This is a genomic window from Arthrobacter sp. NPDC058097 (assembly GCF_042884885.1).
Taxonomy (GTDB): Bacteria; Actinomycetota; Actinomycetes; order Actinomycetales; family Micrococcaceae; genus Arthrobacter.
Genome location: NZ_JBHVSZ010000003.1, coordinates 283,686 through 339,972, shown reverse-complemented (window position 1 = coordinate 339,972; position 56,287 = coordinate 283,686). Strand labels below are relative to the sequence as shown.

The window sequence follows — 56,287 nt, the reverse complement described above, 5'->3', positions numbered from 1 at the left end:
CGCCGGTAGAAGGCCTGGGCCCGCGGGTTCTCCTCGGCAACCCACAGCCCGGCCTGCTCGTTCCCGATCGCGGCATCGAGCAGGGCCTGGCCCAGCCCCCTGCCATGGTGGGAGGCGAGGAGATAGATGCCCCAGAGCTCGGTCTGCTCCCGCACCCCGTCCTCGGCCGGAAGCGAGCCGGCAAACCCCACCAGCCTGCCGCCGTCGGCCGCAACGTACTGTCGGCCAGCGTGCGGACCGGCCAAAAGGTGCCGCCACATGGCCAGCCGCCCTTGCACGCCCTGGCTGGCCATGAAACCCGGTGAGAGCAGATGCTCGTAGGTCTCGCGCCAGCATGCCAGGTGGAGCCGGGCCAGGTCCTCGGCGTCCTCCGGTACCGCCTGGCGGACGTGGCAGGTGTGATCCATGGGACCCAGCCTAATGCTGAGCCTCAGATGCAGGAGTGATCGTGGTCGAAGCCGTCAGCCACGAACTGGGTGAGCGCCACGGTGCCGCCCGCGGTGAGGGGCGCCGCGGAACACATGTCCTTGGCCTCGGCGGCGGTGTGCGCCCCGGCAAGCCAGCTTGGCAGGGAGTAGAGGCTGCTGGCCGAGCCCACCTCGCCGACGATCTGTCCCCACTGCCGGGCGGAGGAGTAGATGCCCACCCTGGCGCCGATGCTGTGGAAGAAGTCCGCCATGCCTTCGAGGTCCGCCCGGTTCGCGTTCCTGTCGCCGGACCAGCTGTTGCCTGTCTCCACGTCCAGCCACCAGAGATAGGTCTCAGGCTCGGAGATTGTGCGGAGGTAGGCGTCGTCGAAGGCCTTCGCGTACCCGTACATGTAGGCGCACGCGGCGTCCTCCTGCCCCTGGCATGTGCCGTAGGGGTTTGCCACGGTCTCGCCGCCGTATTCGTTGTTCGTCGGCCACCAGGAGCCTCGCAGTCCGGGGTTGGCCGTGTTCACGTAGAGCGCCAGGCGTGGCTGGCCGGTGCCGCCGGCCGAATCGTCCGCCCAGTCAAGCTGCTGGTGGAGGCACGGGTTCGTGGTGTTCGCCAGGCCGTTGTTGACCCCGACAATGGCGAAGGCGGGATCATCAGGCAGGTCCACGTTGCACTGCGGCCAGGAGACGTCGTTGCCCAGGAGTCCTGCGCTGCCAGATCCTTCGGTGCCAGGCCGGGCGGGGTCGGACCCTGGCTGCTGCGCGGGTTTCCGGGTCGCCGGCTGCGGTGATTGCCGGGCCGCGGGCGGCTGCGCCTGCGCGGCGCCGCCGGGGGTGGCTGACGCGCTGGGCGACGCCGGGGCGACCGCTGATTCGGGTGCCGGCGCCGCGCCGTCGTCGAGCCTTGGACCGGGGATAAAACCCACGGCGGTTGCGACGACGAAGGACAGCAGCGCTGAAGCCCGGCGCCCTGCCGGGCGCCTCCTGATCAGTACAGCGGAGCTGAAAATGGACACGGCGGCCTCCCGTTCCCTCATGGCCGCAACAGGTACCGCTAGCTTGCTCCCGGATACGCGCCGGGTCAAGGCGGGCGCCGGGTGTTTGACTCGGGTCGAGAGGGCCGCGACGGATTCTGTCACATGGCACTGACCCGTTGCTGAAAGTTTATGCGTGTAACGGGTATATCAAGGGCTCGCCCGCCGCATTTTGGGCACGCGAGGCGACGAAATAACTCATAACTGATATATTTTTATCCATGACTCAACAGACCGCTGAACACGTCGGCCTCCTGCTCCGCGACGCCCGCGGCCAGAAGGGGTGGACCCAGGGCCAGCTGGCCGCGGAACTTGGCACCAGCCAGAGCGCCGTGGCCCGGATGGAACAGGGCAAGCAGAACCTGAGCCTGAAGATGATCCAGCGGCTGGAGGCGATCTTCGGCCGGAGCATCGTCCAGCTCGGCAAATCGCAGATGACCCACCTTCGCGTGGAGGGCGGCCGGACGCTCTCGGGCTCCGTTGACGTCAACACCAGCAAGAACGCCGGGGTCGCCCTGCTCTGTGCCAGCCTTATCAACCGCGGCACCACGACGCTGCGCCGGCTTGCCCGCATCGAGGAAGTCAACCGCATCGTGGAGGTCCTGAGCAGCATCGGCGTCGAATGCACCTGGCTCAACGACAACGACCTCCAGCTCCGCCGCCCTGCGGACCTCGACCTCGAGTCCATGGACGTTGAGGCCGCACGCCGCACCCGGAGCGTCATCATGCTGCTGGGCCCGCTGCTGGACGAGACGGATGAATACCGGCTGCCCTACGCCGGCGGCTGCGATCTGGGCATCCGCACCGTGGAGCCGCACATGCAGGCGCTGCGGCAGTTCGGCCTGTCCGTGGAGGCCAGCTCGGGCTTCTACGCCGTGCAGGCACCGCCCACCGACGACCTCGACCGCTCTTTCGTGCTGACCGAGCGCGGCGACACCGTGACCGAAAACGCCATCATGGCCGCCGCCCACCGCTGCGGCACCACGGTCATCCGCAACGCCAGTCCCAACTACATGGTCCAGGACCTCTGCTTCTACCTGCAGCGGCTGGGCGTGGAGATCGACGGCGTCGGCACCACCACGCTGAAGATCACCGGCAAGCCGACCATCGACGTCGACATCGAATATTTCCCCTCGGAAGACCCCATCGAGGCGATGAGCCTCATCACCGCCGGCATTGTCACCAACTCCGAGGTGACCATCCGCCGCGTGCCCATCGAATTCATGGAGATCGAACTGGCCACGCTGGAACAGATGGGCCAGCAGTTGGAGGTCTCCGGGGAGTACACGGCCCGCAACGGGCGCACCCGGCTGGTGGACGTGACCACCAAGCCCTCCGAGCTGCGCGCACCGGAGGACAAGATCCACCCGATGCCGTTCCCGGGACTGAACATCGACAACCTGCCGTTCTTCGCGGTGATCGCCGGCAACGCCGAGGGCCAGACCATGATCCACGACTGGGTCTACGAGAACCGCGCCATCTACCTGACGGAGCTGAACAAGCTGGGCGCCCGGATCCAGCTGCTGGACCCGCACCGGATCTACGTCAACGGCCCCACGCGCTGGCGTGCCGCGGAGGTGGGCTGCCCGCCCGCGCTGCGTCCCGCCGCCTGCCTGCTGCTGGCCATGCTGGCGGCCCGCGGCGTGTCCGAGCTACGCAACATCTACGTCATTGAGCGCGGGTACGAGGACCTCGCCGAGCGGCTCAACACCATCGGCGCCAGGATCGAGTACTTCCAGGACTGACGGTCCCCCGAAGCCACCGGCGCGAACGTACACTTGTGGCCCTTGGGAAACGTTTTCCAAGGGCCACAAGTGTACGTTCGCGCTTCGTCATGTCGGGGACCTTTTCGCTGGTCTGGCGCACAATGTAGGCATGCGGACTTTTGGCGTGGAGGAAGAGCTCCTGATCGTTGATCCGGACAGCGGGGAACCGCTGGCGCTGGCCGATGCCCTGCTGGCGGGCCGCAAACTCGCCGCCGACGACGCTCCGGGCAAGCCCCGGCTGGTGAAGAAAAAGGCCGACACCACGTGCGACGACGACGAAATGGGCCTGAGCGCCGAACTGAAGCTTGAGCAGATCGAGACGCAGACCCGCCCCTGCCTCGACCACGCGGAACTGCTGCGCCAGATCCGTGCCGGCCGGGCCCTGGCGGATGACGCCGCCCAGGGGCACGGCGCGCGGATCGCCGCCCTGGCCACCTCACCACTGGCCCTTTCCAGCCACACGACGCCGGATCCGCGCTACGCCAGGATGCTGGAACGGTTTGGCCTGACCGCACAGGAACAGCTCACCTGCGGCTTCCACGTCCACACCTACATCGAATCCCCGGACGAAGGCGTGGCCGTGCTGGACAGGATCCGGGACAAGCTGGCCGTCCTGATCGCGCTCAGCGCCAACTCCCCGTTCTGGAACGGCCTGGAAACCGGCTTCGAGAGCTACCGGACGCAGGCGTGGAACCGCTGGCCGTCGTCGGGCCCGTCCGGCATCTACGGCAGCCTGTCCGCCTACCGCCGCGTGGTGACCCGGTTGCTGGACAGCGGCGTGGTGCTGGACGAGGGCATGATCTACTTCGACGCGCGGCTCTCCCGGAACCATCCCACCGTGGAAGTGCGGGTGGCGGACGTCTGCCTCCGCGCCGAGGATGCAGCGCTGATCGCCGTGCTGGTCCGTGCCCTCGTGGAATCGGCCTGCCGGGAATGGCACGAGGGCGTGGAGCCGGCGCCCGTGCCCACGGTACTGCTGCGCATGGCGGCATGGCAGGCCAGCAACTTCGGCCTGCGCGGTGAGCTGCTCGACTTCGGCAGCTTCCGGCCGGCGCCCGCCGAGGACGTGGTCCGCTCGCTGGTGGACTACCTGGAACCGGTGCTGGCCGGGAACGGTGAACTGGACCTGGCCCGGCGGGGAATCGAGGAGATCTTCGCGCGCGGCACAGGCGCGGCCGAGCAGCGCACCGTCCGCCAGGTGGTGCTGGACAAAGCAGAGCCCGACGACGGCGGGCTGGGTGCCGTCGTCGCGCACGCCGTGCGGGCCACCCACAAGGGGACCGAAGAGTACGTCGGCCCGGACGCTGACCACGCTCCGGAACTGCTGCGCGTCCGCCAGCCCTGACCCCTGGCCCAAGCGCGCGAACGGACATTTACGCCTGCACACTTAACCCCGGGCCGGTGGGACCGGGATGTTTCCGATGGTCATTTTCCGGTAAACCGCCTGAAATGTCGGCTGGCTAGGGTGGGATCAAAGAACCGCCCGGGGGAAGGAACGGACCATGCGCGTAGGAATCATCAGGGCTTTGACCACCACGGACAGACGGCTGCTCAACTCGCACGGCAAGCTGCTCCGCGACACCTTCGGCTTCGACGTCACGACGCGGTGCATTCCGGGCCAGCCGTCCGGAGTCCACGACGCTGGCTCGCTGCGGGGCGCCGTGCCGAAGGTGGTTGAACTGGCGCTGGAGATGGCGCCGGACGTCGATGCGCTGGTCATTAGCTGCGCCGCCGACCCTGGGCTCCCGGAGGCGCGTGCCCTGCTGGATATCCCCGTGATCGGTGCCGGCTCCGCGGCGGCTGCGGCGGCCCTCGCTTTCGGCGGCAGGGCGGGCGTACTGGGCCTCAAGCACTCGGTGCCCGGCCCCATTTCTGATGCACTCGGCGACAGGATGCTCCTGATCGACGGCCCCGAAAGCGTGGAGACGCCGGAAGGCTTCCTGCTGCCGACAGGGATCTTCGACGCGCTCGCCGCCGCCCACATGCTGGTGGACGCAGGCGCCGACGTCATCGTGGAGGCCAGCACGGGACTGACGAGCATCGGCATGGCGGACGTCCTGCGGCGCCGGCTGGGGATTCCCGTCATCGACCCCGTCACCGCGGCCGGCTCCATGCTGGTCTCAGCCGTGGCCTCCCGCGAGCTGCAGACGGTCTGAGGGCGCCTGTTCAGGAGCTGGCGAGCTTGGACCGCGTGAACCGGCGGCGGAGCGAGGCCCAGCTGCTCCGGCCCAGCAGCCCCATTACCCGCGTGCACAGCGCCCAGTAGGCCACCCCGGCCGCCAGCGATGCCGCCACGGCAAGTGCCGGGCTGGTGGCATCCAGCAGCGGGTAGACCAGCCAGTGCACGAGGTATGCGTAGAGGGAGGCGCTGGCCAGCAGGACCGCCAGGCGCTGCATCCCCCTCGGGACGGGGATGGCCGGCAGCCAGGTGAGCAGCAGGATTCCGGCAACAAGGGTCAGTTCGCGGTGGGTGTCCCCGAAGAAGTAGCCGGGGACAGTGAGCATCGCGAGGACCGATACCGCACACCGCTGGAGCCACGTCCGGGTCCGGGCAACGGCCCAGCCCAGGGCGAACAGCCACAGGGTGGGTGACGGATGGGGAATGCCGGGATCAAGGATGTCAAAGCGCGAGAGCAGCGCGAGGCCGGTGAGGGCCAGCGGAAAGAGCAGCGGGAACCGCCGCTCCGCCCGGTCAGCCCACGGAATGGCCAGGAGGGCCGTCACGCCCAAGAGGATGTAGACCAGCACCTCGATGAACCAAAAGTGCCACTGCGTGGTCACGGCCTCGGGGCCGACTATCGCGTTCAGGAGCAGGACGTTGGCCAGGGTGTACCGGTCGGTGAGCAGGTAGGCCACGCCGATGAACGCCATGCTGGGCACCGCCACCCGTGCCAGGCTGCTGAGCTGGCGCCTGAACCGGGGAAGCCGTTCGCCGCTGAGCTGGAACCGCGCGAAGTTGTATCCCGCGACCGCCATGAGCACGTGGGCCATGCCCGGCCACTTCATCAGCCCCACGTGGGTGCCGACGATGAGCACAATGGCCACGGCCCTGAGCACGATGCTGGTTTCGAGCGGGGCAACGAACCGCCGCATCTTCCCGGCAGGCTTCTTCCCCGTGCGCTGCTCCAGGTCCCGGATTGGCGTCACGTGCCAGTCCGTGGGGAGGTGGCCCAGCAGCTGCTCGAGGCGGACGGACGTGGCCACGTAGGACAGCGAGTCGCCGCCGAGCGAGACGAACGTGTCGCCGTCGCCGATGTCCGTGCGCTCCAGGGTGTCGCGGAAGATCCGCTTCACGGTGTCCGGTCCGTCGCCGGGTCCGACGGCGGAACCCGGGCCGTGTGCCCCGGCTTCCGGCAGTGCCGGTATTGAAAGGGCCAGGACCGCCGGATAGTCCACCTTTCCGGTGGCCAGGCGGGGGAGACGCTCGACGGCGTGCAGCTCCAGGGCCGTCCGGGGCAGCCCGATGCCCTGCGCCAGGACCTTGCCCAGCAGTTGCGTGTCGTGGCTGCCCTCGACGGCGACGACGAGGCCCTGGTCCGTGCCCGCGCTCGCCGCATCAACGCCGAGGTCGCCCAGGATCCGCTCCACCTGGCCGAGGTCAACGCGGAGGCCGACGATCTTGACGAACCGGCTGCGCCGCCCCACCACTTCATAGACGCCGGCCGGGTGCTTCCTGGCCAGATCCCCGGTGCGGAGTTCGTGGACAGTGCGGCCGGCAGCGAGATCCTCCGGCGCCTCAGCGTAGCCGAGCATGACGTTGGGTCCGGTGTAGACGAGCTCTCCGTGCTCGAGGCCGGGCACCGGCTCGATGCGGAAGGCGCCGCCGGGCACCGGGATGCCGATGGCCCCGGGGTGCTCGGCGGCCAGCCCGGGCGGAAGGTACGCCATCCGGGCGGTGGCCTCCGTCTGGCCGTACATGACGAACAGTTCCCAGCCCTTCCGGCGGCCGAGGTCGGCGTAGCTTTGCACGCGTTCGGGGGCGAGCCGGCCGCCGGCCTGGGTGACGTACCGCAGGCGGGGGAGGTCCATCCCGGCAAAGCCCACCCGCTCCAGCAGTTCGAAGGTGTAGGGCACCGCCGCGAAGGACGTCGCGCCGGCGGTGCGGAAAAGCTCCCAGAAGCACGGATCAACAACGGACAGGTCGGTGAGCACCAGGCCCGCGCCGCGGAGCAGGTGGCTGTTGATCACGGACAGCCCGTAGCAGTAGGACATCGGCAGGGTGGTCGCGGCGCGGTCGTCCGGACCGATGCTGAGGTACTCGGCAATCGACTCCGCATTGGCCTGCAGATTGACGGCGGACAGGCGCACCAGCTTCGGCGAGCCGGTGGAGCCGGAGGTGCTGAGCAGCAGTGCCAGGTCCGGGTGGAGCTCGTGTGCGGTGCCAGTCCGGCGTTCCTCGAACAGGGTCTGTCCCTTGAGCGAGCGCAGTACGACGTCAGGGTCATATGCGGCCACCAGGGACTCGAGCGCCGCCGGCTTGTCCTCCGGGAGCAGGATCAGCGGGTGGCCGCCAACCAGTGCGGCGAGGTAGGCCACCAGGGAGTCGACGTCGTTCGCCGCAGCCAGTGCCACCAGACGCCGCTGGGTACCCAGCCGGAGCGCGAGGGCATCGACCCTGCCGGCCAGTTCCCGGTACGTGAGAGTGAAATTGTCTGTAAGAATGGCGGGCCTGTCCCCGTGGACCGCGAGATCGGCGGCGAAGGGCACCCGCGCGAAATCAAGCTGCGTGGTCACCGGAAGATGATATTAGTTAAGGCTTACCTAAGTAAAACCGTGCAGGTGCCTGTTACGCCGTGCCATACTCAGTCCGTGACCGAGGCATATGCATTCCGGGCCCCGCTGTGGCTGTATCCGGGCGAATCCGCCTGGCACTTCATTACGCTGCCGGTGGATATCGCGGAGGAGATCCGCGAGGAGTCTGCGGGTCGCCGCAAAGGGTTTGGCTCGGTGAAGGTGACGGCAGGCATCGCCGGCCACGAGTGGCAGACCTCGGTCTTTCCGGACGCCGGCACGGGCTCTTACCTGCTGCCGGTCAAGAGGGCCGTGCGGGCACTGGCCGGCATAACCGCAGGGGACGACGTCGAGGTCCGGCTGGTCGTTAACCTCTAGACCCAGCAACCCCTAGAACCCAGCCAGCCCCCGACGTCCGACGGAGGTTTGGGGGCGGCTGGGCTGCTAGGCTGCGCCGGTCCACCGGGTCTGCGTTGCCGCCGGACGGCGGAGCTGCGACCCGGGAACCTCTGACGGCGTGCGCTTCTTGCCGAATCCCTGCCGGAGGTGTTCGGCCCGTGCCGGGAGTGGCGCCTGTTTGGGGGCGGATACGCGGGCGGGGGCAGGCTCCTCCTGCGTGGTGCCGGCTGTCACCTGGGGTGCCGCCGCAGAGAGGTCTGTGATGAGCCCCGTCCCGGCGCATTCGCGGACAGCGGCGATCCCGGCCGCAGCCGCGCGCTTGTCCTCGAAGGGGGCGGAGACAGCCAGCACGGTTCCATCGGGGGCCTTCAGCCGGAACCGGAACTGGGACTCTGCATCAACAAAAACTTCAAATACTCCGGCCATGGCGGTCCTTCCGGTCAGGGATGCTGCGTGCAGCGTCTTCGCGGCCGCAGCCCCGAACGCATCACTGCGTCTGTCCTTGGGTGGGGTGCTGAACCGACAGGGTTGATCGGTTCATCGGGTGTTATTAGAGTCTGCCCAGCGCACATGGACCCTACAAGACCATCCATGTAAACCCTGGGTAAACCCTGCCTGCCCACCCACTAAACCGCGCCGGCGGACCGTTCTCAAGGACGCCCGAAACGAAGCTACGCGCAGCGCAACGCGCGTTCACAGCCCGCCACCGGAAGCAAAAAAGATCCGGCCCCGAGGGGCCGGATCTTTAGAAAGGGGAGGCCTGGAGAGGGACCGGGGCTGCAGCGATCAAACCTGGAACTTTCAGATCTGCTTGAGCGCCTGCTCCAGGTCCGCGATGAGGTCATCGGCGTCCTCGAGGCCGACGGACAGCCGCACCACACCGTCGCTGAGCCCGATCGCTGCACGTCCCTCCGGGCCCATGGCCCGGTGCGTCGTGGTGGCGGGGTGGGTGATCAGTGACTTGGCGTCGCCCAGGTTATTGGAGATGTCGATGATCTTCAGGGCGTCCAGCAGCGCAAAGGCGGCTTCCTTGCCCGACTGGCCTGCCGTCGTCGCAAGTTCCAGCGTGAGGACGGTGCCTCCGGCTTTCATCTGCCTGGCCGCCAGTTCGTACTGCGGGTGCGACTTGAGCAGCGGGTACTTGACCCAGCTGACGGCGGGCTGGGCCTCCAGCCATTCGGCCAGGCGCAGCGCCGTGGCGGAGGAGTGGTTCACGCGGAGAGACATGGTCTCCAGGCCCTTGGTCAGGACCCACGCGTTGAACGAGGAGAGCGCCGGGCCGGTGTGCCGCATGAGCTGCTTGACCGGACCGTCGATGAATTCCTTGGTGCCCAGGATGGCCCCGCCCATCACGCGGCCCTGACCGTCGATGTGCTTGGTGCCGGAGTAGACGACCACGTCCGCGCCGAGGTCCCCGCAGCGCTGCAGCAGCGGGGTGGCGAAGACGTTGTCCGCCACCACCTTGGCGCCGGCGGCGTGGGCGAGTTCGCTGACCGCGGCGATGTCCACGATCTCCTGCATGGGGTTGGACGGGGATTCGAAGAAGACGGCCGTCGTTGGCACCGAGAGGGCGGCGCGCCACTGCTCGAGGTCCGGGCCGTCGACGAATACTGTCTCCACGCCCCAGCGCGGCAGGATTTCGTTGAGGATGACGAAGCAGGAGCCGAACAGGGAGCGGCTGGCGACCACACGGTCCCCGGCGCCGAGCAGGGCGCCCAGGGCGGTGAACACGGCGGACATGCCGGACGCCGTCGCAAAGCACGCCTCAGTGCCTTCGAGCAGGCGGAGCCGCTCCTGGAAGGTGGCCACGGACGGGTTGCCGTAGCGGGAGTAGACGAAACGTTCGTCCTCGCCGGTGAAGGCGCGCTCGGCGGCCGCGGCCGACTCGTAGACGAACCCGGAGTTGAGGAAGACGGGTTCGGTGGTCTCTTGGAAATTGGTGCGGTCAAGCCCGCCGCGGACGGCCTGGGTATCGGGGCTCCAGCCGGCGGCGTCGTGATTAAAGGTCAACTTAGTTCTTTCCCAGGTTCGTCGGCAGGCCGCGGTTCTTCCACCCGTTTACGGTGCGCTCACCGTAACGGTCGGGCTCGCCCTCGAAGCCTTCGAGGACGTTGTAGGCCGTGAAGCCGGCCTGCGTGGCGGCGATGGCGGCGGCGATGGAGCGCTGGCCGGAGCGGCACAGGAACACCAGCTCCACCCGGGCGTCCTCAGGCGCCTGCTGCTTCAGTTGCTCGATGAACCCGGGGTTGGGAATGCCGCCGGGAAAGGTCCACTGGATGAAGAGCGGATCGTTCTCCGTGGCCTTGGTATCCGGAATGCCGATGTGCGCCCATTCGCCCTCGGTGCGCACATCCACCAGGATGGCCCCCTCCTCGAGCTTGGCCCAGGCGTCCTGCGGGGTGAGGTCTCCGGCGTAGCTCATGCGTGACCCTCGTACGCTTCCGCGCTGAGGTCATCGTCGGAGTCCAGCCGGTCCACGGCGGTGGCGACGGCGGCATCTGCGCTGGCGATGGCGGCGGGCAGGATGACGGCCTGTGCCACGATGACGCTGGTGCCGTTGAAGGTGGCTGCCGGGCTGCCGTGCAGCACGTATCCCTCGGCCAGGGCAGCCGAAATGCGCTCACAGAACGCGCGGTCGTCCGGTCCCGTGATCAGGCGGTAGGACAGCTTTTCCTCAGGTTTATCCTGCTGGGACGGCAGCGTTGCAACGGCGGGGGCGTCTGACACGACGGATCTCCTTTTCTCACGCTTGCAGCTCGAAGTGGTCGATATGCCGAGTATTCACCTGAGGCACCCCGCCGTGGAAGGAGGGTTGCCGACCGGACAGTCAGGGCTTAATGCCGGTACTCATTACTCCCCAAAAACGTAACACTGACGACGGCGGCACGCACCGCGGCCGTCGTCATGTTCCGTAACGCACCCAACAGCCGGTCATGGCGGTGACGCCGGCATGCGGTTACAAAGCCCGTGACCGGGAGGATAATGACGGGAGATGACCCGCCGTAACGCCGGATGAAACCAGGCCACAGTGAATGATTCGACCCCGAATACAGTGACTCCCATGCTGCATTTTGGATGGTTTGTGGGTCATGGCTTCGGGGTTCAGGGCTGGGGCACGCCCGGCTACGGAATCGGCTATGACTGGAAGAAGCCCGACCCCTACCAGCACGCCGTCCGGGAGTTCGAGCGGGCGGGGCTGGACCTGTTCATCGTCGAGGACTCGCTCACCGTCCCCGACACCTACGGCGGCAGCGCCGAGGTCTCACTGGCGCAGGCGTCCTTTGCTCCGAAGCACGATCCGCTGGCACTGGTGCCGTACCTGCTCTCCGCCACGGAACACCTGGGCATCGTGCCCACCATCAGCGCGTCCTTCTATCCGCCGTTCACCGCCGCCCGGCTGCTGGCCACGCTGCAGCACTTCTCCAACGGGCAGCTGGGCTGGAACGTGGTGACCTCCGGCAGCGACCTGGCCGCGCAAAACTACGGGCTGGACCAGCAGATCGAGCACGACCTCCGCTACGAGAAAGCCGAGGAATTTGTGGACGTCGTGCGCAAGCTCTGGCGCAGCTGGGAACCGGACGCCATCCGGGAGGATGCCGGGGCAGGAATCTTCGCTGACCACACCAAGGTCCGGCCGATCCACCATGACGGCGAGTTCTTCAAGGTCAGGGGGCCGCTGAACACGGCGCCGCTGCCGGAGGAACCGGTGCTGGTGCAGGCCGGGGCGTCCCCGCGGGGCAAGGCCTTCGCCGGTGCGAATGCGGATGTCGCGATTGCCCTGGCCCGGGGTGTGGACGGCATGAAGGCCTACCGGGACTCCATCCGCGCCGAAGCTGCCTCGGCCGGCCGGAACCCTAACGATGTCAAGGTGCTGTTCGTCCTCAAACCCACCGTGACCGGTTCCAGGGCCGAGGCCGAGGAACTGCGGGCCGCGCGCCGGGAGCTCACGCAGCGGGACATCGACAGCCAGCTCAACTCCATCTCGTACCTGTCCGTCATCGACTTCAAGCAGTTCGACCTCGACGCGCCCCTCCCCGAACTCAGCACCAACAGCAACCAAGGCACCCTGGAGCACTTCTCCAAGGCCGCGCCGCCAGGCTCCACCCTGCGGCAGATCCTGCAGGCCCGCAGCGGCGGAGCCGGCGACAGCATCATCGGCACCGCAGAGGAAATCGCCGACTACCTCGAGGAAACCGGGACCGCGGTGGGCGGCGACGGGTTCCTCTTCTCAGGCTTCGTGGACCCGGCCACCATTCACGGCGTACTGGACAGGCTGGCGCCGGTGCTCCGGCGTCGGGGACTGCTGCGGACGAGCTATGGCGACGGCGGCTTCCGCCGGAACCTGCTGGACTTCTAACGCCATGGCAGGGGCTGGTGAACGCGGCACGTTCCTGATCGGCGCGGCGCATATCCGCGCCGGCGATGTGGCTGCGGCGGCCGCCGATCCTGCGGTGGAGGTGGTCCTCAGCGCCGAGGCCCTCGAACTCGTAGGCCTGTCCCGCCAGGTGGTGCAGGCGGCCATCGATTCCGGCCACCGGGTCTACGGACTCAACACCCTGCTCGGCTCCGGGCGGGACACGGCCGTGGAGGAGGAATCCATCCTCGACTACCAGTTGCAGGTGGTGCGCTACCACCACAGCGGCGTCGGCGGGCTGCTCGGCCGGGATGAAGTCCGCGCCCTCATCCTGGCCAGGCTCATCGGGTTCACCCGGGGAGGCTCGGGGGTGCGTCCGGAAACTGCCCGGTTCTTTGCAGAGCTGCTGAACAGGGGCGTGCTGCCGGCCGTTCCACGTGACGGATCCGTCGGCTCGTCGGACCTCACCCAGCTCGCGGCGGTTGCCGCCGTCGCCATCGGGGAAGGGCAGGCGCTGACTCCCGGCGGCGGCCTGCAGGACGGCGCGGAGGCGCTCACCGCCGCCGGTCTGGAACCGCTGGTCCTGGCTCCCGGTGAGGCCCTGGCGCTGGTCAGTGCCAACTCCTATTCGATCGGCGCCGGCGCGCTGGAGCTCCGCCGCGCCCGGTGGCTCGCAGACCTGGCGGACACCGCGCTGGCGCTCTCGCTTGAGGCCACTGCACGGTACGACGGCGGCGGGAACCTCAGCCCGTTCTCGCCGGCTGTCCAGTCGGCCAAGGCGGTGGACGGCCAGCGCATCTCGGCGGCCAACGTCCGGCGCCTGGTCCGCGGCGGCTGGCTGGAGGACCCGCGGCGGCAGGTGTCCGTCCAGGATGCCCTGTCCTTCCGCGCGGCGCCCCAGACGCACGGGGCGTTCCGGGCCCAGGTCACAGCCCTGGCCGAGGCGCTCGAGGTGGAGCTCAACGGCCGGGGCGACAACCCGCTCGCGGACATAACCACCGGCCGGATGGTGTCCGGCGGGAACTTCCAGCCGATGCAGCTGGCCCTGGCGTTCGAGGCGCTGCGGCTGGGACTGGCGCACGTGGGAATCAGCAGCGAGCGGCGGATCGCCAAGCTCTACCCGCCGCAGCGGCTGATCCGGCAGCTCAACCTCGAGGCGGCCCGGGCCGGGACACCGCTCGCGTCCGAAGACCTGCCGGGACTGCTCTGGTACTCGGCCGCAGGACTGCTGGCGGAGCTGAAATTCCTGGCGGCACCGGCCACGCTCGGAGCGCCCACCCTGTCGGCGGACGTGGAGGACCACTCCACGCTGGCCCCGCTGGCCCTCCAGCAGCTGGAGCGCTCGGTGGAGGCCGCAGCGAAGCTCCTCACCATCGAGGCGCTGACGGCCTCTTACCTTCTGGCGGAGGCACAGGACACGGACGGGCGGGAGGCGGAAACCCGGCAGCTCGGAACAGGCACCGGCGCGGTTGTGGCGAAGCTGTCGGAGCTGCTGGCCGGGCAGTTGCCGGCGGCAGTGCTGGTGGACCGTGCGCGTGCCGCGCTGGGGGATCTGCTGGCAGGACTGCCCGAATTACAGATACCCGGTCCGGAAAGTCCGGAGGACGGGGGAGGAGAAGCATGACCACTCTGGCAGGGAGCGGCCGCCAGCCCAGGCACGTGGCGCCGATAGTGCATCCGGGCATGGATGCCGATGCTGTGCTGGCACGCGTGGGGAACACTCCGCTGGTGCCACTGGAGACGCTGAGCCGCGGCCTGGGGAGCACTGTCTTCGTCAAGCTCGAATCGGAGAACCCGGGTGGTTCCATCAAGGACCGGACCGCGCTGAGCATGGTCCGCGCAGCCGAGCGCAGCGGCGAGCTGCAGCCCGGCGGGACCATCGTGGAAAGTACCTCCGGGAACACCGGAATCGGGCTGGCACTGATCGGGGCGCTGACCGGCCATCCCGTGGTGGTGGTCACCGGGGATTCCATCTCGTCCGAAAAGCTGGACGCCCTGAACCAGTACGGCGCGCGGGTGGTGTTCACGGACTGGAGTGCGCCGTCGGATTCACCGGAGAACGCACGGGCGGTCGCGGCCCGGATCACCGCCGAAATCCCGGGCGCGTGGCGTCCGCTCCAGTTCGACAACCCGGCCAACCCGCGGGCGCACTACGAGGGAACGGCGCCGGAAATCTGGGAGCAATCGGGCGGCCGGGTGACGCACTTCGTCGCGGGCGTGGGCACCGGCGGCACCATCACCGGGAACGGGCGGTACCTCAAAGAGAAGTCCGGCGGGCACGTGGAGGTGGTCGGCGCGGACCCGTACGGTTCGGTCTACAGCGGCGGGCATCCGGGCCAGATCCTGGTGGACGGCGTCGGCAACTCCTGGCCCAAGCCTGACTGGCCAAAGGTCTTTGACCGCGGCCTGCTGGACCGGTTCCTGCGGATTCCGAACGACGAGGTCTACACCACGCTGCACCGGCTGCTCAACGACGAAGGCCTGTCCCTCGGGCCGTCGTCGGGACTGACGGTGGCGGCGGCGCTCCGGGTGGCCAGGGCGGCGCCGCACGGGTCGATGGTGGTGGCGATCGCCCCGGACACTGGCGCCAACTACCAGAGCAAGGCCTTCAACCCTGTTTGGCTGGCGGACAACCACATCCGGCTGGCCACGGATTTTGCGGAGGACTAGCGTCGCCGGAATCCTGTCAGGAGGCCGGGCCGCTGGCGGCCGTCTCGCTCTCGGAACGGATCCAGGCGTTCCAGTCCAGCGGATGCACGGAGGGCCTGCCCAGCAGGTAACCCTGCGCGGCAGCCATGCCGAGTTCGGTCACGGCCTCCAGCTCCTGCGGCGTCTCCACGCCCTGTGCGCCGAGGACGGCATCGATGTACCGGGCGAGTTCACCCATGGCGGCGGCCCGCAGGCGCTGGCCCGGGGAGTCCTCGATGCCCGCGATGAAACTGCGGTCCAGCTTGATGATGTCAGGGTGAAGTTCCAAAACCTGGTCCATGGACGTGAAGCCCACCTCCGCGCCGTTCACGGCGATCCGCAGCCCCCGGCCCCGCAGCGGAGCGAGGGCGGCCGTTAGCGACGGGTACTGCTCGAGGGGGATCGAACCGTTCAGGTCGATGACCATCCGGTCCAGGGCCAGCTGGGAATGTTCCAGCAGTCCCGGGATCCTTGGGTCTGCGCATGTTGCCGGCGTCAGGTTCAGGGCGATGAACATGTGGTCGGGCACGGCCTGGGCCGCGGAAAGAGCGCGGTGCAGTGCCGCGATTTCAAGATCGGTGCCCAGTCCAACGGATTCTGCCTCAGTGAACCAGTGGTCCGCGCTGGCACCGTCGTCGCTGACGAAGCGGGTCAGGGCCTCGACGCCGATCACCTGCCCCTCCGGAAGCCTGCGGATCGGCTGGAAGGCGGTCATCAGCATCTTGTCGGCAAGGATGGCTTCGATCCGGTTCCTGCTGCGCCGCGTAAACGGCACGGGCTCAGGGGCAGCCACGGCCTGGGCCCGCTCGCCCACCGGGATGGCGCCGTTTTCCGCGTTGGCCAGCTCTGTGGTGGCGGTGAGGTGCTCGAGCAGCACGTGTTCAGGGTTATCCGGATGGGCTTCGCACAGGGCCCGCAGCTGTTCGCGCGTCCACTCGGTGGCCGGATCTGACTCGGCGAGCAGTTCGGCAATGATCTGGTGGGCTTGCCAGCGCACAGAAATTTCACCCATGTCCCCCGGCAGCGCTGCCTGGGCCCCCCAGCCCGTGGGTCGTGAGTTTGTCAATGCGTGCAGGGAGTTGTCATCCCGAGACATCGGCTATTCCTTTATACGTACTCATTCCGGCTGAGCCCGGAACCAGGCCACCTGCCATCACCGCCGCGAGACGCGGGCAGTGGCCGTGGAAGAAGACTACAACCCGGGACACCGCCTTGTCCCGCATTTTCTGGACCGGTGCCTTTTTGTTGTGCCTGGCTTCGGATTATTCGATGCCGGCGAACAACTCGTTCAGTTCTGCTGTCAGTTGCTTGCGCAGTGCCGGCGTGCCGATTTCGCGGCCGTCGATGTGATTGACCGGCGCCAGGAGGCGGATGCTGGAGATCAGCCAGACGGCGTCGGCGTCGGCCAGGTCCTGCGGCTTCAGCGGGCCGTAGCCCAGTTCCCAGCCTGCCGCCTTGGCGGCGGCGAACAGGGCGCCCTGTGACGTTCCGGGCAGGATGCCGCTGTCCAGCTGCGGCGTGACGAGGCGCTTAACCGTTGTTCCGGCGTCGTTCTTCTCCACGTTCGCCAGCAGCACCGTGGACGTGGGGCCTTCCAGCACCCGGCCATCCGAAGACGTGAAGATGACGTCGTCCGCGCCCTGCTTGTGGGCGTGCCGCAGTGCGGCCATGTTCACGGCGTAGGACAGGGTCTTCGCGCCGAGCAGGAGCCACGGGGCACGCTCGGCCGCATCGCTGTCGTAGCCGCGGTCAAGGAGGATGACGTCGATGCCGGTCTCGCGCTGGCGCCGGCCGGCCGCGGCCACCGGGGAGACCTGCACCCAGCAGGTGGGGGCGGACGCGCCCTCGATGCCGCGGGTGACGATGAGCTTGACCACTGCCTCGTCCAGTTCCGGGGACGGCGCCGGGTTGTCGGAGCGGAACGCCGCGACGCCGGTCTCCACCGCGCGGCGCCAGTCCTCCTGCCCGGGAATCTCCAGGTCCAGCGCCTGCGCCGAGCGGGCCAGCCGGTCCAGGTGGGCCTGGATCTTCCGCGTGTGGCCGGCGACGGCGAGCATGGACTCGAACACCCCGTCACCGCGGGTGGCGCCCAGGTCAGTGGCCATCAGCTGCGGCTTTTCGGGGTCGGCAAGCCGGCCGTTCTGATAGTCCGGATCCAGGAACACCAGCACTGTGTGGGAGGTACGAGAGGTCATGCCTCAAGCTTAGTGCGGCCTGTGCCCGATAGGCTGGCCTCAACGCTCCATAAGGAATGGCTGCGAGAGCGAGAAATAACGGGGGTTTCAACTGTGTTGTGGCCATTTCCGCTGGCAGAAACACTGCCGGCGTGGCTGATCCTGCTGCTCAGCGGCGCGGACCTGGCCATCAGGGTCCTGGCCGTGGGCATCATCCCCGGCAACCGGCGTCCCACCACGGCCATGGCCTGGCTGCTGGGCATCTTCTTCGTGCCGGTCCTCGGGCTGATCCTTTTCCTGCTCTTCGGCAACTTCAAGCTGTCCCGCCGCCGCACCGAGCAGCAGCAGCTGGTCAACGAGCGGGTCCGTGCCGGCAGCGCGGCGCTGTCCGACGTCGCCAGCGAGTATTCGGGGCCCGAATGGGTCCTGTCCGCGGCCGAACTCAACCGCCGGCTCGGGTCGATCCCGCTGGTGGACGGCAACCAGGTGGAACTGATTCCCGGTTACCCGGACTCCATCCGTGCCATGACCGAGGCCGTGCGGAAGGCCACGCGCTTCGTCAACGCCGAGTTCTACATCATGAGCACGGACCACGTCACGGACGACCTCCTTACCGCCCTCGAAGAGGCGGCGGACCGCGGCGTCCAGGTCCGCGTGCTGTTCGACCACATCGGAACGCTGCGCGTGAAGGGGTACAACAAGCTGCTGAGGCGGCTCAAGGCCAGCAACATCCAGTGGCGGCGGATGCTGCCGCTGCTCCCCATCCACGGCCAGTGGCGCCGGCCGGACCTGCGCAACCACCGCAAGATCATGGTGATCGACGGCGAAGTGGCGTTCACGGGGTCCCAGAACCTGATCGAGCCCTCGTACAACAACCCCAAGCACCGCAAGGCCGGCCGGGAGTGGATCGAGCTGATGGCGTGCCTGCGGGGCCCGATCGTCCCCACGCTCAACGTTGTCTTCGCCACCGACTGGCTCAGCGAGACTGACGAGTCGCTCGAGGACCAGCTGCAGCTGTCCGCCGAGCCGTCCCCTGGCGGTGTCACCGCCCAGGTGGTGCCCAGCGGCCCCGGCTTCACCACCGAGAACAACCTCCGGCTCTTTAACACGCTGATCTACTCGGCGCAGCACCGGATATCCGTCTGCAGTCCCTACTTCGTGCCGGACGACTCCCTGCTCTACGCCATCACCACCGCTGCGCAGCGCGGCGTCGACGTGGAACTGTTCGTCTCCGAGAAGGGCGACCAGTTCCTGGTCCATCACGCCCAGCAGTCCTACTATGAGGCCCTGCTGCGCGCCGGCGTCCGGATCTACCTGTACAAGGCGCCGTTCGTGCTCCACGCCAAGCACTTCACCATCGACGACGAAGTGGCGGTCCTGGGTTCGTCCAACATGGACATGCGGTCCTTCTCGCTGAACCTGGAGGTGTCGGTGATGCTGCTCGGCGCCGACACCGTCAAAAGCATGCGCGCAGTGGAGGACACCTACCGCGACATCTCCCATGAACTGCGGCTCGAGGACTGGATGCGGCGGCCCCTCGCAGCAAGGTACGTGGACAATGTGGCCCGGCTGACGGCCACGGTCCAATAAGGAGTTTTTGTCCACTTGTCGCGACTTATGGGCCCAATAACTCGCGACATCTGGCCAAAAACTCAGTCCGGGAAGGGGGAGCCGAGGGTGGAGAGGACGCCGTAGGCTTTGGTGCGGATCTCCTCGTACTCGTCCTGCGCCACGGAGTCGGCCGTGATGGCGCCACCGACGCCGAGGCTGAGTTTCACCATTTCGTCTGGGCCGCGGTCCTGCACCACCAGCGTGCGGATGGCCACGGCGAGATCCGTGGCCCCGTTCAGCGAGAAGTACCCGATCGCCCCCGAATAGACGCCGCGCGGACCCTCCTCCAGCCGGTCCAGGATCGCCATGGTGCTGATCTTCGGCGCCCCGGTCATGGAGCCCGCCGGGAAGCAGGCGGCAACAGCCTCGGCGCGCGGCGACCCCGGCAGCAGGACGGCGTCGATGGTGCTCACCAGCTGGTGCACGGTCGCGTAGCTTTCGATCTCGCACAGCCGGCTGACAGTCACCGACCCCGGCTCGGCGAAATGACTCAGGTCGTTCCGGAGCAGGTCCACGATCATGATGTTTTCCGCCCGGTCCTTGAGGGACGTGGCCAGGTCGTGGCGGAGGGCGGCGTCGATCTCCGGATCAGCAGCCCGGCGGCGGGTTCCCTTAATCGGCTCGGCGCGCATGCCGCCGTCGGACGCTATCCGCAGGAAGCGCTCCGGCGACGTGCTGGCCACCGTGAGGCCGCCGAACCGCAGGTAGCTGGCAAACGGGGCCGGGTTCCGGCGGCGCAGGGCCAGGTACGCGGTCCACGGGTCGAGCGCCGGCACCTCCGCAGCGAGGGTGGTGGTGAGGCAGACCTCGTAGGAATTCCCCTCGGCGATCTGGTGCTGCGCCTCGGCGATCTTGCGCTTGTAGCTCGCCTCGCTGTCGCGGCCGGCAAATGCCGGTGCTGCGTTATCAGGCACAGCGGGATCAGGCGCAGCGTTTCGGGTCGCCGGAAGTACGACGCCGGTGCTGCCGCCGGCTTCGGGTGCGGCGGTCACCGCAGCGCGGGTGCTCTTGAGCCAGCCTTCGGCATCCGGCGCGTCCAGGGCAAGCAGCCACACCGCGTGGTCCGTGTGGTCCAGGACCACGCCGCGGCCGGCGAAGATCAGCGCCGCGTCAGGCGTGTCCGAGGGAATGTCCTGCCCGCCGGTTTCCCGCTTCAGCTCGTAGCCGAGGTAGCCCAGCCAGCCCAGTGCGAAGTCACATGGATAGTCCTCCGGGCCGCGCACCGCCTTCCGTCCCCAGACCGTTTCCAGCCACCGGAAAAACGGGCCGGACACGTTGGCGGTGGCGCAGCCTGCGGTGATCCGGGTAATCCCGGAACTGTGCAGGACAGACTGGCCGAACGTGCCGCCGTCGTCCGCCAAAACACTGAAGCGGCTGCGTTCCGCCGCGGGAGTTTCGCTGGCGGGACCGGCCGCGCCTGCCGAACGCAGCGATGAGTCCAGCCAGACAGCGTTCGGGGATGTCCCGTACAGCTCCTGAAAAAGCGCGGCGGGATCGGGGCTGGCGTCGAGCCGTTCCGAAAGCAGGCGCAGGCCCCGCCGTGAGGACAGCTCGGGAACAAGGGCGGTGGTGAGCGCCGGGAGGTAGGTGAGGGCCTGCAGGGCGTCTTCGGGGGCGGTGCCGTCCGCGCGGTTGAGGACCCGGACGTGGGCATGCTGCGGGATGTCGTCTGCCGCCAGGAGCTCCGCCTCCTGGCCGGCCCACTGGTCCCAGAAAGGCTCGTACGTGTCGCCGTCGCGTGCCAGTGCGTGGCTGCGGCGCTCGCCGTCGGGGGAGTCCGCCCAGATGACGGCGTCCAGGAGCGGCCTGGCCGCGGCGGCCGCCGCCCCCACGCCCTCGACGATCACGATCTCGGCGGGCAGCGTGACCCGGGCGTCGCCGTCGTCATTGTTGTTCCAGTTCCAGCTGACCCAGGTGGCCGCTTCGCCGCGCCGCAGGGGCGCCAGTACCGTGGTGACGTAGCGTTCGATGCCGGCCGACAGCCCGTCCCAGCCGGGATAGATGTCCTCCAGGTGGAACAGCGAGACCTTGTGGTGGTTCCTAAGCGTGGCTGCGAGTTCGATGGCCAATGTGGTTTTACCTGCGCCGGACCGCCCGTCAATGGCGATGATCACAGGTGCGGGGGTCATGAAATAGAGCGTACCTGCTGGCTGTCCCCAACCTGGACGTTGTGAAGCGGGCTGCCCGTGACCGGATGGATGTGGCGCTTGCCGTTGCGTGCCCGGTGCTCATTTATCCGGACCTGGGCCGCGCCGGTACCGGCATCATTCCGCCCTGCAACTGATGCGTTCTGCGCGATCGCGTCGTGCACGTAGCGGACGATTCCGGGGACGGCGGCCTGGATCTGGTCCCACACCGCCTCGAAGTCGGCGTGGCCGCCGTACCAGGGGTCCTCGATGCCCTGCTCGAGCGGATCGCCATCCGCCAGGTCAGGGTCGAAGCTGCGGAGCATGCGGATCCGGGACAGCGACTCGTCGTCCGGGGCGGAGGCCCGCAGCCAGCCGTAGTGGTCCACATCCAGGGCCAGTATCAGGTGGCGTTCAGTGAACCATTCGGATTGCCATTCCCGTGCGATGTGCCGGTCTGACAGAAGGTTGTGGGCGGTGAGTTTCCGTGCTGCCCGGGGGTCGATGGGACGTCCCGCCTCGTAGGCGGTGGTGCCTGCAGAATCGACGACCACGACGTCGGCGAGTCCGGCTTCGGCGAAGGCGGTGCTCAGCATCAGCTCGGCCATGGGGGAGCGGCAGATGTTGCCCGTGCAGACGGCGATGACGCGATATGGGCTCGTCGTTGAGGTCATTGGCTAAGCATGTCGGATGCCGGCCCCTCTTGGCTAGTAAGTGCCCTTATTATCGACAAGCTGCGTAAAGTTGGGCGGCCGGGCTGTCACAAAATTGTGCAGGTAGCGCTCCCTTGTTAATGGATGAACGCCAGCAGCACGCCCACCGCGACGAACAGGATGCCGAAAATCCTGTTGAGCATCGTTTGGCCGCGGGCGTTGTGGGTAAGGCGCTGGAAGGACTTGGCCGCCGCCGCGAAGAAGAACCACATGACGAGGATGTCGATGAGAACCACGGTTGCCGCGAGCACGGCGTACTGGGGCAGCAGCGGGTTGGCGGGCCGGATGAACTGCGGCATGAAGGCCAGGAAGAACACGATGGCCTTGGGGTTGAGCAGGTTGACCCACAGGCCCCGGCGGAACATGGACCAGGCGGGCTCGTCCCGGAGCGCGGCCACCTTCTCCTGGTCAAGGTCCGGCTGGCGCAGGAACTGCCTGATGCCGAGGTACACCAGGTAGGCGGCGCCGGCGTAGCGGATGGCGTTGAACGCGACCGGGGAGCCGGCAACCAGGACGCCGACGCCGAGCGCCACCACGATGACGTGCAGGATCAGGGCGGCCTGTTGCCCAAGGATGCCCCAGATGGAGCGTTTGAACCCGGCGGTCAGCGAGTTGCTCATGGTGTTGATGGCGCCTGCGCCAGGGGTGAAGCTGATGAGGACGCCGGCGCCCGCGAGGGCCAGCCACAAGGAGAATTGCACCCATCAAGTTTAGTCGGTGTGCGGGGTGGGCTGCTCCGCCCGGCGATTTAGGCCCGGGCGATGACCTCGCCGTTGGGGATGAGGAACCAGCCGTCGTCGGTGGAACCCCACCGGTGCCAGCCGGCCGAGATGCGCGTGAGGTCGGCTTCCTGCGCGAAGCCGTACTCGAGGGCCTGCTCCGCGAAGGCCGAATGCAGCACGCGTTCGCCCCACACCCTGGCCTGCCAGCGGCGCTGCTGGCCGGTGGCGTAGAGCCAGTTGCTGCTGGTCGGCGCCACGTCCGTGAAGCCGGCGGCCTGTGCCCACGAGACGAGCCGGCGGCCGGCGTCGGGCTCTGCGCCGTTCCTGCGCGCGATCCGCTGGTAGAGGTCCATCCACTCGTCCAGCTCCGGAATCGCGGGATACCAGCTCATGCCGTGGAAATCCGCGTCGCGGACCGCGACGATGCCGCCGGGCCTGGCCACCCGCCGCATTTCCCGCAACGCCTCGACGGGGTCGGTCAGGTGCTGCAGGACCTGGTGGGCGTGGACCACATCGAAGGTGTCGTCCTCGAAGTCGAGGTCGTAGATGTTGCCCGCCACGAACTCCACGTTTCCGACGCCGCGGTCGGCCGCCAGCTCACGGGCGTGGGTGATTACATCGGGGGAGCGGTCCAGCCCTGTCACCTTCCCGGGTGCGACCAAAAGCGCGAAGTCACAGGTGATGCTGCCCGGCCCGCACCCGACGTCGAGCACCGATACGCCCGGGGTGAGATGCGGGATGATGAACGCGGCCGAATTCTCCGCCGTCCGGGAGGCATGGGCCCGGACCACGGACTCGTGGTGGCCGTGAGTGTAGACGTCTTCCGGCTGCTGCGCGCTCATAGGGAAACGCTACTCCTTCTCCGCATTTCGGGAAGGTAGCGGCAGGGGTGGTTACGGCGCGCCGGAGGCTTCCTGGCTGGCCGCGACGGTGGCTGCGATCATCGCGTCCATGAACCGGGCCGCCGTCTCGAGTTCCTGCGCCGTGAACCCGGCCATGGCCCTGTCCATGTGGCGGGCAAGGGGCAGGAACATGGCGGAACCGTCGCGGTACGCCTTGTCCGTCATCCGGAGCTGCACCTGCCGCCGGTCCTGCCCTTCGCGCACGCGCACCAGATGCCCGGAGCCGCACAGCCGGTCGACAAGTGCCGTGGTGGCCGGGGAGCTGAGGCTCAGTTCCTTCCGCAGGGTTCCCGGAGTCACGACGTCGCCATTCGCTGCGTGCCTCATGACGGCGGCGAGGGCGTTGAGGTCCGTCCGGTGCATGTCGTTCCGGCCGCCAGCAGAATCGACGTAGCGGTTGGCTTCCAGGGTGAACTCCTGAAGCAGCCGTACCAGTGGGTGCGGCCTGCCCGGGGCTGAGGGGGCCGCCCCGTCGGACGGGCTGCCAGGCTGCTGGGGCACGTCCGCCTCCTCTCCTCGGTGTTGCCTTCCGGAGTTTACAGCCAAGGCATCCCGCCCGGTGGGAAGCCGGTATATATCTCCATGGTAGAGATAGTTTATGCTGGAACAATCATCGACGGCGGCCGGCGGCCGCCATGCCCAGGAGGTCATCCCATGAACCAGGCAACCCGTACTGCGAGGATCCCGTTCTGGCTCCGGTGGCTCATTCCGGTGGTCCTCGTCCTCGGCTGGGTCGCCATTGCCGGTGCGGGCGGGCCCACCTTCGGCAGGCTGGATGAGGTCTCGTCGAATGACCAGGCGTCCTTCCTTCCGGCCGGTGCGGAGGCCACCGAGGCCCGCGAGTGGCAGCAAAGGTTCCAGGACTCCGGCGAGGTGCCCGCCGTCGTCGTTCTTGAAAGCGGCAGCGCCCTCACGCCTGCCCAACTGGGCACGGCCGCCGCCCTGAAAACCAAGCTGGAAGACCTGCAGTTGGGCAGTGCGGTGGTGGGGCCGGTGCCTTCGCAGGACCGGAAGGCCGTCCAGTACATCGTGTCCGTTGCGGCAGCCGAACCGGCCGACGCCGTCGCGCAGTTGCGCCACGAGGTCCGGGCGGCCGCCCCGGACGGCACGCAGACGTTCGTCACCGGTCCTGCCGGGCTCGCAGCCGACCTCACCGGGGCCTTCGCAGGCATCGACGGCATCCTGCTGCTGGTGGCGCTGGCGGCGGTGTTTGTCATCCTGCTGGTTGTCTACCGCTCCCTCCTTCTGCCCTTCGCCGTGCTCCTCACCTCGGTGTTCGCGCTGTGTGCCGCCATCCTGCTGGTGTTCGGCATGGCCAAGGCGGGCTGGATCCAGCTCAACGGCCAGAGCCAGGGCATCCTTTCCATCCTGGTGATCGGCGCGGCCACCGACTACGCACTGCTTTACGTGGCCCGCTTCCGTGAGGCGCTCGAGCACACGGCCAACCGCACCGCCGCCGCGCTCACCGCCTGGCGGGCCTCCTTTGCGCCGATCCTGGCCTCGGGTGCAACGGTTGCCATTGCGCTGCTGTGCCTGCTGTTCTCCGACCTCAACTCCAACAGGGCGCTGGGCCCGGTGGCGGCCGCGGGCATCGTGTGTTCCCTTTTCGCTGCGCTCACCCTGCTCCCGGCCTTCGCGGCACTCCTGGGGCGGGCAGCGTTCTGGCCATTCCGGCCCAGGCTCCAGCCTGAAGAGGCGCGTGAGCCGGAACTGACCACCGGGTTGGAGGGCCAGCGCGGGCTGTGGCGTGCCGTCGGAACGCTGGTGTCACGGCGTCCCCGCGCGGTGTGGGTGGCGTCCGCGCTCCTGCTGATCGCGGCTTCGGCCGGGGTCCTGCAACTGAAAGCCAACGGTGTGCCGCAGACCGCCGTCATCCTTAGCGCCTCCAACGCCGTGGACGGGCAGGATGCGCTCGCGCGCCATTTCGACGCCGGCAGCGGCAGTCCCGTGGTCATCGTCACCAACCAGCGGAAATCCGGGGAAGTCCTCAACGCAGTCAAGGCCGCCGACGGCGTGGGCGCCGCCTACCTCCTGGCCGAGGGCAGCGTGCCCCTCACGGGAGTCCCGGGAACGCCGGCCGGCCCGGCCGTGCGCGACGGCAGGGTGCTTCTCAATGCCACCCTCGACTTCGCCGCCGATTCTGACGCAGCGGAGAAGGCCGTGGCAGGGATGCGGGAGACCGTCAAGCGCGCGGACCCCGATGCCCTGGTCGGCGGGGTGACAGCCACCGCGCTGGACACCAACACCACGGCGCAGCGGGACCTCATCACAATCATCCCTGTGGTCCTCGCCGTTATTCTGCTCATCCTCATGGTCCTGCTGCGGTCCGTCCTCGCGCCCGTCCTGCTTGTTGCCTCGGTGGTTCTCTCCTATGCGGCTGCCATGGGTGTTTCCGCCGTCGTGTTCAACAGCGTCATGGGCTTTCCGGGAGCCGACGCCACGGTGCCGCTGTTCGGCTTCGTGTTCCTCGTGGCACTGGGCGTGGACTACAACATCTTCCTCATGAGCCGGGTCCGCGAGGAGTCGCTGAAGCACGGGACCCGCCCCGGTATTCTGCGCGGACTGGGCGTGACCGGCGGCGTGATCACATCGGCCGGGGTGGTCCTGGCCGCCACGTTTGCGGCCCTGGGCGTCATCCCCATCATGTTCCTGGTGCAGCTGGCGTTCATCGTGGCCTTCGGAGTACTGCTGGACACCGTTCTGGTGCGCTCGCTCCTGGTCCCCGCCCTGGCCTTCGACCTGGGCCGGCGCATCTGGTGGCCGGGCAAACTCAGCCGGGACGATGCGCAGGAAGCCATGAAAGCGGAAGGGCCGGCGGAAGCGGCGGTCAGCTAGGTTCCGGCCGGGATTCCCGCCGTGGCCCGCCCCTGCCCGGCGGCGAGCTCCGAGCGCCACCACTCCACCGTCGCCTTGGCTGCAACGCCCAGGGGAGTCGGTTGCAGGCCCAGCTGCGCCTCACTGGCCGCCGAATCCATCACGAACGGCCGCTCGAACTGGTACAGCATCTCGCTGATCTCCCGCATGTCGGCCGAGAAGAGCCCCAGGGTGCGCAGGACCCAGCCCGGCACCGCGTGGACCTTCGCGGGCACCACGCCTGCAGCCGCGGCGAAGGCCTGGGCGATCTGGCGCTGCGTGAGCGGCGGATTGGTGGGTGCGTGCAGAACCCGGTTCCACAGCCCGGGCTTCCCCGCGGCCCCGATCATGGCCGCGGCCAGATCGGGAACGTAGGTGAACGAATGCGGCTGGTCCGCGCTGCCCACCACCTGCAGCTGGCGGCGGGCGAGGACGGCGGGCACCATGCGCTCGCCGGCGTGGGCCATGCGGACACGGGGGCCGAAGAAATCACCCGCCACTACAGAGACGGTGTCCGTGGCACTCGCCGCCCGCGCCCGCAGCAGCGCCGCGCGGATCCCGCGTTTGCCGCCGTCGGCCTCCCGCGCGCTGTTTTCGGTCAGCACCTGCTCCGGGTTGCTGTAGGAGTAAAGGCTTTCGGGAAAGACGACGACGGCGCCCGCCTCGCCTGCCGCAGCCAGGACCGCCTGTTCGGCGGCCGGAAGCTCCTGTTCCCAGGCTGCGGCGCTGTAGGAAGAGCCGTGGATGCAGTGGAAGACCGCCGCCGCGCCGTCGAAAGCGTCGCCCAGCAGCGCGGGGTTGGGCACATCGAGCTTCAGCTTCTCGATGTGCGGATGGTCCGGACCGCCGCCCGAGCGGGTGAGGAGCCGGACCCGTTCGCCCCGCTCCGCCAATTGCCCTGCCACCGTCCAGCCCACAGGGCCGGCGCCGGTGACCACGTAAAGACCTGACATTGAAAAATCTCCTTCGTGCAGTGCGGCTGGTCCCGAATGGCCCGGCGTGCTTAGAGAGCACTGCTCTCGAAATAAGGATGCTGCCGCCGGCGGACAAAGTCAAGAGCAGTGCTCTCAATTGTTGACACTGCTCTGATCCGTGCCATGCTGGGCTGATGCCAGCTATCTCAGAGGCCGCCGGCGGGCCGGGCGCTGCCGGCGGGAAGATCCGCACGCCGCGTGAACGTGCCCGGGCGCAGACCGTCGCCGACATCATCCGGCTGGGCCGGCAGCACCTGGCGCAGCACGGGGCCGCCGCCCTGTCGCTCCGCGCCGTAGCCCGCGACCTGGGTGTTGTCTCCTCTGCCGTCTACCGGTACGTCGGGAGCCGCGACGAGCTGTTGACCCTCCTGCTCGTGGACGCGTACGACGACCTGGGGGATGCCGTGGATGCCGCCGTCGAGTCCGTCCCTGCCGACGAGTCCAGGGCCCGGTTTGCAGCGCTGGCGCGGGCTGTCCGCGGGTGGGCCCTCCGCGAACCGGCGCGCTACGGCCTCCTGTTCGGCAGCCCGGTGCCGGGCTACCAGGCCCCGGCGGAGCGGACCACGGCACCCGGCACGAGGGTGGTTATCGGCCTGGTGCAGATTCTGGACGCCGCTTACCGGGCCGGCCGCCTTGCCGAGCGAGGGCCTTCCGCGGTGCCGGCGCCCCTGGCTGCCGACCTTGACGCAATCCGGCGAGAGCTGCGTGTGGACGTCCCGGACGCCCTGCTGGCCCGTGGCACCCTCGTCTGGACCTCACTATTTGGAGCCGTCAGTTTTGAGGTGTTCGGGCAGTACGGCGCCGGCACCTTTTCCGCGCCGGACGAACTGTTCGAGCACCATATCGCCGTACTGGCGGATCTCGCCGGGCTGTAGCCGGCACCGCGGCACCGCGGCACCGCGACCCCGTCCGCGTGGCCCCAACCCGCTGCCCCCGGGGCCGGCCCCTGTTGCCTCCCGCGCGGGCTGAGTAGACTGCCACTGCGCCCGGTCCAGGTGCGCCCAGTCCTTTTGAAGGAGTGATCAACCGATGACCGACAACACTGAGTCCGGCAACGCGGGCAAGACGCACAACAGCTCCAGGAATCCGGCACTCGAAGGGGACAGCGGCCAGTACACCGAGGGCGATTACGGCGACGCCGGCGTAGCGGGGCAGGAATCCGCTGCTGAGCCCGAAGGTGAATACCAGGCGGGGGACTATGGCGACGCGGGTACGGTCGAGCCTGCCGCCGAGGTGGAGGAAGGCGAGTACCCGCAGGGTAACTATGGCCGGGCCGGAACCGTCGGCCAGGAGCTGCCCCAGGATGAGGAAGGCGAATATCCCGAGGGCGACTACGGCGACGCCGGCACCTCCTCCGGCGGCTCCTCCGGCGGCTAGGCGCAGTTCACGCTGGGCGAAATCCGGCTGCCATTTATTGAAGAACCCCCGGTTTTACACGGATATCCCGCGTGGAAGCCGGGGGTTTTTCCGCGTTGCCAGGCGGTCCCGGCACAAAGTTGAGCGCATCTGACTCAACTTTGGATTGACTTAAATCCCGCTCGGAGTAAGGTTGAGTGCAGACCGCTCAAGGAAATGGGCGACCCCAAGTTTCCAAGGAAAGAAGGAAGCAACACATGTCACGTGCAGTAGGTATCGACCTCGGAACTACCAACTCCGTCGTCTCCGTTCTCGAAGGTGGCGAGCCCACCGTTATTGCCAACGCCGAGGGTGGCCGCACCACGCCGTCGGTCGTTGCGTTCTCCAAGTCCGGCGAAGTGCTGGTCGGCGAAATCGCCAAGCGCCAGGCCGTCAACAACATCGACCGCACCATCGCCTCCGTCAAGCGCCACATGGGCACGGACTGGAAGGTCGACATCGATGGCAAGAAGTACACGGCCCAGGAAATCTCCGCCCGCGTCCTGATGAAGCTGAAGAACGACGCCGAGTCCTACCTCGGCGAAAAGGTCACCGACGCGGTGATCACCGTTCCGGCTTACTTCAACGACGCCGAGCGCCAGGCCACGAAGGAAGCCGGCGAGATCGCCGGCCTGAACGTCCTGCGCATCGTCAACGAGCCCACCGCAGCTGCCCTGGCCTACGGCCTGGACAAGGGCAAGGAAGACGAGCTCATCCTGGTCTTCGACCTCGGCGGCGGCACCTTCGACGTCTCCCTGCTGGAAGTCGGCAAGGACGAAGACGACTTCTCCACCATCCAGGTGCGCGCCACCGCCGGTGACAACCGCCTCGGCGGCGACGACTGGGACAACCGCGTCGTCGAGTACCTGCTGAACCAGCTCAAGGTCAAGGGCATCGACCTGTCCAAGGACAAGATCGCCCTGCAGCGCCTCCGCGAAGCTGCCGAGCAGGCCAAGAAGGAACTCTCCTCCTCCACCAGCACCAACGTCTCGCTCCAGTACCTCTCCGTCACCCCGGACGGCCCGGTCCACCTGGACGAGCAGCTGACCCGCGCCAAGTTCCAGGACCTGACCAAGGACCTGCTCGAGCGCACCAAGAAGCCGTTCCACGACGTCATCAAGGAAGCCGGCATCAAGCTTTCCGACATCGACCACATCGTGCTCGTCGGCGGCTCCACCCGTATGCCCGCCGTCTCCGACCTCGTGAAGGAACTGGCCGGCGGCAAGGAGCCCAACAAGGGCGTCAACCCGGACGAGGTTGTGGCCGTTGGCGCAGCCCTGCAGGCCGGCGTGCTGAAGGGTGAGCGCAAGGACGTTCTCCTGATCGACGTCACCCCGCTGTCCCTGGGCATCGAAACCAAGGGCGGTGTCATGACGCACCTGATCGAGCGCAACACGGCCATCCCCACCAAGCGGTCCGAGACCTTCACCACGGCTGACGACAACCAGCCTTCCGTGGCCATCCAGGTCTTCCAGGGCGAGCGTGAGTTCACACGCGACAACAAGCCGCTGGGCACGTTCGAGCTGACCGGCATCGCGCCGGCCCCACGCGGCGTTCCGCAGGTCGAGGTCACCTTCGACATCGACGCCAACGGCATCGTGCACGTCTCCGCGAAGGACAAGGGCACCGGCAAGGAACAGTCCATGACCATCACCGGCGGCACCGCGCTCTCCAAGGAAGACATCGACCGCATGGTCAAGGACGCCGAGGAGCACGCAGCCGAGGACAAGGCACGCCGCGAGGCCACCGACACCCGCAACACCGCCGAGCAGCTCGCCTACTCCGTGGACAAGCTGATCGCCGACAACAGCGACAAGCTGCCCGAAGAGGTCAAGACCGAGGTCCAGGCCGACGTCGACGCCCTCAAGAAGGCCCTCGAAGGCACCGACGACGCCGCCGTCAAGACCGCGTTTGAGGAGCTGCAGGCTTCCCAGACCAAGCTCGGCGAGGCCATCTACGCCCAGGCCGGTTCCCCGGACGGCGCCACCGGCGCTGCAGGTGCTGAAGGCGCTGCCGCAGGCGAGAGCAAGGCTGACGAGGACATCGTCGACGCCGAAATCGTCGACGAAGAAGAGAAGAAGTAACCATGCCGCATCACGGAAACGAAGAAGAGCACAACTCTTCCCACGACCAGAGCGGCAAGCGCGAGGAGCCGGTCATCCGGGACCACCGCAAGGTGGACCCGGTGACCGGCGAGGCCCGGCACCCGGAGGGCGGACAGTCCTCCGCGCCGGAAGCCGATTCCGACGGCGACGCTCTCGCCCAGGCTGAGGAAATCCTCAACCAGGTTGAGGTCCCCGCCGAGGAGTCCGTGGCGCAGGGTACCGAGGCCGCCGTGGCGGCGGAGCTGAAGAACGACCTGCTCCGCCTCCAGGCCGAGTACGTCAACTACCGCAAGCGCGTCGAGCGCGACCGCGCCGTGGCAGGGGAGATGGCCGTCATCGGCGTCCTGAACTCCCTGCTCCCGGTGCTGGACGACGTCGACGCCGCCCGCCAGCACGGTGACCTCGCGGACGGCCCGTTCGCCGCGATCGCCACCAAGCTGGAGAACGCGCTGAAGACGTACGGCCTGACCCGCATTGATGAGACCGGCGTGGAGTTCGACCCCACCATCCACGAGGCCCTCATCCAGCAGCCGGGCGACGACATCGAGGTTGACACCGTCAGCCAGGTGCTCCGCTCCGGCTACAAGACAGGCGAACGGGTCCTCCGGGCAGCACAGGTCATCGTCGCTGTTCCGGCATAGCATTACCTCATCGAGATGACAGTTCGCGGCGGTGATTCCAGAGAACATCGCCGTGAATTGTCATCTCGGCACAGATTTTTGAAAGGAAACGCCATTGGCTAGCCAGGACTGGGTGGACAAGGACTTTTATAAAATCCTTGGTGTTGCCAAGGACGCTTCCGACGCTGACATTAAGAAGGCTTACCGGAAGCTCGCCCGGCAGTACCACCCTGATACGAACTCCGGGGATGCTGCTGCGGAGAAGAAGTTCAAGGACATCTCCGAAGCGTATTCCGTGTTATCCGATCCTGATGAGCGGCAGCAGTATGACGCCATCCGGGCCATGGGCGGCGGCGCCCGCTTTGCCCCGCACGGCGCGGGAAGCACCGCGAACGGCGGCTTCGAGGACCTCTTCGGCGGCCTGTTCACGGGTGGCGGCGGCCGGCACTCCGGCGGGTTCAGCACCGCCGGCGGCGTTCCGCCCGAGTTTGCCGACCTGTTCGGTGGCGGCTTCGGGGGCGGACCGGCCGGCTTCCAGCGGGCCCCGCAGAAGGGCGCCGACCGAACGGCGAGCACCAGCATCTCCTTCGCCGGGTCCATCCGCGGCACCACCATCGGGCTGCGTGAACCGGACGGCGAAGTCATCGACGTCAGGGTGCCTGCGGGCATCAAGGACGGCCAGAAGGTCCGCGTCCGGGGCAAGGGCCAGTACGGCCCGGCGGGCAACGGCGACCTTCTGGTCACCGTCAACGTCAAGCCCCATGATTTTTACACGCGCGACGGCGACAACCTCCGGATCCACGTACCCGTCAGCTTCCCGGAGGCTGCTTTGGGCGCCGACATCGAGGTTCCCACGATCGACGGCGAACACGTCCGGGTCCGCGTTCCCGCCGGCACCCCGTCGGGGCGTACCCTCCGGGTCAAGGGCCGCGGTGTGAAGACGTCCAAGGCCACCGGCGACCTGCTGGTGACCATCGACGTCGCTGTTCCGCAGAACCTGAGCAAGGAGGCCGAGGAGGCCGTGAAAGCATTTGCGGCCGCCACCGCCGGCGCGGATGTCCGCCAGGGCCTGGCAGCCAAGGCCCGGCTTTAGGGGCGGGTGCCGGCCTTGGAAATCAATTTCGATCAGCCGATCTTCGTCATCTCGGTGGCGGCCGAGCTCGCCGACATGCACCCGCAGACACTTCGCCAGTACGACCGGCTGGGCATCGTTTCGCCCAGCCGGGCGCCGGGCAAGTCCCGCCGCTACTCCCAGAGGGACGTGAACCGGCTCCGTGAGGTGCAGCGGCTGTCCCATGAGGGCGTCTCGCTCGAGGGGATCAAACGCATCCTGGACCTCGAAAACCAGGTTGCCGCCCTGCAGCACCGGGTGACCGAACTGACAGAGGAACTGGCCCGCCGTCGTGAGCCCTTGGAATCCCGGATCTTTGCCGCCGGCACCGCGGGCGACGTGGTGAGCCTGGCGCGAGGACAGCGGCCCCGGCCCCGTTCGCAGGCCGTGGTGGTGTGGCAGCCGCGCGGTGACATCTAGCCAGCTCCGTCCAGCCAATAGTGCCCCAGCCAGCGGCGCACGCTGAACCCCATTGCCAGAACCGGATGCTGCGCCAAAAATAGGGTGCAGCGCCGGAACGGGGTCACCAGGCCGCAATGCCGCGGTTCCGGCTCCCGGGCAGAAGGGACGCAGGGTCATGACCTACATCAGGGACTTTGACCAGCTGGGACGCAGCGATCTGGACGAGGCCGGCGGCAAGGGCGCCAACCTCGGCGAGCTGGCCCGGGCCGGTTTTCCGGTGCCGCCGGGCTTCGTACTCACCACGGCGGCCTACCAGGACTTCGTCAACGCCAACGGGATCGCCGGCCGCATCCTTGAGCTCGCCGCCCTCCCTTCCGGCGCCCCGAACGACGAGTATGACGCTGCCGCTGCGCAGATCCGCGCGCTCTTCGCCGAGAGCACCATGCCCGAGGAGATCAGCGGAGAACTCCGGGCCGCCTACGCACGGCTGGGACAACGGGCGACGGCGGTCGGCGAGGATGCAGCAGCACGCGTGGCGGTCCGCTCCTCGGCCACCGCCGAAGACCTCGCCTCGGCCAGCTTCGCCGGCCAGCAGGACACCTATCTGAACGTCTCCGGGGCCGACTCCGTCGCCGCCGCCGTCATCGACTGCTGGGCGTCACTCTGGAACGCCCGAGCCATGGCGTACCGCTCACGGAACGGCTTCGACCCGGCCACCGTGCGCCTCGCCGTGGTGATCCAGGAGATGGTCGATGCCGGGGCCGCCGGCGTGCTGTTCACCGCCGATCCCGCCACCGGCCGCCGGGACCACGTCGTGATCAGCGCCGCCTGGGGGCTGGGCGAATCCTTGGTCAGCGGGGCCGTCACCACGGACGACGTCGTGGTGGATGCCGCGACGGGCCGGGTTGAGCAGCGCCGGACGGCGGACAAGGACGTCATGACGGTCTACGACGGAGCAGGCACCAGGGAGCAGGCGGTGCCTGAAGAGAAACGCCGGGAGCCCGTGCTCGACGACAATGCGGCGGCCGCGCTGGCCCGCCAGGGGACAGCCATAGCGAAGCACTTCGGATCGCCGCAGGACATCGAATGGGCGGAGGCGGCAGGGGACTTCTTCATCCTGCAGGCCCGCCCCATCACCGCGCTGCCAGAACCGTCTGCAGATGCCCCGACGGAGTGGCCGCTGCCCTACCCGAACGGGATGTACTTCCGGGCCAGCATCGTCGAGCAGCTGCCGGACCCGTTGTCGCCCCTGTTCGCCGACCTCATCGACGGCTCCGTGGTGAAGTCGCTGAACGCCCTGCTCAACGAGGCGTTCGGCAAGAGCGTGGTGCGGCCGGGGGATGTCTCACTGCCCACCGTCAACGGCTACGCGTACTACTACTACAACAACGCCGGAATGCGGCGGGTCATGGGCCGGTCGCTGACGGCCATGCGCGCGCTGGCGCAGGGCAAGGCCCACATGGGAATCAAGGGCTGGCGCGACCACTCGCACCCGAAGTACCGCGGACTCGTAAAGTTCTGGGCGGCCAAACCTCCGGCGGACCGCCCGGCCGCCGAACTGCTGGAGGGCATTACCGCGCTGCTCGACGCCGGCGCCGCGTACTACACCGCGGTGCAGTCAATCATCCCCATCGCAGCCACCAGCGAGATCATGCTCCGCGGCTACTATGACAAGCTCGTCCGCCGGCCCGGAGATCCGTCGGCAGAGGTGTTCCTCCTCGGCTACGACAGCGAACCCATCCGCGCGGAGAAGTCCCTGTACGACCTTGCGGTGTGGACCCGCGCAAGGCCGCAGCTCGCCGCCGCCGTCACGGAAGGGTCAGCAGCCGCCATCGCAGAGGCTCTCCGCACCGGCGCACCTCCCGCGGGCGTGGCCGGAAATGTGGACCCGGAACAGTGGGACGAGTGGCGTTCCCGCCTCCAGCGGCACCTGGACCGGTACGGGCATGCCGTCTACAACCTGGATTTCGTCAACCCGGTGCCGGCCGATGATCCTTCCGCACTGCTGGAAACCCTGAGGTACTTCGTGCGGGGGCAAGGCAAGGATCCGCACGAGCGGCAGCAACGGTCCGCTGACCGGCGGGAGGAGCAGGCCCGGCTGATCAGCACCCGGTTGGGTCCCCGCCGTCGTGCTGTCTTCCGGAGGCTGCTGCGCTGGGCGCAGAAAGCGGCGCCCGTCCGTGAGGACGCGCTGGCCGACGTCGGACTGGCCTGGCCGCTGATGCGGCGGATGCTGCTGGAACTGGGGGAGCGGCTGACGGCTTCGGGTGTCATCGCCGCGCCGGCCGACATCTTCTGGCTCCGCCTCGACGAACTCCGCAACGCCATCGATTTCGGGCTGGCCACGCCCGGCGCGGCCATCACCGGCACGGACCGGCCGGTGCGGGCAGAAGCCGTTGAACAGCGCAAGATGCTGTGGCGTGGCCAGCGGAAAGCCGCGGCCCCGCAGCTGCTGCCCGAGAGCCGGTGGATGGAGCGGGCGTTCGGCAGCATGATGCCCGCACGTTCGGTGCAGCAGGCCGGGGACGTCATCAGCGGTGTCGGCGCGAGCTCGGGGCAGGTTAGCGCGCCGGCCCGGTTGCTGCACGGCCCCGACGACTTCGCCAGCATGCGGCCGGGCGAGGTGCTGGTGGCACGCATGACCACCCCCGCATGGACGCCGCTGTTTGCGATGGCGTCCGGCGTCGTCACGGACGTTGGCGGGCCGCTGAGCCACAGCTCGATCGTCGCCCGCGAGTACGGCATTCCCGCCGTCCTGGGAACGGGCGTGGCCACCCAGCGGGTGTCCAGTGGGCAGCAGTTGAAGGTCGACGGCGACGCCGGCACCGTCACGCTCGACGGCTCCGCAACCTGACCCCAAGTAAGTAGCAGATCAGGGCGTTCCCAGGGCTGGGAGCGCCCTGATCTGCTACCTGGTTTTCATTCAAGAAGATTTTTCGGACCGGTCCGCATGTGGGGCCTTTTCCGCCCTTTATTGTCGGTGCCCCCTGTCATGCTGTGGGTATGGATGCGAAGGCAGCGGTGCAGACGGTGGAGGGTATTGGGTCCTCTGTTGCTGTGCTGGCTGGTTTTGTCCGTGAGGCCGCCGGCGCCGAGGTTGCTGGTGCCGGTTCCGTGAGCGTTGCGGGTCCTGGGGCTGGCGGTGATCCGTTGCGTGATGAGGCGGATGCGTGGCTGGATGTGCTGGCTGAGACGGCCGGGCTGGAGGCCAGGGTGGCGGCGTTGAAGGTGCAGGCCGCTGCCGGTTTCGCTGCTGCCGCGGCGGCTTTGACGGCTCCTGACGCGTCCGTCTCGGAGCGGGACGCGCTGGAGATGTCGGTGACCGCCGAGGTCGCGTGCGCGCTGACCGTGAGCGAGGGGGCCGCGGCACGCTTTCTGGAAGAGTCCGCCAGGCTGAGCACGAACCTGCCGCTGACCCTGGCCGCGCTGGGAACAGGGGCGCTGTCGTGGCAGCACGGGCGGATCATGTGCGACGAGACCGAGGGGCTGGGACCCGAAGCGGCGGCGGCGTTTGAGGCGCATTTCCTGGACCCGGACGCACCGAACCCGGCGCGGGGTTGTCCGGCCGGGGAGCTGACGCCGGCGAGGTTTCGGGCGAAGGCCCGGTATTGGCGGGAACGGCATCATCCGGTCAGCATCGAAACCCGCCACCACAGGAGTGTGAAGGACCGGCGGCTGGAGTATGCCCCGGACCGGGACGGGATGGCGTGGCTGTCGGCGTATTTGCCTGCGGACCAGGCGGCCGGGATCTGGAACCGAACTACCGCCGCCGCCCGGGCCATGCGGGGCCCGACCGAAACCCGGACCCTGACCCAGCTCCGCGTCGACGCGTTTGCCGGGTGGCTGCTCGGCCCGGCACCGGGAGTCCATGGCGGGGTTGAGGGTGCAACCATAAGCTCCCTGTCCACAGGTTCCCCGCCTGCCGGTTCCGAGACGGAGGGACCAGCGGATTCCGTTCCGGTTGATGTGCCGTCACCGAAAGCGCAGGTCCTGGTCACGGTGCCGGTGTTTTCGCTGCTTGGCCTGTCCGAGGAGCCGGCCACACTGGACGGGCACGGTCCGATTCCGCCGTCGATGGCGCGCCGGCTCGTCGCCGACGGCGCAACATCATTCCTCCGGGTCCTTGTTGACCCGCGCGACGGCGCGCCTTTGGAGATCGGACGCACCAGCTACCGGCTGACGAAACCCATGCGCCAATGGCTGCGGCTCCGCGACGCCAAATGCACGTTCCCGGCCTGCAACAACCACTCCCTGGACAACGACGCCGACCACATCCTCGCCTGGGCCGACGGCGGCGGCACCGCCGTCGCCAACCTCGGCCTACCCTGCCCGAAACACCACAAACTGAAACACAACACGCAATGGAGACCGGTCGGCGCCACCCGCGACGCCCCGCCGGGCTGGATCTCACCGTCGGGACGGACCTACCCGGCCGAGTACCAGGACTGGGAACCACCCACCTGGCCAGAACCACCACCCGGCCAGGAATGGCGGGAGCTGCCACCCGGCGGGGATTGGCCGGAGCCGGACGACTGGGTGGGGCCGCCGGACCGACCCGACGACCTGGATCCACCACTGCCTTTGGATCCTTGGCCTAACTGGTCTTGGCCCGCGGCCGCTTAGCGTCTGCCTTTATTCCGCTGATGCTATTCCGTGGGTGCCCGCCGCGGAATAGCGTCACATGTCCATGGCATGGCATGGCATGGCATGGCATGGCATCGGCAACGGCAACCGCCTACGGCGTCAGCACCCGGATCGGGGAGCCGTCCAGCCATGCCGTGACGTCCTCGAGCGCGCCGCCGAAGAAGGCCCGGTAACTGGCGTCGGTCACGTATCCCAGGTGCGGGGCCAGCAGGGTCCGCGGAGCGTCGAGGAGGGGATGGCCGGCCGGGAGCGGTTCCTGGTCGAACACGTCGAGCGCCGCCCCGCGGATCCAACCCTCATGCAGTGCCGTGACCAGCGCCTGCTGGTCCACCAGGGGACCGCGGGCGGTATTCACCAGCACGCCGTCCGGGCCGAGCAGCTGCAGTTCCCGTTCACCGACTATTCCCTCCGAACGCGGCGACAGCCGCAGATGCAGGGACACGACGTCGGACTCCCGGAACAGTTCTTCCTTGTCCACCTTCCGGGCGCCAGCCGCCGCGGCGTCCTCCTCGGTCAGGTTTTGGCTCCAGGCCAGCACTTCCATTCCGAAGGCCCGGCCGTAGCCGGCCATCCGTTTCCCGATTTTCCCGAGCCCCACAATGCCGAGGGTCTTGCCGGACAGTTCGAACCCGACGCCGGTCTGCCACTGCCCGTCGCGAAGTGCGGCTTCCTCCTGCGTCAGGTTCCGGGCAAATGCCAGCAGCAGCGCCCACGTCAGTTCGGGCGCGGCCGTGGGGGAGCCGCCCGTTCCGCAGACGGTGATCCCCAGCCGTGATGCTGCCTCCACATCGATCGAGGCATTGGCGGCGCCGGTGGTGACCAGCAATTGCAGCCGGGGCAGCTTTTCGAGGACGCTTTCGGGAAACGGTGTCCGTTCCCGCATGGCAATGACGATGCTGGCATCCTGCAGCGCTTCCACAACCTCCGTTTCCGTGGCGAGGTGCCGGTTGAACACGGTGACGGCGACGCCGCGCTGTTCGAGGGAGCTCCAGTCGGCAAAGCTGTGGGCCACGCCCTGGTAGTCGTCGAGAATCGCGAGCTGCTGCATGCTGTCCTTCTGCCGTGAAATGAGACCTGCGCTTAAACGAAAGAGGTAGGAACCTGCCGGAGCAGGCCCCTACCTCCTGAGGCTAGCTGGCTTTGACCGCCAGCACCGGGCAGGATGCCTCCAGCAATATCTGCTGGGCCGTGCTGCCCATGATCAGCTTCCCCACCGGGGTCCGCTTCCGGAGGCCGATCACAATGAGTTCGGCCTGGTACTTCTCCGCGGCATCCAGCACCTCGTTGGCAGCGTCGTTGCCACGGACCGGCTGCAGCACCAGGTGCTCAATGCCTTCCTGCTCCAGCCTTTCGGTCATCTCGTTGATGTCCGCAGCCTGGGCGTACCGCTTGTCCACGATGGCATCTCCCCGGGACGAGTTGATGATGACAAGGCGCATGTGGCTCTTGTGCGCCTCGCTGATGGCCCGGTCCAGAGCCGCGGTCCCCTCGGCCGTAGGTACGTAACCGACGATGATGCTCACGGGTTCTCCTGTCCGTGGGTGGCGTGGGTGGCGTCCGCCCCGCGGCGGCCGGCATCAGCACGTCGCCCAGCAGCAGGCCGCAGAGCAGCAGGTGCCTCTACAGTGGGTGAAAGATAGGATCCGGCTTCGGGTCCCTCAACAGAGGGCGCGGCAGCAGGTCCCGCAGCAGGGCCATTAACCGCAGGCCCACCGGCCATGGCCAGCCCGGCCGGCCGCGGACGGAGGCGGCGCCAGAGCTTCGCCAGGAGCGGCCACGCCAGGACTACGGCAATGATGATGTAGACGACGACGGCGATCGGCTCGCTCCAGAGGCCGGACACGTCGCCCGCGCTGAGCTGCAGGGTCTTCCGCAGCTGGCCTTCGGCGCGTGGGCCGAGGATGAGGCCAAGGATCAGCGGCAGCACAGGCAGGCCGTAGCGGCGCATCATGAAGCCCAGCCCGCCAAGGACCAGCAGGATCGCCAGGTCGAAGGCCTGCAGGTTCACTGCGTAGGCGCCCAGCGTGGCGAAGAACAGGATGCCGGCGTACAGGTAGGGCCGGGGCAGGCGGAGCAGCTTCGCCCACACGGGTGCCAGGGGCAGGTTGACCAGCAGCAGCAGCGTGTTGCCGATGAAGAGGCTGGCGATCAGCGCCCAGACCAGGGGTCCTTCGTTCTGGAACAGCAGCGGACCGGGCTGGATGCCGAACTGCACGAAGGCGGCGAGCATGACGGCGGCCGTGGCGTTGGTCGGCAGGCCCAGGGCCAGCATCGGGGTCAGCGTGCCGGCAGCAGCAGCGTTGTTGGCAGCTTCGGGTCCGGCGACGCCTTCGATGGCGCCCTTGCCGAACTCCTCAGGGTGCTTGGAGAGCCGCTTCTCGGTGACGTAGGAGAGGAACGTGGGGATCTCGGCGCCGCCGGCAGGCAGCGCGCCGAAGGGGAATCCAAAGGCGGTGCCGCGCAGCCACGGCTTCCAGGACCGCTTCCAGTCCTGCTTGCCCATCCAGGGCCGGCCGACCGGGATGATCTGAAGCGGTGTGCGGCGCAGGTGCGCCGCGACCCAGAGGGCCTCACCGACGGCGAAAATCGCCACCGCGACAACGACGACGTCGAGGCCGTCAGCCAGCAGGGGCTGGCCGAAGGTCAGGCGACGCTGGCCTGTCACGGAGTCGATGCCCACCAGACCGATGGCCAGGCCGAGGCCGAGGGAAGCAAAACCGCGGAGCCGTGAGGCACCCAGGACCGCGGTGACTGCCAGCAGCGCGAGCATCATGATGGCGAAGTAGCTCGGCGAACCGAGGCTGACGGCGAACTGGACGACGATCGGCGCGAAGACCACCAGGAGGGTGGTGCCGATGGTGCCGGCGACGAATGAGCCGATGGCCGCAGTCGCGAGGGCTTGGGCGGCTTTGCCCGCCTTCGCCATCTTGTTGCCTTCGATAGCAGTGATCACCGAGGACGATTCACCCGGGGTGTTGAGCAGGATCGACGTCGTCGAACCGCCGTACATGCCCCCGTAGTAGATGCCCGCGAACATGATGAATGCGCTGGTGGGTTCCAGGACGGTTGTCACGGGGAGCAGCAGGGCCACGGTCATGGCCGGGCCGATGCCTGGCAGCACGCCGACGGCGGTGCCCAGCAGGACGCCGATGAAGGCGTACAGGAGGTTCATGGGGGTCAGCGCCGTCGCGAACCCGTCCATGAGTGAGGACCAGATGTCCATCTAGAGAATCCCTTCAAGGAGCCCGGCGGGAAGTGCGATGCCAAGGCCGAGGTAGAAGCCGTAGAAGGTCAGCAGGGAGAGCGCCAGGGAGATCAGTCCGTCGCGGACGTAGTGGCGGCTTCCGAGGGCCCAGACGCTGCCCCAGAAGAGCACCGTTCCGGAGATGACCCAGCCGGCCCAGTCGATGAGCAGGATGTTGGCGATGAAGGCGCCGGCCAGCGGGAGGACGGTCTTCCAGTCGGCGGGGTGGGTCAGGTCGACGTCCTCGCCGGCCTCGGCCTCGCCGCGGCCGCCGCGCAAAACGTTCACTGCCAGCATCACGGCGCAGACCAGCAGGAGTGATCCCACGATCATGGGCAGGGTCTTGGGGCCCACCGGGTCTGACTGGGAGTAGGGCACAACCAGGCGCGCTGCGTCCAGGAGGACCAGGGCGCCGACCGCCCCGAGCAGGGCTGCAACGCCCAGCTCGGAGCGGCCTTTAAGGCGGGTGGACAGAGAGGTCACGCCAGGCCGAGCTTCGTCAGCACGTCGGCAACGCGCTTGTCCTGTTCGGTGAGGAAGGTCTTGAACTCGTCACCGGTGATGAAGGCGTCAGTCCAGCTGTGCGTCTTCAGGGCTTCCTTCCAGGCTGCCGACTCGTGCATCTTCTCCAAGGTGGCGATCAGCGCGTCACGGTCGGCGTCACTGATACCCGGAGGTGCCACGATGCCGCGCCAGTTGGTGAAGACCAGGTCGATGCCGGCTTCCTTGAGGGTGGGGGCGTCCACGCCTTCCAGCCGGTTCTCGCCGCTCGTGGCCAGGACACGAACATCTCCGGACTTGATCTGCTGCAGGTATTCACCGGCGCCGGAGGCCGCGAAGCCGAGCTTGTTGCCGATGATTGCCGGGAGCAGGTCGCCGCCGCCGTCGTAGGAAACGAAGTTGACCTTGGTGGCGTCGATGCCCACTGCGCCCGCGAGCTGCATGGGCAGGAGGTGGTCCGGGCCGCCGGGCGAGGAGCCGCCGCCGACGCTGACCTTGGAGGGGTCCTTCTTCCAGGCGTTTACCAGATCGTCGATGGTCTTGTAGGGGGAGTCCTTGGACACCATGATGGCGCCGGGCTCTTCGATGAGCCGGGCCAGCGGGGTGGTGTCGGTCAGCTTCGACTCGGACTTGTTCGTGTAGCTGGCGCCGACGACGCCCAGGCCCATGAGCATGGCCAGGTCGCCGTTGCCCTTTTCGTTCACGACGCGCGCCAGGCCGACCGTACCGCCGGCGCCGGCGAGGTTGAAGACCTCCGTGTTCGGGGCGAGCTTCTCCTCGTCGAGAACCTTCGCCGCTGCGCGGGCGGTGGTGTCGTAGCCGCCGCCGGCAGTGTTCGGCACCATGATCCGCAGCCCGGTAAGCGGGGCGACGCTGGCTCCGCTCGTGGAGGGGCCTGCGGCAGTCTTGCCGGTAGCTCCGCAGCCGGACGCCATCAGGGCAATGCCTGCGGCTACTGCGGCCACGCGCAGTGCGCTCATTCCGCGCATGTTGTTCCTCTTCTCGTTTTGATCCGTTTGATCGGGGTGCTTCCGATGCTAGGGCCCAACGTGACGGGGCTCACTCTTGTGTAAGCAGAGAAAGTTAAGTTCATTTCGTTCACGTTTCCGCACTCCAACAGGGCAGCAAACGAAGGGCCAGGCCCGGTACCGTGTCAGGTATAGTTCACCCCACCCACGGACCCACAGGAAGAACAGCCGCACATGACTCGACGGCGAGGAATGTCCCTTGCGGGGCAGTATCTTCGGCTGCAGCTCCTGATCGTGCTGGCCGTGCTGGTGGCCGTGGTGGCGATCTCGCTGGCCCAGTCGGCGGCAGCGTTTGAACGCGTTGAGGGCCGCAGGGCCCTCTCGGCAGCGGAGACGCTGGCGGCGAACCCGGCCGTCCGGAGCCTGCTGCCGGATGCCCAGCCCCAGGGCAACTCCGTGCTCCCTTCGGTGTCTGAGGCGGTGCGCACGATTTCGGGATCATCCCAGGTGGCGCTGGCCCGGGCCAATCGGACGGTGGTGACGTCGTCGGACCCGTCCCAGGAAGGCCGCCAGCTGGAACTCGGCGACAGCGCAGTCATGTCCGGGCGGGCGTGGACCGGGGTGGTCGGGAGCGGAACCGGCGAAGCAGTTGTGGCCCACGTGCCGGTGCTGGACGATGCCGGGAAGATGGTGGGAATCGCGGTGGTGGGCAGGAACTTCCCGTCCGTGCTGGAGCGTCTGGGCGATGCGGTCCCTAACCTGCTGACCTATCTGGGCGTGGCAAGCGTCCTGGGCGTGGCGGGTTCACTCCTGCTGGCCCGCCGGGTCAAGCGCCAGACACTGGGCATGGAGCCGGACGAGATCACCGGCCTCGTGGAGAACCGGGAGGCGATGCTGCACGGGCTCAAGGAAGGCGTGGTGGCGCTGGACCCCCAACAGCGGATCACGGTGGCCAACGACAGTGCACGAAACCTGCTGAACCTGCCCCACGACTGCGTGGGCAAGGACCTCGGGAGCCTCGCGGTGCCGCCGATGCTGCGCGAGGTCCTCACCGAGGACCAGCCCGGACCGGACCGGCTGGTCCTGGTGGGCGAGAAGCTGGTGGTGCTGAACCGGGTGCCGATCCGCTCGCACGGGCGCGTGATCGGCTCCGTTACCACCCTGCGGGACAGGACGGAGCTGGCATCCCTGGAACGCGAGCTGGGCACGACGCGGACGGCCACCGACACCCTCCGGGCTCAGGCCCACGAGTTCGCCAACCAGCTGCACACCATTTCGGGCCTGATCCAGATCGGCGAGTATGACGCCGTCGTCCAGTTCGTCAACGGCACGACGCTGAACCGGACCCGCCTCAACGACGACGTGACCAGCAGGATCGAGGATCCCGCCCTGGCTGCGCTGTTCATTGCCAAGTCGAGCCTCGCCGCCGAGCGCGGGGTGTCTCTGCAGCTCGCCGAGGAGTCCCGGCTCGGCAAGGTGGATGAGGAACTGTCCCGTGACCTGACCACCGTGGTGGGCAACCTGGTGGACAACGCGCTGGACGCCGTCACCAACACCTCCGCAGCGAAGGTCGAGGTACTGATCGGGGAGGCCGACGGCGGCGTGCGGGTTGACGTGCGGGACTCGGGACCGGGGGTCCCGGCAGAGGTCATGGACGACATATTCCGGCAGGGGTTCAGTACCAAGAATTCGCCCGACGGCGGCCGCGGCTATGGCTTGGCGCTCGCCAGGGTGGTTTGCCAGCGCCGCGGCGGGCGGCTCACCGTCCGGAATGACCACGGTGCGGTGTTTACGGCACTGCTGACGCGCAAAACCGCTGATGCTTAACGAGGAGCAGCCTTGATCAACGTACTGATCGTCGACGACGACTTCATGGTGGCCAAAGTCCACGCCGGCTTTATCCAGCGCACGCCGGGGTTCGCCGTCGTCGGGGTGGCGCATACGGGGGCGCAGGCGGTGCTCGAGACCGCACGGCTGCAGCCGGATCTGGTGCTGCTGGACATCCACCTGCCCGATGTCAACGGCCTGGACCTGATGCACCAGCTGCGGGATGTGGCGCCCGAGCTGGATGTGCTGGTGATCAGCGCAGCGCGCGAAGTGGAGACCGTGCGGAAGGCGCTCCGCGGCGGGATCGTGCACTACCTGATCAAGCCGTTTTCCCAGACCGACCTGCAGGAACGGCTGGAGCACTACCGCAACACCTACCAGAGCCTCGACTCGTCCAAGGACGTCGCGGAGCAGTCGGACGTCAACCGCGTCTTTGGGCTGGAACGCGCGGACCGCCCGCTGCCGAAGGGCTGCAGCGCTGAGACGCTCCAGCTGGTGGAAAAAGCGCTGCGCGCCGGCGGCGGCGACGTGTCGGCCGCGGAACTGGCTGAGCAGGTGGGGACCTCGCGCGTCAGCGCCCGGCGTTATCTCGAGTACCTCAACGACGAGGGGCTGGTGGACGTGACACTCAAGTACGGCGTCGGACGTCCCGAGCGGCGATATGTGTGGAAGGCAGGGTAACCGGCTCGGTGATTTGTGGCGCGCAGCTTATGCCTGCTTCCTGATGGCGTCAATGCCCTGCAGTGCGCTGGCGGTGACCGCATCCATGTCCGCCGTGCCGTCCACGCTGACCAGAAGGCCGCGCCGGCCGTAGCGTTCGATGACGGGCTCGGTTTCCCGGCGATACAGCTCCAGGCGGTGGCGGATGACGTCCTCGGTGTCATCGCTCCGTCCCTCGGCGTCGGAGCGGAGCAGCAGCCGCCGCACGATCTCGTCGTCGTCGGCGGTAATTTCCACCACGGCATCGAGCCTGGTCCCGGCCGCGTCGAGGATGCCGTCGAGGTCGTCCATCTGGCTCACGGTGCGCGGATAGCCATCCAGCAGGAAGCCGTCCCTCGCGTCCCGTTCCTGCAGCCGCTCCCGCAGCATGGCCGTGGTGAGGTTATCCGGGACGAGGTTGCCGGCGTCGAGGAATTCCTTGATTTCGCGGCCCAGAGGCGATCCATTGGCCAGGTGGCTGCGGAACATGTCCCCGGTGGAGATCTCCGGGATGTGCAGCTGTCCGCTGAGCCGTCGCGCCTGGGTGCCCTTGCCCGAGCCGGGCGGGCCGATGAGCAGGATGCGGGTCATGCTTTTGGTCCGATCTGCCGAGAAAGCACGCTAGGGCCATTCTTCCGCCCGCACCCTCCGCCTGCAATGGGTGTTCACAAGGGCAGTTGCGGCTCCTAGGCTGGGTTCCACCAACCCACCGGACCAACCCACAGATAAACCCACAGGATCAACCCACCGGCCAAGGAGATGACCGTGACCACGCCGAGACCATCATGACCACGCTGCCGGACCGGCCCAACACCGCCCTGATGGTGCTTGATATGCAGAACGGGGTGGTGGCCGGGGCGCACCAACGGGATGCTGTGGTGGCCAACATCTCCGCACTGGTGGACCGGGCCCGCAAGGCCGGGGCCCCGGTTGTCTGGGTGCAGCATTCCGACGACCGGCTGGAGAAGGGCAGCGAGGTCTGGGAGTACGTGCCCGAGCTGAGGCGCCGCGAGCAGGAGCCGGTGGTGCACAAGTCGTTCAGCGACGCCTTCGACGGCACCGACCTGGAGCAGGTGCTGGCTGCTGCGGCGGTGGGCCGTCTGATGGTCGCCGGAGCGCAGACCGACGAATGCGTCAGGTCCACCATCCACGGCGCGTTCGTCCGCGGCTACGATGTGACCCTGGTCGGCGACGCCCACACCACGGAGGACCTGACCGAGTGGGGTGCCCCTCCGCCGGACCAGGTTATTGCCCATACAAACCTCTACTGGAAGTACCATGCGGGGCCAGGCAGGACCGCCGGGGTGGCGGAGACCAAGGACGTCACCTTCGGCGGCTGAGGTGGCCGGAGGGGCTAGGGGCCGGGCGCCGGCGATATGCCGGCGGCCCGCTCCTCCAGAAGCTCCCGGGTGCGCTGGTTCCTGGCCAGCGCGGCGGCCGTGATGAATTCGGAGCGCGCCTCCCCGGCCCGCCCGAGCCGGACCAGCAGTTCGCCGCGGACGCTGGGCAGCAGATGCGTTCCGCGCAGGGCACCTCCGGAGGCGAGGCTGTCCACGATGGCCAGCGCGGCCGCCGGCCCGGTGGCCATGGATACCGCCACGGCCCGGTTAAGTTCCACCACCGGGCTGGGTGCGATCCTGCCCAGCGCCTCATAGAGCAGCACGATCCGCTGCCAGTCGGTGCCGTCCACGCTTGGTGCTATCGAGTGGCATTCGGCGATCGCGGCCTGCAGCGCGTAATTGCCGCGGCCCCGTCCCAGCGCGTCGCAGCGGCGCAGGGCGGCTCGGCCGCGGCCGATCTGCGCCCGGTCCCACCGGGTCCGGTCCTGGTCGGCCAGCAGGACCGGAGACCCGTCGGGCATGGTGCGGGCCGGGAAACGGGAGGCCTGGAACTCCATCAGGGCCACCAGCCCGTGGGCCTCGGGTTCACGGGGGACCAGCCCGGCCAGGATGCGCCCGATCCGCAGGGCCTCGTTGGCCAGTTCTGGCCGAATCCACGCGTCCCCCGTGGTGGCGGCGTAGCCTTCCGTGAACATCAGATAGACGACGCCGAGGACCGCTCCCAGCCTGGCTCTCCACTCGTTGGGCTCGGGAACCTCGAAAGGCACCCGGGCCGCCGCGAGCGTTTTCTTGGCCCGCACGATGCGCTGCTGCACGGTGGCGACCGGAACCAGGAACAGCCGCGCGATTTCCTCGGTGGTGAGGCCGCCCACCACCCGCAGCGTCAGTGCCATCTGGGCCTCCCGGGAGAGGACCGGGTGGCAGGCGGTGAACACAAGCCTGAGCACGTCGTCCTCCAGCGGAACCCAGGGCACGCCGTCGTCGTCTTCCAGGTCCCGGGCCATGGCCCGGTACCGCTCCTCGAGCCGCTCGGACCGGCGCCACGCATCGATGGCCTTGCGCTTGGCAACGGCGGTGAGCCAGGCGGCAGGATTGTCCGGTGTCCCGGACGTCGGCCACTGGACCAGGGCCTGGGCCAGGGCTTCCTGGGCCAGGTCCTCGCCGAAACCCATGTCCCGGGTGGCACGGGCGAGGGCCGCGACGATGCCGGCACCCTCGATGCGCCACAAGGCATCAAGCCGGCGCCGGACCGCGGCCGCCGCCTCTTGGCTCGCCTCTGCCTGGCCCGCGGGCTTCTCACCCACCGACTCCTCACCCACCGGTCCTTCATTCACCGCCTGCCCCGTTCCCGTCAGCCGGAGCTCAGGGCTGGTTCAGCTCCTGGCGCCAGACCGCTTCCTTCTTGAGGTACTCGTTGTCCGCGAAGTCGGCGAAATCGTCGGCCTCGGCTATCCGGCGGACCTCAAGCTTCGAGCCGGGACCCAGCGGGCAACGGCTCGCCCACTCCTTCGCCTCTTCCTTGGAGGCCACCTGGACAATCCAGAAACCGTTGAACAGCTCATGCGTTTCGCCGTAGGGGCCGTCCGTCACCACCGGCGGTTCCTCGGAAAAATCGACCACGAAAGCCGAGCCTTCGGACAGGTCCGTCAGGCCCTCGCCGGCGAGCATGACACCGGCCTTGATCAGCTGTTCGTTGTAGGCGCCCATCTGGTTGAGGATCTCCTCGAACGGAATCTGCTTCGAGGCTTCGATGGCTTCGTCTGTGGCGCGCATGATGAACATGTACTTCATGGTTCTCTCCTTGCCTTGACGTGGACGCCGTGTGCGTCCGTCTACTATCCCGTCGAATGGGTCTTGCGGAAATCGACAGGCATTCGGAAATTTTTTTTGCGGGACTTTTTGGGTTCTAGCCGCGCCTTCTAGCCGCGCCGGCGGACCTCAACCTGGCCGGCATTCACCCTGGCCTCGTAGCTTGGCTGGGGAGTGGTTGCCGGCCCGCGGACTATGTGGCCGTCCCCGAGCCGGAACGTGCTGCCGTGCCAGGGGCAGGTGACGCAGCCATCGGCGATTGTTCCCTCCTCGAGCGGACCTCCCATGTGGCTGCACACGCTGTCCAGGGCCAGGATTCCGGACCCGGAGCGGTACAGCAGGAGCGAGACCTTGCCCGCGTCCACCTTCCGATGTGCCCCGTCCTGGAGTTCGGACTCCGCAAGCACGGGCGTCCAGTTCCTCGGGCCTGTCCTGCCTGCCGTCTTGTTGACGTTGACCGCGTTGCTGAAGCTGAGGTGGCCGCCGAGGAAGCCGCCAAACATGAGGACGCCGAAACCGGCCAGCCCAAGTGTCTTTCCGATGGTCCGACTGCCCGAGGCGCGGGCCACGGCCGAGGACGAAAACAGGCACAGCGCCGTTCCGTTGGACACCGCGTGAACCAGGCCCACCCGCCGTGACTTTCCCTGGGTGTCGGCCCAGTCGTTGAGGCCGGCGGCGGCGGTCGGAACGGCCGTTGCGATTCCGACGGCGACCAGGATGTCCGCGGCCGGTTCCGAGGCGGGCCCTCCCACGGCGTCCAGGACAGTTGCCATGGTCCAGGCCCCGATGGGGAAGTCGGTCAGGACGGGATGCAGCGGGTGGCCCAGGGATGTGCCGCTGAGGGCGTTGCGGACAGGCCGTGGCTGCACGGCTTTTCCAACTGCCTTTGAGATGGCAGACGCCAGCCCGTCCAGCCGGTCGAAGTGTTCAATGGCATCAACTAGCGCATGCAGCGGATTCACGGCGGACTCCTTCGGCCTGGCAGACAGGGCGGGTGGTCCACCACAGTCTGCATCGCCGGGCACCCGATGGCAAGGTGCCGGCACGGCAGTCTCCGGTAACGTACTTTCACATGCCGCCGTCATCACCCCGAACATCCCTCGACCCCGCTGCCACCGTTTCCGGGGGGCTGATGCGGCCGGTCATGGCGGGCATAGTGACGGCGCTCGTTGGATTCACCTCGACCTTCGCCGTGGTCCTCTCCGGCCTCCGCGCTGTAGGGGCCAACCCGCATCAGGCGTCGAGCGGCCTGCTGGCCCTCTGCCTGGTGGTGGGCGCCGGCGTCGTGCTCCTCGCTTGCCGGAGCAGGCTTCCGGTGACGCTCGCCTGGTCGACGCCGGGCGCCGCCCTGCTGGCCGTCGCCGGAGTGCCCGACGGCGGATGGCCGGCCGCCGTCGGCGCCTTCCTGGTGACCGGGGTTCTGATCGCCGTGACGGGGCTGGTCCGCCCCCTCGGCAGACTCGTCAGCAGCATCCCGACGCCCCTGGCGCAGGCCATGTTGGCGGGAGTGCTGCTGCCGTTGTGCCTTGCCCCGGTGGAGTCTTTGCAGACCGCCCCGCTGCTGGTGGTCCCGGTCCTGCTCTGCTGGCTGGTACTGTCACGGTTTGCGCCCCGCTGGTCGGTGCCCGGCGCGCTGGCCATGGCGCTCGCCGGCATCGTGGTCCAGTTGGTTGTTGAAGGAAGGGCCGTGCGCGCGGACGGCCTGCTGCCGGCGATGGAGTGGACCCCGCCTTCCTGGTCGCTGGGCGCAGTGGCGGGGATCGCCCTGCCGCTGTACATCGTCACCATGGCATCCCAGAACGTTCCCGGCGTGGCTGTGCTGGGCTCCTTCGGTTACCAGGTTCCGTGGCGGGCCTCCATGCTGGTCACCGGTGCCGGCACGCTGCTGGCCGCGCCGTTCGGCGGCCACGCCATCAACCTTGCCGCGCTCAGCGCCGCTTTGGCCGCAGGGGAGGAAGCAGGCGCAGACCGTGGCCGGCGCTGGGTGGCCGGCTTCGTCTCAGGGCTGGCCTATCTGCTCCTGGGGGCCTTCTCCGCCGGGCTCGCCGCGCTGGTGGCTGCGGCACCGCCAGGGGTGCTGGAGGCAGTCGCCGGACTCGCCCTGCTGGGCACACTCGCCGGGTCCGCCGCCTCGGCGCTCGCAGAGCCGGCCGAACGGACGGGCGCCGTGGTGACCTTCCTCGTGGCCGCGTCGGGGCTGACCTTCCTGGGCATCGGGGCAGCGTTTTGGGCCCTGCTGGCAGGGCTCCTGGTCCGGGCGGTCCTTAAGGTCCGGAGCAGGCCGCAGGGCAAAATTGCGGCTTAGTTGCCGGCCGCCCGCTGTGTTCGGTGTTCGGCAGCCGGGTAGACGCCAAGGATCCACACCTCGGTGGTGAAGAAGTCCAGTTCCTCCAGGGCAAGCTTCAGTGACAGGTCCTCGGGGTGCCCCTCAACGTCCACCATGAACATCGTTGCGGCAAACTCGTTGCCCACCATGTAGCTTTCCAGCCGGGTCATGTTCACGCCGTTCGTGGCGAAGCCGCCCAGGGCTTTGTAGAGCGCGGAGGGGACGTTCCGCACACGGAACACGAAGCTGGTGACTGCCGGTCCGGGCAGGGTTTCCCGGGACGGCAGTTCCGTTTCCCGGGCCAGGACCACAAAGCGGGTGGTGTTGGAGGGGTCATCCTCGACCGCCGAGGCCAGGACCTCCAGCCCGTAGAGCTCGGCGGCCAGCGGCGGCGCAAGGGACAGCTTGGTGGGGTCGTTCCAGTCACGCACCTCGCGGGCCGACCCCGCGGTATCGCCGGCGATCACGGGTTTGAGGCCGGCCTCGCGGATCAGCTTCCGGCACTGGCCAAGGGCGTGGATGTGGCTGTGGACCTCGGTGGCCCCCTCGATGGTGCTGCCCGGGATGCCGAGCAGGTCGAAGTGGATGGGCAGGAAGAACTCTCCGACGATCTGCAGGCCCGAGTGCGGCAACAGCAGGTGGATGTCCGCCACCCGGCCGGCAATGGAGTTCTCGATCGGGATCATGGCCAGATCCGTTTCACCGCTGGACACCAGTTCGAAGGCGTCCTCGAAGCTGGCGCAGGGAACGCTCTCCAGCTGGGGGAACATCTGTTTGCAGGCAATATCTGAGTTGGCGCCGGGCTCACCCTGGAACGCAATTTTCTGGGCCATGTTCCGTATGATGTCACGCCCGGCGCCAGCCAATCCAAACGGCGCCGCTTACCTCTTCGCGTAGTCCGAGAATCCCTGCCAGTCGATCACCACGCAGGCCTCATCGCCAACCGTCCAGGCATCGTGTCCGGGCGGGATGACGGCAAAATCGCCGGGCCCGTACTCCATCTCCTCGCCGTCATCCATGACCACCTTCATCCGCCCGGAGACGAAGTACCCCTTGTGGGCAGCCTGGCAGCTGTCCGTCTGCGCGATTGGCTTCACGTGCTGTGACCACCGCCAGCCCGGCTCGAAGGTGGCCCGGCCGACGCCGCCGCCCTCCATGTGGACCAGCTGGAGCTGGCCCTTGCCGTCCTCAAACGGCCGAGTCTCCTCGGGGGAGTCGAAACTCTTTCGGATGAGACTTGCCACCTTGACCTCCTGTTGTTGGTATTCCTGCTTGCGGGATGAAGGCTTGGAACGCAGATGCTGCTCCCTGTTACGCCACGTTGTAGGCCTGCCCGGCCGGCATGTCAAGAACCCCCATGGCCTCCTGCTCCCGGAAGGCGGGAATGATCTTTAGCAGTTCATTCGTCTGCCGTTCGATGGGGGCGGGGAGGCGCTAAGGGGCCTGGGCGCCCTGGTCCAGCAGCCGGCGGAGGGTCCGCAGCGCCGCGAGTGCCCGCTGGCTGACCAGTGCGGGGGAAATGTCGAACTGCGTTGCCACCTCGGCGACTGTGAGCCGGCCGTAGTGCAGGGCCAAGAGGACGTCGCGCTGCTCCATGTCGAGCATCATCAGGGCCTCGCTGACGCGGGAGTCCGCCGGCTCGCTCGGGGCATTCACCATGGACACAGGCTGACTCGGCGTCCTTCGAGATTCCCGACGGCGGATACCCCCAAACGGGGCGGCCCCGGCCGCGGCCTGCCTCCTACTGGGCGGCGTCGAACCCCGCCAGCAACCGCCGCGTAGCAGTCTGCATGTGGGAGCGCATGGTGGCGGTGACGGCAGCGGGATCGCGGGCTTCCAATGCGGTGAAAATTTCGCGGTGCTCCTTCAGTGCCGCGGCAGCGTGGCCTTCGTCGGTCAGGGCCCGGTCCACCCAGATGCGGAGCAGCGAGCGGATGCTTTGCAGCAGCTCGCGGAGTACCTGGTTGCCAGAGCTGACGGCGATCTCGCGGTGGAACGCGGCGTCCGCCTCCACAAAGGCGGCCAGGTCCTCGAGGCTGTCTTCCATGGTCTGCAGGTTCTCGCGCATGCGGCCCAGTGCAGCATCGTCGATGCGTTCGGCGGCCAGTTGCGCGGCCTGCACCTCGAGGCCGCTTCTGAGCTCCACAAGTTCGCGGGTGCGGGGGGCGCCCAGCATCAGGCCCCAGCTCAGGGTCCGGGGCAGCAGTTCCGAGACGCCGTCCCGCAGATACGTGCCGGAGCCCGGCCGCACGATCACGATGCCCAGGATCTCCAGGGCCGCCAGTGCCTCGCGGACCGCCGACCGGCCCACGCCGAGGGATGCCGCAAGGGTGCGTTCGGCAGGAAGCCTGGTGCCGGCTGCGATGTCTCCGCTGGTGAAGTAGGCCAGCAGGCGTTCCGCAACCTCGGACACCACCGATCCCTGTTCCATGGGGCCAAGGGCGGCGCTGATCTTGGCCGTAGCGGCTGCGGAGTTTTCGGGCATCTTCAAAGGGTAGCAACCGGCTGACCAATTCTTGGGGCGCGACGATGCAAAGCAAAAATCCGTCAACCGGTTGACCAATTTGCCTGTTCGGTCGTATGGTTGATCTCACAACGCGTAGCCACTGCCGGTCTCCTCCCGGCGGACGGCATTGAGAGAAGTCCCCAAGCATCCAGAGCAGGACGCTGCCGGGGCTACCAACATCTAGGAGTCAATGTGGACACCACACAATCGGTGGTCGAAAGATCTGCAATCAGGAAAGTGGCGGTGCGGCTGGTGCCGTTCGTCGCTTTGATGTTCTTCATCAACTACCTGGACCGCACGGCCATCTCCTTCGCCGGCCCCAACGGCATGAACACGGACCTGGCCCTCGGTGCGGCGCAGTTCGGCTTTGCCTCCGGCGTCTTCTTCATCGGCTACATCCTGCTCGAGGTCCCCAGTAACCTGGCGCTGCACAAGTTCGGCGCCCGGCGCTGGCTGGCCCGCATCATGGTGAGCTGGGGCATCGTCTCGCTCCTGTTCACCTGGGTTGGCAACGTTGAGCAGCTGTACATCCTGCGCTTCATCCTCGGTGTGGCCGAGGCCGGATTCTTCCCGGGTGCCATCCTCTTCCTGAGCCTCTGGGTTCCGGCCCGGCACCGCAGCAAGATCCTCGCCCTCTTCTACCTGGCCCAGCCGCTGACCACCGTCATCGGTGCCCCGCTGGCCGGCCTCCTCATCCAGCAGCACGGGCTCTTCGGTCTCGCCGGATGGCGCGTCATGTTCTTCGGCGTAGCGCTCCCTGCCATCATCATCGGTGTCATCGCCTGGTTCTACCTGGCAGACTCCCCGGCCAAGGCCAAGTGGCTCACCACCGAGGAAAAAACCTGGCTGACCGGTGCCCTGGAGAAGGAAAAGAACGAAACCGTCGCCAGCAACAAGCACGTCAGCGTCCGCACCGTCTTCGGCAACGGCCGCGTCTGGGTCCTGTCCGCGATCTACTTCGGTTTCATCTACGGCCTCTATGCCCTCGGATTCTTCCTGCCCACCATCATCTCCGGCTTCGAAGGCCTCTACGGCGCCAAGTTTGATGTCTTCCAGAAGGGGCTCATCACCGCGATCCCGTACCTGCCGGCCGCCTTCGCCCTGTACTTCTGGTCAAAGGACGCCACCAAGCGGGGCGTCAAGACCTGGCACATCGCGATTCCTGCCCTGGTGGGCGGCCTGAGCATCCCGCTGGCCCTGTTCGCCGGATCCCCGGCAGCCACCATCGCCGTCATCACCATCACGGCCATGTCGATTTTCGCTGCACTGCCCAACTTCTGGACCGTTCCCACCCAGTTCCTCACCGGTGCGGCCGCAGCGGCAGGCATCGCCCTGATCAACACCATGGGCAACCTGGCAGGCTTCAGCGCCGGCTACATCACCGGCTGGCTCAAGGACTGGACCGGCAGCTACACCGTCCCGATGTTCGTCGTCGGCGGCTTCATGCTCCTGTCCTGCATCCTCATGGTGGCCCTCAGCCGCTCCGGCAAGGTCAGCGAGGGTGTCGCAGCCGAGGCCCTGGACCCCGCGGGTGCCGGACACCACTCCGAGCCGTGAGTGCCGGCTCGCCCAACTAACTCGCAGTTGTTGTCGTTTTGGACGGCCATAACGACAACAACTGCCAGTCAGTTGGGTAACCACCCCGACCGCAGCGTCCCACGATTTCCACTGATAGTCCCAGGAGTTCCCCAATGACCCGCCTGTTCAATGAACCCGCAGCGTTTGCTGATGAGATGATCGAGGGCTTTGTTGCCTCGCACGGCCGGTGGGTGCGGCGTGTTTCCGGCGGGGTGGCCCGCAGCACGAAGAGCACCCCGGACACCGTGGCACTCGTGATCGGCGGCGGCTCCGGCCATTACCCGGCGTTCGCCGGCCTGGTGGGCCAGGGCCTGGCGCACGGTGCGGCGATGGGCAACCTTTTCGCGTCCCCGTCGGCGCAGCAGGTCTACAGCGTTGCCAAGGCTGCCAACAACGGCGCCGGTGTCCTGCTCGGCTACGGCAACTATGCCGGCGACGTTCTGCACTTCACCCAGGCACAGGAACGTCTCCGGGCCGAGGGCGTCGACTGCCGCAGCATCGCCGTGACCGACGACGTCTCTTCCGCTCCGCTCGCGGAGCGGCAGAAGCGGCGCGGTATCGCCGGTGACCTGACGGTCTTCAAGGTTGCGGCCGCCGCAGCCGAGGCCGGCTACGGCATGGACGCCACCGTGGAAATCGCCGAACGCGCCAACGACCGCACCCGGTCCTTCGGCGTCGCGTTCAGCGGCTGCACCCTCCCGGGCGCCGAGAGCCCGCTGTTCACCGTCCCCGAGGGCCGGATGGCCGTGGGCATGGGCGTCCATGGTGAGCCCGGCATCGACGAAACCGACATTCCGACGGCGGATGAGCTCGCCGAACTGCTCGTGGGCAAGCTGCTTACCGAGGTCCCGGACGGCCTTGAGGCCAGGGGATCACGCGTGGTGCCGATCCTCAACGGCCTGGGCAGCGTCAAGTACGAGGAACTGTTCGTGGTCTACCGCCGCGTCGCCCAGCTCCTGGCCGAGGCCGGCCTGGAAGCCGTTGACCCGCAGGTCGGCGAGCTGGTCACCAGCTTCGACATGGCCGGCACCTCGCTGACCCTGTTCTGGCTGGACGAGGAACTCGAAACACTCTGGAACGCGCCGGCAGACGCCCCTGCCTTCCGCCGCGGTGCGGTCACGGCTGTTGCACTGACCGACGATGAAGTCACCGCGGATGTCAGCGAAGAAGTAACCATTCCGGAAGCCACGGCCGAGTCCCGCGCAGCCGCAGTCGGCGTCCTGGCCGCCCTCGGCGCCGCGAAGGACGTCGTTGATGCCAACGTCGAGGAGCTGGGCCGGATCGATGCGATTGCCGGCGACGGTGACCACGGCATCGGCATGGAGCGCGGTGTCCGGGCAGCGGTCGAGGCCGCGGCCGACGCCGTCGAACGCGGTGCCGGTGCCTCCACCACCCTGCACCAGGCTGCCGACGCGTGGGCCGACCGGGCCGGCGGCACCTCCGGTGCGCTGTGGGGCATGGCCCTGCGGGCCGTCGGCGACGCGATCGGAAACAGCACCACGCCCGACGCCGGCGCTGTCGCCGCCGGAGTGGCGGAGGCCGCCGCCTCGATCATGGGCTTTGGCAAGGCCAAGGTGGGCGACAAGACCCTGGTGGACGTCCTGGTTCCGTTCCGCGACGCCCTGTCCGCCGCCGTCGGCTCCGGCCAGTCCCTCACCGACGCCTGGGGTGCGGCAGCCACCGTGGCCCAGCAGGCGGCGGAGGAAACCGCGAACCTGCTGCCCCTGATGGGCAGGGCCCGCCCGC

50 protein-coding genes, 1 pseudogene and 1 riboswitch (2 of these 52 only partly in view) are annotated in these 56,287 nt (G+C 67.9%); of the genes and pseudogenes, 23 read left to right on the top strand and 28 right to left on the bottom strand.

Annotation, left to right across the window (positions count from 1 at the left end; genetic code table 11):
* On the bottom strand, positions 1 to 407 hold the 5' portion of the coding sequence (locus tag ACFVTE_RS08040; protein WP_387098945.1) for a GNAT family N-acetyltransferase. It extends 91 nt beyond the left edge of the window; only the first 407 of its 498 coding nucleotides appear in the window; its start codon is at positions 405 to 407; its stop codon lies off the left edge, out of view.
* Positions 408 to 430: 23 nt separating this feature from the next.
* Entirely contained in the window at positions 431 to 1,435 is a 1,005-nt protein-coding gene (locus tag ACFVTE_RS08035; RefSeq protein ID WP_387098943.1) for a hypothetical protein, read from the bottom strand.
* Positions 1,436 to 1,674: 239 nt separating this feature from the next.
* On the opposite strand from ACFVTE_RS08035, the gene ACFVTE_RS08030 reads away from it, so the two are divergent.
* From ACFVTE_RS08030 to ACFVTE_RS08020, 3 genes are all read left to right on the top strand, one after another.
* Complete coding sequence (locus ACFVTE_RS08030) at positions 1,675 to 3,198, top strand: UDP-N-acetylglucosamine 1-carboxyvinyltransferase (protein ID WP_387098941.1); 1,524 nt, start codon at positions 1,675 to 1,677, stop codon at positions 3,196 to 3,198.
* A gap of 130 nt (positions 3,199 to 3,328) precedes the next feature.
* A complete protein-coding gene (locus tag ACFVTE_RS08025) occupies positions 3,329 to 4,564 on the top strand; it encodes a glutamate--cysteine ligase (RefSeq protein ID WP_387098939.1) in 1,236 nt (411 codons plus the stop codon).
* 157 nt (positions 4,565 to 4,721) lie between these two features.
* A complete protein-coding gene (locus ACFVTE_RS08020) occupies positions 4,722 to 5,375 on the top strand; it encodes an aspartate/glutamate racemase family protein (protein ID WP_387098937.1) in 654 nt (217 codons plus the stop codon).
* A 10-nt stretch (positions 5,376 to 5,385) separates the two neighbouring features.
* Here the strand turns inward: ACFVTE_RS08020 and ACFVTE_RS08015 are convergent, their stop codons facing one another.
* Positions 5,386 to 7,953 carry an AMP-binding protein gene (locus tag ACFVTE_RS08015; RefSeq protein WP_387098935.1) on the bottom strand — a complete coding sequence of 856 codons (2,568 nt, stop codon included), beginning with the start codon at positions 7,951 to 7,953 and terminating at the stop codon, positions 5,386 to 5,388.
* A 75-nt stretch (positions 7,954 to 8,028) separates the two neighbouring features.
* Here ACFVTE_RS08015 and ACFVTE_RS08010 point away from each other — a divergent pair, with 75 nt between their 5' ends.
* Complete coding sequence (locus tag ACFVTE_RS08010) at positions 8,029 to 8,328, top strand: DUF1905 domain-containing protein (RefSeq protein WP_387098933.1); 300 nt, start codon at positions 8,029 to 8,031, stop codon at positions 8,326 to 8,328.
* A gap of 66 nt (positions 8,329 to 8,394) precedes the next feature.
* On the opposite strand, the gene ACFVTE_RS08005 is transcribed toward ACFVTE_RS08010, so the two are convergent.
* From ACFVTE_RS08005 to ACFVTE_RS07990, 4 genes are all read right to left on the bottom strand, one after another.
* Entirely contained in the window at positions 8,395 to 8,775 is a 381-nt protein-coding gene (locus tag ACFVTE_RS08005; protein ID WP_387098931.1) for a YegP family protein, read from the bottom strand.
* A gap of 375 nt (positions 8,776 to 9,150) precedes the next feature.
* On the bottom strand, positions 9,151 to 10,359 hold the full coding sequence (locus ACFVTE_RS08000; protein WP_387098929.1) for an O-succinylhomoserine sulfhydrylase: 1,209 nt from the start codon (positions 10,357 to 10,359) through the stop codon (positions 9,151 to 9,153).
* Position 10,360: 1 nt separating this feature from the next.
* The gene (locus ACFVTE_RS07995; RefSeq protein ID WP_387098927.1) at positions 10,361 to 10,771 is read right to left on the bottom strand and encodes a rhodanese-like domain-containing protein; all 411 of its coding nucleotides are present in this window, start codon (positions 10,769 to 10,771) and stop codon (positions 10,361 to 10,363) included.
* Entirely contained in the window at positions 10,768 to 11,076 is a 309-nt protein-coding gene (locus ACFVTE_RS07990; protein WP_387098925.1) for a DUF1737 domain-containing protein, read from the bottom strand. Before ACFVTE_RS07990 ends, ACFVTE_RS07995 begins: the two co-directional genes overlap by 4 nt.
* Before the next feature lie 13 nt (positions 11,077 to 11,089).
* A riboswitch (SAM riboswitch) is annotated at positions 11,090 to 11,204 on the bottom strand.
* Positions 11,205 to 11,410: 206 nt separating this feature from the next.
* Here ACFVTE_RS07990 and ACFVTE_RS07985 point away from each other — a divergent pair.
* Genes ACFVTE_RS07985 through ACFVTE_RS07975 form a run of 3 tightly spaced genes read left to right on the top strand, consistent with a single transcriptional unit; the run spans position 11,411 to position 15,373 of the window.
* Positions 11,411 to 12,706 (top strand): NtaA/DmoA family FMN-dependent monooxygenase, encoded by a 1,296-nt coding sequence (locus ACFVTE_RS07985; RefSeq protein ID WP_387098923.1) that lies wholly within the window; start codon positions 11,411 to 11,413, stop codon positions 12,704 to 12,706.
* A 4-nt stretch (positions 12,707 to 12,710) separates the two neighbouring features.
* The gene (locus tag ACFVTE_RS07980) at positions 12,711 to 14,327 is read left to right on the top strand and encodes an aromatic amino acid ammonia-lyase (protein WP_387098921.1); all 1,617 of its coding nucleotides are present in this window, start codon (positions 12,711 to 12,713) and stop codon (positions 14,325 to 14,327) included.
* Complete coding sequence (locus tag ACFVTE_RS07975) at positions 14,324 to 15,373, top strand: PLP-dependent cysteine synthase family protein (protein WP_387098919.1); 1,050 nt, start codon at positions 14,324 to 14,326, stop codon at positions 15,371 to 15,373. Before ACFVTE_RS07980 ends, ACFVTE_RS07975 begins: the two co-directional genes overlap by 4 nt.
* 16 nt (positions 15,374 to 15,389) lie before the next feature.
* Here ACFVTE_RS07975 and ACFVTE_RS07970 read toward each other — a convergent pair whose 3' ends face one another.
* Together ACFVTE_RS07970 and ACFVTE_RS07965 are read right to left on the bottom strand one after the other, a co-directional pair.
* Entirely contained in the window at positions 15,390 to 16,487 is a 1,098-nt protein-coding gene (locus ACFVTE_RS07970) for an EAL domain-containing protein (RefSeq protein ID WP_387098917.1), read from the bottom strand.
* 166 nt (positions 16,488 to 16,653) lie between these two features.
* Complete coding sequence (locus tag ACFVTE_RS07965; protein ID WP_387098915.1) at positions 16,654 to 17,586, bottom strand: aminodeoxychorismate lyase; 933 nt, start codon at positions 17,584 to 17,586, stop codon at positions 16,654 to 16,656.
* 93 nt (positions 17,587 to 17,679) lie between these two features.
* Between ACFVTE_RS07965 and cls the strand changes: the two genes are divergently transcribed.
* Complete coding sequence (gene cls / locus ACFVTE_RS07960; protein ID WP_387098913.1) at positions 17,680 to 19,155, top strand: cardiolipin synthase; 1,476 nt, start codon at positions 17,680 to 17,682, stop codon at positions 19,153 to 19,155.
* A gap of 62 nt (positions 19,156 to 19,217) precedes the next feature.
* On the opposite strand, the gene pabB is transcribed toward cls, so the two are convergent.
* The 5 genes and pseudogenes from pabB to ACFVTE_RS07935 all read right to left on the bottom strand — a co-directional run bounded on the left by pabB (position 19,218) and on the right by ACFVTE_RS07935 (position 24,140).
* On the bottom strand, positions 19,218 to 21,305 hold the full coding sequence (gene pabB / locus ACFVTE_RS07955) for an aminodeoxychorismate synthase component I (protein WP_387098911.1): 2,088 nt from the start codon (positions 21,303 to 21,305) through the stop codon (positions 19,218 to 19,220).
* A 149-nt stretch (positions 21,306 to 21,454) separates the two neighbouring features.
* Positions 21,455 to 21,976, bottom strand: a pseudogene (locus ACFVTE_RS07950) (low molecular weight protein-tyrosine-phosphatase); the annotation flags it as partial.
* Positions 21,977 to 22,092: 116 nt separating this feature from the next.
* The gene (locus ACFVTE_RS07945; RefSeq protein ID WP_387098909.1) at positions 22,093 to 22,716 is read right to left on the bottom strand and encodes a LysE family transporter; all 624 of its coding nucleotides are present in this window, start codon (positions 22,714 to 22,716) and stop codon (positions 22,093 to 22,095) included.
* Positions 22,717 to 22,763: 47 nt separating this feature from the next.
* Complete coding sequence (locus tag ACFVTE_RS07940) at positions 22,764 to 23,579, bottom strand: methyltransferase domain-containing protein (RefSeq protein WP_387098907.1); 816 nt, start codon at positions 23,577 to 23,579, stop codon at positions 22,764 to 22,766.
* 51 nt (positions 23,580 to 23,630) lie between these two features.
* Positions 23,631 to 24,140 carry a MarR family winged helix-turn-helix transcriptional regulator gene (locus ACFVTE_RS07935; RefSeq protein ID WP_387098905.1) on the bottom strand — a complete coding sequence of 170 codons (510 nt, stop codon included), beginning with the start codon at positions 24,138 to 24,140 and terminating at the stop codon, positions 23,631 to 23,633.
* A gap of 153 nt (positions 24,141 to 24,293) precedes the next feature.
* Between ACFVTE_RS07935 and ACFVTE_RS07930 the strand changes: the two genes are divergently transcribed.
* On the top strand, positions 24,294 to 26,474 hold the full coding sequence (locus ACFVTE_RS07930) for an MMPL family transporter (RefSeq protein WP_387098903.1): 2,181 nt from the start codon (positions 24,294 to 24,296) through the stop codon (positions 26,472 to 26,474).
* On the opposite strand, the gene ACFVTE_RS07925 is transcribed toward ACFVTE_RS07930, so the two are convergent.
* The gene (locus ACFVTE_RS07925) at positions 26,471 to 27,445 is read right to left on the bottom strand and encodes an NAD-dependent epimerase/dehydratase family protein (RefSeq protein ID WP_387098901.1); all 975 of its coding nucleotides are present in this window, start codon (positions 27,443 to 27,445) and stop codon (positions 26,471 to 26,473) included. The two genes, ACFVTE_RS07930 and ACFVTE_RS07925, sit on opposite strands and share 4 nt — an antisense overlap.
* Before the next feature lie 155 nt (positions 27,446 to 27,600).
* Here ACFVTE_RS07925 and ACFVTE_RS07920 point away from each other — a divergent pair, with 155 nt between their 5' ends.
* From ACFVTE_RS07920 to ACFVTE_RS07885, 8 genes are all read left to right on the top strand, one after another.
* Positions 27,601 to 28,341, top strand: a complete 741-nt coding sequence (locus ACFVTE_RS07920; protein WP_387098899.1) for a TetR/AcrR family transcriptional regulator — start codon at positions 27,601 to 27,603, stop codon at positions 28,339 to 28,341.
* Between the two features lie 154 nt (positions 28,342 to 28,495).
* Complete coding sequence (locus tag ACFVTE_RS07915; protein WP_387098897.1) at positions 28,496 to 28,843, top strand: hypothetical protein; 348 nt, start codon at positions 28,496 to 28,498, stop codon at positions 28,841 to 28,843.
* Positions 28,844 to 29,079: 236 nt separating this feature from the next.
* Positions 29,080 to 30,945, top strand: a complete 1,866-nt coding sequence (gene dnaK / locus ACFVTE_RS07910) for a molecular chaperone DnaK (RefSeq protein ID WP_387098895.1) — start codon at positions 29,080 to 29,082, stop codon at positions 30,943 to 30,945.
* 2 nt (positions 30,946 to 30,947) lie between these two features.
* Positions 30,948 to 31,607 carry a nucleotide exchange factor GrpE gene (locus tag ACFVTE_RS07905; RefSeq protein ID WP_387098893.1) on the top strand — a complete coding sequence of 220 codons (660 nt, stop codon included), beginning with the start codon at positions 30,948 to 30,950 and terminating at the stop codon, positions 31,605 to 31,607.
* A gap of 94 nt (positions 31,608 to 31,701) precedes the next feature.
* A complete protein-coding gene (locus tag ACFVTE_RS07900; RefSeq protein ID WP_387098891.1) occupies positions 31,702 to 32,679 on the top strand; it encodes a DnaJ C-terminal domain-containing protein in 978 nt (325 codons plus the stop codon).
* Positions 32,680 to 32,694: 15 nt separating this feature from the next.
* A complete protein-coding gene (locus tag ACFVTE_RS07895; protein ID WP_387098889.1) occupies positions 32,695 to 33,117 on the top strand; it encodes a heat shock protein transcriptional repressor HspR in 423 nt (140 codons plus the stop codon).
* 157 nt (positions 33,118 to 33,274) lie between these two features.
* Positions 33,275 to 35,953, top strand: coding sequence for a PEP/pyruvate-binding domain-containing protein (locus ACFVTE_RS07890; RefSeq protein WP_387098887.1), 2,679 nt, complete (start codon positions 33,275 to 33,277; stop codon positions 35,951 to 35,953).
* A gap of 149 nt (positions 35,954 to 36,102) precedes the next feature.
* Positions 36,103 to 37,722 carry a DUF222 domain-containing protein gene (locus tag ACFVTE_RS07885; protein ID WP_387098885.1) on the top strand — a complete coding sequence of 540 codons (1,620 nt, stop codon included), beginning with the start codon at positions 36,103 to 36,105 and terminating at the stop codon, positions 37,720 to 37,722.
* A gap of 112 nt (positions 37,723 to 37,834) precedes the next feature.
* Here the strand turns inward: ACFVTE_RS07885 and ACFVTE_RS07880 are convergent, their stop codons facing one another.
* The 5 genes from ACFVTE_RS07880 to ACFVTE_RS07860 form a co-directional block, all read right to left on the bottom strand.
* Entirely contained in the window at positions 37,835 to 38,791 is a 957-nt protein-coding gene (locus ACFVTE_RS07880; RefSeq protein ID WP_387098883.1) for a D-2-hydroxyacid dehydrogenase family protein, read from the bottom strand.
* An 82-nt stretch (positions 38,792 to 38,873) separates the two neighbouring features.
* On the bottom strand, positions 38,874 to 39,266 hold the full coding sequence (locus tag ACFVTE_RS07875) for a universal stress protein (protein WP_387098881.1): 393 nt from the start codon (positions 39,264 to 39,266) through the stop codon (positions 38,874 to 38,876).
* Positions 39,263 to 40,966: a tripartite tricarboxylate transporter permease gene (locus ACFVTE_RS07870; RefSeq protein ID WP_387098879.1), complete on the bottom strand. Its 1,704-nt coding sequence runs from the start codon at positions 40,964 to 40,966 to the stop codon at positions 39,263 to 39,265. The genes ACFVTE_RS07875 and ACFVTE_RS07870 overlap by 4 nt, the downstream gene beginning before the upstream one ends.
* Positions 40,967 to 41,470 carry a tripartite tricarboxylate transporter TctB family protein gene (locus tag ACFVTE_RS07865; RefSeq protein ID WP_387098877.1) on the bottom strand — a complete coding sequence of 168 codons (504 nt, stop codon included), beginning with the start codon at positions 41,468 to 41,470 and terminating at the stop codon, positions 40,967 to 40,969.
* Positions 41,467 to 42,477, bottom strand: a complete 1,011-nt coding sequence (locus ACFVTE_RS07860; protein WP_387098875.1) for a Bug family tripartite tricarboxylate transporter substrate binding protein — start codon at positions 42,475 to 42,477, stop codon at positions 41,467 to 41,469. Before ACFVTE_RS07860 ends, ACFVTE_RS07865 begins: the two co-directional genes overlap by 4 nt.
* Before the next feature lie 231 nt (positions 42,478 to 42,708).
* Between ACFVTE_RS07860 and ACFVTE_RS07855 the strand changes: the two genes are divergently transcribed.
* Positions 42,709 to 44,283, top strand: coding sequence for an ATP-binding protein (locus ACFVTE_RS07855; protein ID WP_387099025.1), 1,575 nt, complete (start codon positions 42,709 to 42,711; stop codon positions 44,281 to 44,283).
* A gap of 12 nt (positions 44,284 to 44,295) precedes the next feature.
* The gene (locus ACFVTE_RS07850) at positions 44,296 to 44,964 is read left to right on the top strand and encodes a response regulator (protein WP_354255277.1); all 669 of its coding nucleotides are present in this window, start codon (positions 44,296 to 44,298) and stop codon (positions 44,962 to 44,964) included.
* Between the two features lie 27 nt (positions 44,965 to 44,991).
* On the opposite strand, the gene ACFVTE_RS07845 is transcribed toward ACFVTE_RS07850, so the two are convergent.
* Positions 44,992 to 45,573: an adenylate kinase gene (locus tag ACFVTE_RS07845; RefSeq protein WP_387098873.1), complete on the bottom strand. Its 582-nt coding sequence runs from the start codon at positions 45,571 to 45,573 to the stop codon at positions 44,992 to 44,994.
* Positions 45,574 to 45,767: 194 nt separating this feature from the next.
* Here ACFVTE_RS07845 and ACFVTE_RS07840 point away from each other — a divergent pair, with 194 nt between their 5' ends.
* Positions 45,768 to 46,322 carry a cysteine hydrolase family protein gene (locus tag ACFVTE_RS07840; protein WP_387098871.1) on the top strand — a complete coding sequence of 185 codons (555 nt, stop codon included), beginning with the start codon at positions 45,768 to 45,770 and terminating at the stop codon, positions 46,320 to 46,322.
* Between the two features lie 14 nt (positions 46,323 to 46,336).
* Here ACFVTE_RS07840 and ACFVTE_RS07835 read toward each other — a convergent pair whose 3' ends face one another.
* The 3 genes from ACFVTE_RS07835 to ACFVTE_RS07825 all read right to left on the bottom strand — a co-directional run bounded on the left by ACFVTE_RS07835 (position 46,337) and on the right by ACFVTE_RS07825 (position 49,093).
* Complete coding sequence (locus ACFVTE_RS07835) at positions 46,337 to 47,551, bottom strand: RNA polymerase sigma factor (RefSeq protein WP_387099023.1); 1,215 nt, start codon at positions 47,549 to 47,551, stop codon at positions 46,337 to 46,339.
* Positions 47,552 to 47,684: 133 nt separating this feature from the next.
* Positions 47,685 to 48,113 carry a YciI family protein gene (locus ACFVTE_RS07830; RefSeq protein WP_387098869.1) on the bottom strand — a complete coding sequence of 143 codons (429 nt, stop codon included), beginning with the start codon at positions 48,111 to 48,113 and terminating at the stop codon, positions 47,685 to 47,687.
* A gap of 128 nt (positions 48,114 to 48,241) precedes the next feature.
* Positions 48,242 to 49,093 (bottom strand): Rieske 2Fe-2S domain-containing protein, encoded by an 852-nt coding sequence (locus ACFVTE_RS07825; RefSeq protein WP_387098867.1) that lies wholly within the window; start codon positions 49,091 to 49,093, stop codon positions 48,242 to 48,244.
* A 110-nt stretch (positions 49,094 to 49,203) separates the two neighbouring features.
* On the opposite strand from ACFVTE_RS07825, the gene ACFVTE_RS07820 reads away from it, so the two are divergent.
* The gene (locus tag ACFVTE_RS07820; RefSeq protein ID WP_387098865.1) at positions 49,204 to 50,436 is read left to right on the top strand and encodes a benzoate/H(+) symporter BenE family transporter; all 1,233 of its coding nucleotides are present in this window, start codon (positions 49,204 to 49,206) and stop codon (positions 50,434 to 50,436) included.
* Here ACFVTE_RS07820 and ACFVTE_RS07815 read toward each other — a convergent pair.
* From ACFVTE_RS07815 to ACFVTE_RS07800, 4 genes are all read right to left on the bottom strand, one after another.
* Entirely contained in the window at positions 50,433 to 51,290 is an 858-nt protein-coding gene (locus ACFVTE_RS07815; RefSeq protein WP_387098863.1) for a prephenate dehydratase, read from the bottom strand. The genes ACFVTE_RS07820 and ACFVTE_RS07815 overlap by 4 nt on opposite strands.
* A 48-nt stretch (positions 51,291 to 51,338) precedes the next feature.
* Positions 51,339 to 51,701: a cupin domain-containing protein gene (locus tag ACFVTE_RS07810; protein ID WP_387098861.1), complete on the bottom strand. Its 363-nt coding sequence runs from the start codon at positions 51,699 to 51,701 to the stop codon at positions 51,339 to 51,341.
* A 190-nt stretch (positions 51,702 to 51,891) separates the two neighbouring features.
* Positions 51,892 to 52,116 carry a sigma factor-like helix-turn-helix DNA-binding protein gene (locus tag ACFVTE_RS07805; protein WP_387098859.1) on the bottom strand — a complete coding sequence of 75 codons (225 nt, stop codon included), beginning with the start codon at positions 52,114 to 52,116 and terminating at the stop codon, positions 51,892 to 51,894.
* Between the two features lie 82 nt (positions 52,117 to 52,198).
* Positions 52,199 to 52,942 (bottom strand): FadR/GntR family transcriptional regulator, encoded by a 744-nt coding sequence (locus ACFVTE_RS07800; RefSeq protein WP_387098857.1) that lies wholly within the window; start codon positions 52,940 to 52,942, stop codon positions 52,199 to 52,201.
* A 213-nt stretch (positions 52,943 to 53,155) separates the two neighbouring features.
* On the opposite strand from ACFVTE_RS07800, the gene ACFVTE_RS07795 reads away from it, so the two are divergent.
* Together ACFVTE_RS07795 and ACFVTE_RS07790 are read left to right on the top strand one after the other, a co-directional pair.
* Positions 53,156 to 54,520 carry an MFS transporter gene (locus ACFVTE_RS07795; protein ID WP_387098855.1) on the top strand — a complete coding sequence of 455 codons (1,365 nt, stop codon included), beginning with the start codon at positions 53,156 to 53,158 and terminating at the stop codon, positions 54,518 to 54,520.
* A gap of 134 nt (positions 54,521 to 54,654) precedes the next feature.
* Positions 54,655 to 56,287, top strand: partial view of a dihydroxyacetone kinase family protein gene (locus ACFVTE_RS07790; RefSeq protein WP_387098853.1) — the 5' portion only. It continues 125 nt past the right edge of the window; only the first 1,633 of its 1,758 coding nucleotides appear in the window; its start codon is at positions 54,655 to 54,657; its stop codon lies beyond the right edge, outside the window.

Excerpts from the sequence above, each read along its gene's own strand:
- ACFVTE_RS07855 (WP_387099025.1), top strand. The coding sequence starts at position 42,709 with ATGTCCCTTGCGGGGCAGTATCTTCGGCTGCAGCTCCTGATCGTGCTG.
- ACFVTE_RS07965 (WP_387098915.1), bottom strand. The coding sequence starts at position 17,586 with ATGACCTCTCGTACCTCCCACACAGTGCTGGTGTTCCTGGATCCGGAC.
- ACFVTE_RS07890 (WP_387098887.1), top strand. The coding sequence starts at position 33,275 with ATGACCTACATCAGGGACTTTGACCAGCTGGGACGCAGCGATCTGGAC.
- ACFVTE_RS07800 (WP_387098857.1), bottom strand. The coding sequence starts at position 52,942 with ATGCCCGAAAACTCCGCAGCCGCTACGGCCAAGATCAGCGCCGCCCTT.
- pabB (WP_387098911.1), bottom strand. The coding sequence starts at position 21,305 with ATGACCCCCGCACCTGTGATCATCGCCATTGACGGGCGGTCCGGCGCA.
- ACFVTE_RS07905 (WP_387098893.1), top strand. The coding sequence starts at position 30,948 with ATGCCGCATCACGGAAACGAAGAAGAGCACAACTCTTCCCACGACCAG.
- ACFVTE_RS08030 (WP_387098941.1), top strand. The coding sequence starts at position 1,675 with ATGACTCAACAGACCGCTGAACACGTCGGCCTCCTGCTCCGCGACGCC.
- ACFVTE_RS07980 (WP_387098921.1), top strand. The coding sequence starts at position 12,711 with ATGGCAGGGGCTGGTGAACGCGGCACGTTCCTGATCGGCGCGGCGCAT.
- ACFVTE_RS07805 (WP_387098859.1), bottom strand. The coding sequence starts at position 52,116 with ATGGTGAATGCCCCGAGCGAGCCGGCGGACTCCCGCGTCAGCGAGGCC.
- ACFVTE_RS07975 (WP_387098919.1), top strand. The coding sequence starts at position 14,324 with ATGACCACTCTGGCAGGGAGCGGCCGCCAGCCCAGGCACGTGGCGCCG.
- ACFVTE_RS07930 (WP_387098903.1), top strand. The coding sequence starts at position 24,294 with ATGAACCAGGCAACCCGTACTGCGAGGATCCCGTTCTGGCTCCGGTGG.
- ACFVTE_RS07815 (WP_387098863.1), bottom strand. The coding sequence starts at position 51,290 with ATGGCCCAGAAAATTGCGTTCCAGGGTGAGCCCGGCGCCAACTCAGAT.
- ACFVTE_RS07820 (WP_387098865.1), top strand. The coding sequence starts at position 49,204 with ATGCCGCCGTCATCACCCCGAACATCCCTCGACCCCGCTGCCACCGTT.
- ACFVTE_RS07985 (WP_387098923.1), top strand. The coding sequence starts at position 11,411 with ATGCTGCATTTTGGATGGTTTGTGGGTCATGGCTTCGGGGTTCAGGGC.
- ACFVTE_RS08025 (WP_387098939.1), top strand. The coding sequence starts at position 3,329 with ATGCGGACTTTTGGCGTGGAGGAAGAGCTCCTGATCGTTGATCCGGAC.
- ACFVTE_RS07880 (WP_387098883.1), bottom strand. The coding sequence starts at position 38,791 with ATGCAGCAGCTCGCGATTCTCGACGACTACCAGGGCGTGGCCCACAGC.
- ACFVTE_RS07915 (WP_387098897.1), top strand. The coding sequence starts at position 28,496 with ATGACCGACAACACTGAGTCCGGCAACGCGGGCAAGACGCACAACAGC.
- ACFVTE_RS07995 (WP_387098927.1), bottom strand. The coding sequence starts at position 10,771 with ATGAGCTACGCCGGAGACCTCACCCCGCAGGACGCCTGGGCCAAGCTC.
- ACFVTE_RS08020 (WP_387098937.1), top strand. The coding sequence starts at position 4,722 with ATGCGCGTAGGAATCATCAGGGCTTTGACCACCACGGACAGACGGCTG.
- ACFVTE_RS07920 (WP_387098899.1), top strand. The coding sequence starts at position 27,601 with ATGCCAGCTATCTCAGAGGCCGCCGGCGGGCCGGGCGCTGCCGGCGGG.
- ACFVTE_RS07940 (WP_387098907.1), bottom strand. The coding sequence starts at position 23,579 with ATGAGCGCGCAGCAGCCGGAAGACGTCTACACTCACGGCCACCACGAG.
- ACFVTE_RS08005 (WP_387098931.1), bottom strand. The coding sequence starts at position 8,775 with ATGGCCGGAGTATTTGAAGTTTTTGTTGATGCAGAGTCCCAGTTCCGG.
- ACFVTE_RS07925 (WP_387098901.1), bottom strand. The coding sequence starts at position 27,445 with ATGTCAGGTCTTTACGTGGTCACCGGCGCCGGCCCTGTGGGCTGGACG.
- ACFVTE_RS07845 (WP_387098873.1), bottom strand. The coding sequence starts at position 45,573 with ATGACCCGCATCCTGCTCATCGGCCCGCCCGGCTCGGGCAAGGGCACC.
- dnaK (WP_387098895.1), top strand. The coding sequence starts at position 29,080 with ATGTCACGTGCAGTAGGTATCGACCTCGGAACTACCAACTCCGTCGTC.
- ACFVTE_RS07870 (WP_387098879.1), bottom strand. The coding sequence starts at position 40,966 with ATGGACATCTGGTCCTCACTCATGGACGGGTTCGCGACGGCGCTGACC.
- ACFVTE_RS07970 (WP_387098917.1), bottom strand. The coding sequence starts at position 16,487 with ATGTCTCGGGATGACAACTCCCTGCACGCATTGACAAACTCACGACCC.
- ACFVTE_RS07885 (WP_387098885.1), top strand. The coding sequence starts at position 36,103 with ATGGATGCGAAGGCAGCGGTGCAGACGGTGGAGGGTATTGGGTCCTCT.
- ACFVTE_RS07830 (WP_387098869.1), bottom strand. The coding sequence starts at position 48,113 with ATGAAGTACATGTTCATCATGCGCGCCACAGACGAAGCCATCGAAGCC.
- ACFVTE_RS07860 (WP_387098875.1), bottom strand. The coding sequence starts at position 42,477 with ATGCGCGGAATGAGCGCACTGCGCGTGGCCGCAGTAGCCGCAGGCATT.
- ACFVTE_RS07840 (WP_387098871.1), top strand. The coding sequence starts at position 45,768 with ATGACCACGCTGCCGGACCGGCCCAACACCGCCCTGATGGTGCTTGAT.